This window comes from Allobosea sp. UNC402CLCol (assembly GCF_000745475.1).
Taxonomy (GTDB): domain Bacteria; phylum Pseudomonadota; class Alphaproteobacteria; order Rhizobiales; family Beijerinckiaceae; genus Allobosea; species Allobosea spartocytisi.
Genome location: NZ_JQJJ01000009.1, coordinates 1 through 55422 on the forward strand (window position 1 = coordinate 1; position 55422 = coordinate 55422).

Sequence of the window (55422 nt, forward strand, 5' to 3'; positions counted from 1 at the left end):
TAGCCGCCCTCGACCTGCCGCGTCAGGTCGCCGCCCGCCACCGCCTGCAGAACCCCGGCGAACTCCGTCGTCGCTCCGTCCACCACGCTGTTGATTTCGTTGATGCCGGCGACCAGCCGCTGCATCTGCTCGTCGGCATCGTCGATCTGGAGCCGGGCCGAGAAATCGCCGGCCGCCGCCGCCGCGACCACCTCGCCGACATCCGACACCACAGCCTCCATCGACTGCGCCCGCGCCAGCCGCGCGGCGGCGGCGGCACGCTCCTGTTCTTCCAGGGCACGGACCCTTGCCGCGTTCTCCTGGAAGATCTGCAGGGCGCCGGCCATCTCGCCGATCTCGTCGCGCCGGCCGACGCTCGGCACGGTGACGTCCTGCTCGCCATCCGCCAGGCGTTTCATCGCGGCGGTCATGCCGCCGAGCGGCCGCACGACGCCGCTGATCACGAAGGCGAGCGCAAATGTTCCCAGGAGCAGGGCGCCGCCGGCAACGGCGAGCAGCAGATAGGCCGCGGCATGGGCCGTCGACTGGGCCTGTGCTCCCTGCTCGCGCGCCTGCTTGAGCTGCAACGCGGCCAACTCGCCGAGCTTTTTCGTGATCGGGTCCATCGCCTTGTAGAGTTCGTCCGAGGAGAACAGGCGAAGAGCGCTGTCGTCACGATCCTTCAGGATGGCGATGACCTTGGCGATGGCGACATCGCCGGTCTTCATCAGCGCCGCTGCCTGATCCGCAAGCTGCCTCTCATCGGACTCGGTGATGCTGGGCAGATAGGCCTTCCAGCTCTTGTCGATGGTCCCGACCGCGTCCTGGACGCTCTTGAGCGCATTGGTCCAGGTGACCTGGTTGCTCTGCGCCTTCCAGATCGTGTCGACGACGTTGACGGCATACATGTCGCTGACGGAACGCAACTGTTCCATCGGGATGACATTGTTCTGGACGACGTTGTCGACACGCTCCGTCACGGATCGCAAGGCCAGATAGCCGCAGGCGCCGATGGCGAGGACGCACAGGGCCAGGGCGACCAGCGCGGCCGCCAGCTTTGTCTTGATGCTCATTGTCATGACGGACCTTCTGGGAAGACGTCGCTCATTCAATGGAGTGCCGATGATGGAAGGTCCGCAAAGATGCCTATGGTCCAGGCATGGATCGGCGATACCCCGGTCGCGTCATGGCGCTCGACTGTATTGAGAGTTCTCGGTGCCCCAGATCTTTCAGATAAAGTTTAAGGCTGTTCTAATGTCCCCTTCGGAAAAGTGACGACGTTTACTTGCAAATACGCGTATTCACGTTGGGGATGAGCGTTCAGGTTGTGTGGGCGGTTCCCCCTGGCTCGCCCTCGCCGACATCCGGGGCAGGCGGCGCGTTGACTTTGGGGTCCTTTAGCGTCGTCGGCCGGATCCGCCCTGCCTGGCAGGGAGCGCGCTACTCCGCGGCCCGCTTCAGTTCGAGCCCCTTGGCGAAGGGCAGCTTCGGCTCGCTCTTCTCGTCGTCGAAATCGAGCGCGCCGATCCTCTCGGCGCGGCTGGTGACCTTGCCGGCAGAGGTCTTGATCTGGCCGACATCCTCCTGCGCCTGCCGGAAATGCGTGTCGAGCTTGTCGACGCGCTCGCCGAGGCGCCTGACATCGTCGAGCAGCTTGCCGACCTCGGTCTGGATGACCTGCGCCTCCTCGCGCATCCGCGCATCGCGCACCAGCGACTGCATGAGCTGGATCGCCAGCGCCAGCAGCGAGGGCGAGACGATCATCACGCGGGCCCGGTGCGCCCGCTGCACGACATCGTCGAAATATTCGTGCAGATCGGCATAGATCGATTCCGACGGCACGAAGAGCAGCGCGATATCCTGCGTCTCGCCGGGCAGGAAATAGCGCTCGGCGATGTCCTTCACATGCACGCCGACATCGCTGCGGACGCGCTGGCCCGCGATCTTCTTCGCATCCTCGCCGCGCGCCTCGCGCAGCATCGTGAAGCTCTCCAGCGGGAACTTGGCATCGATCACGAGGCCGCGCCCGTCACCCGGCAGCGTGACGAGGCAGTCGGGCCGGCGTCCGTTCGAGAGCTGCGGCTGGAAGGCGAAGAAGGCGGCGGGCAGACCGTCGCGGATGATCGCTTCCATCCGGCCCTGGCCATAGGCGCCGCGCGCCTGCTTGTTGGAGAGCACGTCCTTCAGCGTCACGACTTCCGAGGTGAGGTCGGTCAGGTTCTTCTGCGCGCTGTCGATCACCGCCAGCCGCTCCTGCAGCTTGCCGAGGCTTTCGGTGGTCTGGCGGACGCTCTGCTCGAGTCCCTGGCCGACCTTTTGGCCGAGGCCGTCCATCCGCTCGGCCATCAACCTTGCGAGGTCGCCCTGCCGGGTCGAGAGGATCTCGGCCATCGACTGCATCCGGCCGGCGAGCTCGGCCTGCTGCCGGTTCATCTCCGCGACCTTGTCGTCCATCTCGCGGGCGCGTTCGGCGGCCATCGCAGCCTCGATCGCGCGGCTTCTGCCGCCGCGCCAGGCCGCCAAAGCCGTCATCAGCAGCAATGCGAGACTCAACCCGCCGAAGCCGAGTGCGGCCTCCGCCCAGGTCACGGGGCGTTCCAGCAAGGTGAAGGCGATCGCGTTCATGCTGGGAGCCTAGCCGATTCGGCTCGGGATGGCGAACGAAAGCGGAACGGTTTGACCGCCCGCCCACAAATGCTTATGTCCCGGGCTCAACAGCCCTTTTCTCTCGGAACCTCATGTCCATTCGTCCGCTCGTCATCCTGCCCGACGCCCAGCTTCGCCTTGCCTCGAAGCCGGTCGAGGCCGTCACGCCGGAAATCAAGGCGCTGGTCGCGGACATGTTCGAGACCATGTACGACGCGCCGGGCATCGGTCTCGCCGCGATCCAGATCGGCGTGCCGCTGCGCGTCGTGACGATGGATCTGTCGAAGCCGGAGGCGAAGGAGGGCGAGGAGCCGGAACCGAGGAAGCCGCAGGTCTTCATCAACCCGGAGGTCACCTGGTTCTCGGAAGAGACCAATGTGTACGAAGAGGGCTGCCTTTCGATTCCCGAATATTACGAGGAGGTCGAGCGCCCGGCCGAGGTCAAGGTTCGCTACATGGATCTCGACGGCAAGACTCACGAGATCGCGGCGGATGGCCTTCTCGCCACCTGCCTGCAGCACGAGATCGATCATCTCAACGGTGTGCTCTTCATCGATCATCTCTCGCGGCTGAAGCGCGAGCGTGTGACCAAGAAATTCGCCAAGGCCGCCAAGCGCTCAGCGGCATAATCACTGCTGCGTCATTCCGGACGAGCCGCGAAGCGGCGCCGATCCGGAATCCATCGAAGGACTCCGGCGCGCCGGCATGGATTCCGGCTCTCCGCGGAGTTTATCCTTGGGCCGATCGAAGATCGGACCCCGGGGGCTATGCCCGGAATGACGGGGAAGATTTTAAGGTAAGGTCGAGCGTATGAGCTTGCGCGTCATCTTCATGGGCACGCCCGATTTCGCCGTGCCGGTCCTGACCGAGATCGTCGGGCAGGGGCATGAGGTCGTCTCCTGCTACACCCGTGCTCCGGCCCAGGCCGGCCGTGGGCTGGAGCTGCGGCCCTCGCCGGTGCACAGGGCGGCGGAGCGCTTCGGCATTCCGGTCTTCACGCCCGCGACCCTGAAAACGGCCGAGCAGGCCGAGCTGATCGCCTCGCATGAAGCCGATGTCGCGGTCGTCGTCGCCTATGGCATGATCCTGCCCCAGGCGATCCTCGATCTGCCGGAACTGGGTTGCCTCAACCTGCATGCCTCGCTGCTGCCGCGCTGGCGCGGCGCCGCGCCGATCCAGCGCGCCATCATGGCCGGCGATGCCGAGAGCGGCGTCTGCGTGATGAAGATGGAGGCCGGGCTCGACACAGGCCCGGTCGGCATGGTCGAGACGCTCGCCATCGGCCCCGACATGACGGCCGGCGAATTGCACGATGGGCTCAGCCGCCTCGGCGCCGACCTGATGGTGCGGGCGCTCGCGGCGCTCGGGCGCGGCGGGCTGCAGTTCACGCCGCAGCCGGAGGAGGGTGTGACCTACGCCGCCAAGATCGCCAATGCCGAGGCGAGGCTGAGCTGGAGCCGGCCGGCCCGGCAGGTGCACGACCTCGTGCGCGGCCTGTCGCCCTTTCCGGGCGCCTTTGCCGAGATCGATCTCGGCAAGGGGCCGGAGCGTCTCAAGGTGCTTCGCTCGGCGCTCGCCGGCGGCGCGGCCGAGCCCGGCACGCTGCTCGACGACGAGGGCACGGTCGCCTGCGCGGAAGGGGCGGTGAAGCTCCTCCAGGTCCAGCGCGCCGGCAAGGCGCCGATGAGCGGGGCGGAATTCCTGCGCGGCGCCCGGCTCGGGGCCGGCGACAAGCTTTAAATGAGCAGGCCATTGTCCGAAAACCGCTTCGCACTGTTCGCTGACGCGGACCTCCGGTTGGGTAACCGGCTCTGATGCCGCGCTACAAGCTCGTCATCGAATATGACGGCACGCCGTTCTCGGGCTGGCAGCGCCAGGCGAGCGACCCGTCCGTGCAGCAGAGCGTCGAGGAGGCGGTGGAGGCCTTTTGCGGCCATGCCGTGCGCCTGCATTGCGCCGGGCGCACCGATGCCGGCGTCCACGCCACCCATCAGGTCGCCCATGTCGATCTCGACAAGGACTGGCGCACCGACGTCGTGCGCGACGCCACCAACGCCCGGCTGAAGGCGCGGGTGCCGGTCAGCGTGCTCAGCGCCGAGATCGTGCCGGATGATTTCGATGCCCGCATCTCGGCGAAGCGCCGCTACTACATCTATCGCATCCTCGATCGGCGGGCGCCGCCGGCGCTCGACCGTGGCCGGGTCTGGCACGTCCCGGTGAAGCTCGACCACGAGGCGATGGACCGCGCCGCCAAGGCCCTGCTCGGCAAGCACGACTTCACCACCTTCCGCGCCGCCGAATGCCAGGCCAACAGCCCGATCCGGACGCTGGACCGGCTCGACGTCCGGCGCGAAGGCAGCGAGATCGTGGTCTACGCCCATGCCCGCTCCTTCCTGCATCATCAGATCCGCTCCATCGTCGGCAGCCTGAAGATGGTCGGGGCCGGGCGCTGGCCGGAGGGGAAGATGGGTGCGGTGTTGGCGGCGCGCGATCGTTCGCAATGCGCGGCGCTGGCGCCGTCCAGCGGGCTCTATCTGGCCGGTGTGGACTACTGAGGTCTTCGCCGGCAGCGCGGCCGTCAGGCTCCGGCTTGACCCGCACATCTCGTGACGTCGAGGCTTGGATCGCTCACGCGGCATGAGGCTCTCGGGTCGGGCCCGAGAACCACGTCGCGGCCTTAGACCAGGCCGAAGGCCCGGACCACCCCGTAGTCCAGCACCACGCTGGCGATGACCAGCGGCAGCGCGATGCCGTTGCCGGCGCCGAAGGCGGCGCGCGCCACGCAATAGCGCAGCCTGAGCACGATCGCGGCGAAGAAGGCCGATTGCACCAGCGCGAGCGTGGCGGGCGCCCAGCCGACGGCATAGACCGCGGCCGGCACGGCCATCAGGCTGGCGGAGACGATGCCGGCCCAGTTCCAGGCGATCACGAAGCTGGTGAAGCGCGGTGCCTGCGCCAGCTCCGGCCGGATCAGGATCAGGAAGGCCGGCACGACCAGGATGGCCAGCGACAGCGCCCCGACGACGGCAAGCGCGAGTCCGGGCGCGCCGAACAGGCCGCCGGCATTGCTGAGCCCGGCCGCCAGCCGCATGGCCGCGAGCATCGCCACCGTCGCGGGCAGCATCAGCGCGAAGGCGAGGAAGGAGCGCCAGAAGCCGTCACGGCTGAGATCGAGCTCGGGGAGCGCATCCGCGCCCTTCGTCATCAGGCGCCAGGAGCCGCGCAGCGAACGCGCGACGTCATCGGCATCGAGCCTCATCGCGAACCTCATCATGTGATCTTAGACTTTCGTCTAAGCCAATAATGAGGCGCTTTGCCGGCAGGTCAAGCCTTATGTTGCGTTGCAAAATAAGTGGCGAGCAGCCGATGCGTGATCCGCTCGAGAGCGACCAGATCCGAAACGGCGACGCATTCGTCGATCTGGTGCATCGTCTTGCCGACGACACCATACTCGACCACCGGGCAATAGCTCTTGATGAAACGGGCGTCCGAAGTGCCGCCGGTCGTCGAGAGCGCCGGGCGCTTGCCGGTCTCGGCCTCGACCGCATCCGCGACCATCGCGACGAAGGGGCCGGGCTCGGTCAGGAAGGCGACCGAATTCGTCGGCCGGAACGTCACCGCGAAGCGCACCGTATTGCCGGCCGCCTCGCGCAAACGGTGCTCGATCTCGTTGGCGAGCGTCTCCGGCGTCCAGGTATCGTTGAAGCGGATGTTGAAGACGGCCTTCGCCTGTGCCGGGATGATGTTCGTCGCGGGATTGCCGACATCGAGCGTCGTCACCTCGAGATTGCTCGGGTCGAAATGCTGGGTGCCCTGGTCGAGCGGCGTCGCATCGAGCGCCGCCAGCAGGCGGACCATGCCGCGGATCGGATTATCGGCGAGATGCGGATAGCCGACATGGCCCTGGATGCCACTCACCGTCAGCTCGCCGGTCAGCGACCCGCGCCGGCCGATCTTGATCATGTCGCTCATCGCGGCCGGATTGGTCGGCTCGCCGAGGAGGCAATGGTCGAAGCGCTCGCCGCGTCCATGCGCCCATTCGAGCAGCTTGACCGTGCCGTTGACCGCCGGTCCCTCCTCGTCGCCGGTGACGAGGAAGGCGATCGAGCCCGGCGCGTCCGGATTCTCGCGCCGATAGCGGATCGCGGCCGCGACCATGGCGGCGAGCCCGCCCTTCATGTCGCAGGCGCCGCGCCCGTAGAGGACGCCGTCCTGGATCTCCGCTCCGAAGGGCGCGCGGCTCCAGGCGGCCTCGTCGCCGACCGGCACGACATCGGTATGCCCGGCGATGACGAAGACCGGGGCCTCGCTGCCGATCCGCGCGTAGAAATTCTCGATATCCGGCATGCCCGGCTCGCTGAAGACCGGGCGATGCACGCCATAGCCTTCCGCCGACAGGACCGCGGCGAGCAGCGAGAGCGCGCCGCCTTCGGCCGGCGTCACGGAGGGGCAGCGCACCAGCGCCTGCGTCAGCGCGACCGGATCGGTGGGATCGAAATCGAGCGAGGGAAGGGCGGCTGTGGAGTCGGCGGTCATTCCGCCGCTTTAGCACCCAGCACGACAGTCGCAAGCCCGGTTTCGTCCTGATGCGCGGAAGGCATCAGGCCGAGATCGATGAAGGCGACGACCCAGGCGATGGTGCCGATCGCTTCCAGCGATGGCCGCCAGCCGAACGGAACATGAGGAAGCATAAGCTCCGGCATGACGATCGCGCAGATCAGCAGGATGCCGAACAGGGAAGAGCCGCCGCGATCCTTGGCGCGCTTGGCGGCCAGCGCACACCAGGGAAACAGGGCGAAGGACTTGGCGAAGGCGATGATGGCCGCCGCCGTGGCGGGAGCGGCCAGTTGCGGCGCGAGCCGCTGGATCACGAACAGCGAGAGCGCCACCGCCGCGGTGCCGAACCAGAAGGCCCGCAGGCCGATGCGGCCGTCGAGATCGGTGAAGAGGCGGATCAGGGGCATGTGTCGGGCTCCGTTGCCCTCTTGTCGCATGCTTGCGCCGCGGAATGAAGCTTATGGTGAATAAAAGGTTAACACCGGCCCAAATCCTTGTTCGGCCTCAGAAAAGGCTTGAACGGGGCGAGGCGGGCGGCTAGCTGCGGAAAGATATCGCGCAGGATCCGGGAGCGTCGTTCCCAGGCCGTCCTGCCGAATCGAGCGTGCGTTGACGTGCCGGCCGCCGCTGCCGGACGAGTGAGGTTGCGAGCATGACCATCCGTTTCCATCGCGGCGACCTGCCGGACGGCTACGACGCCGGTACGAGCATCGCGATCGACACCGAGACGCTCGGCCTCAACCCGCATCGCGACCGGCTCTGCGTCGTGCAGCTTTCGCGTGGCGACGGCACCGCCGATGTCGTGCAGATCCCGAAGAATCCGGGGCGGCCGAAGAATCTGGTCCGCCTGCTGGAGGATCCGGCGGTGCTGAAGCTCTTCCACTTCGCCCGTTTCGACGTTGCCGTGCTGCGTCACGCCTTCGGCGTGGTCACCACCCCGGTCTACTGCACCAAGATCGCCTCGAAGCTGACCCGCACCTATACCGACCGTCACGGGCTGAAGGATCTCGTGCGCGAGTTGCTCGGGGTCGAATTGTCGAAGCAGCAGCAATCCTCCGACTGGGGGGCGGATACGTTGAGCGAAGCCCAGCTCGCTTACGCGGCCTCCGATGTGCTGCATCTCCACGCCCTGCATCAGAAGCTCGATGCGATGCTGGCGCGGGAAGGGCGCGCTGACCTCGCGAAAGCGTGTTTCGACTTCCTGCCCTATCGTGCCGAGCTTGATCTCGCCGGCTGGGCGGAGACGGACATCTTCGCTCACACTTGACAATTTCTAAGGCTTTCTGCGTCAGTCTGCGCGCGAGCGGGGGTCTTGTCCCGCTCCCTTCCGACAGGGCGGGCAGCGCGGGGGCGCGATGCAGTTCGTCCGGCGACACGAAAAAGCCGTGAGCGACTGCCATTGCGCGGGGCATGACTGTGGCAATGACCTTCAATAACCCGACGGGCGGGCTGTCGGCACATATGCTGCGCCGGCAGCGGGCCTTCAGCGCCGCGCAGCGGCACACCCGCCTCGTCCGCCTGCTGCGCCGCGCCATCCCGGTCGTGGCCGTCGTCTCGGTGCTGGGGCTGGTGATCGTGCCTTTCCTCAACCCGCTGGGTGGCAAGCTCGCGAATGTCTCGATCGGCGCGGTCGGCATCACCGGCGGCAAGGTCCGGATGGAGACGCCGAAGCTCTCCGGCTATCGCAAGGACAACCGGCCCTATCAGGTCACCGCGGAGAACGCCTTCCAGGAGATCAAGAATCCGACGCAGGTCGAGCTGCAGGCGGTTATCGCCCGCATCCAGATGGAGCGCGAGGGCTGGGTCACGGTGAATGCGAAGACCGGGCTATTCGACACGCAGAAGGAGAAGCTCAAGCTCATCGACGACGTCAAGATCCGCACCGAAAGCGGCCATGACATGAGCATGAGAACCGCCGATGTCGACTTCAAGGCCGGAACCGTCGCCTCGCGGGAGCCCGTCACCGTCCATATGGATCAGACGACGGTTGACGCGAACACGCTCGACGTGAAGAACAACGGAGAGCTGATCGCCTTCGAAGGACGGGTCCGCGTGCTGATCAAGAATGCTCCCGCCGGGACGATCGCCGGACCGGAGCGCGCGGGCAGCACGCCGATGCCGGAATTGTTGAAGGCGAATCGGACGGCTCCCGCAGACTCTGCGGCTCCGTAAGGCAACGAAAAGAGGCAGTGATATGAGAGCGCCGGCGCAGACGTTCCGTTTCATGCGTGCCGGCCGGGTCGCCACGCTGCTGGCGGTGACCGGCCTCGCGCTTCTGGCGACCCAGCAGGATGGCTTTGCCCAGGCCCAGCCCAAGCAGAGGGGAGGCAATGCCTCGTCCCCGCTCGGCGGCCTCGGCGGCGACAGCAAGGAGCCGATCAAGATCGACGCCGACAAGCTTGATGTGCTCGACAAGGAGAACAAGGCGGTCTTCACCGGCAATGTCGTTGCCGTGCAGGGCGAGACCACCGTGCGCTGCACCGTGATGACCGTGCTCTATGAAGGGCGCGGCGGGCAGGGCGCTGCGGCCGCCAAGGGGGCCACCCCGGCGCCGGCACAGACGCCGGCCGCGGCCGGCGGCAAGGATCCGGCCAATGACAGCTCGATCAAGCGCATCCTCTGCAAGGGGCCGGTCACCGTCGTCTCGAAGACCCAGGCTGCCACCTCCGACAATGCCGAGTTCGACCGCGCCAACAATCTGGTGATCATGACCGGCAATGTCGCGCTGAACGATGGGCCGAACATCACCCGCGGCGAGAAGCTGACCTACAATACCGTCACTGGCGTGGCCAATGTCGAAACCAACAAGGGCGGGCGCGTGCAGGGCTTCTTCGTGCCGAACTCGGCCGACGCCAACAAGACCGACGCGGCCAAGCCGGGCGCCAAGCCCGCCGCCGGTGCGGCCGCCAAGCCTCCCACCAACTGATCCGGCTGCCTCGTGACCGTTTCCGACGCCCGTCCCGCCGCCACTCCGGCGCGCAAATCCACCCGTCCGCGCAGCGGTGGCGCGATGGCGCGGCTGCGCGGCCTGTTCGGCGGCCGTTCGCAGGAGCGGCAGGACCGTCCCGGCCTGATCGCGGCCGCGATCGGCGGCCCGGGCATCCTCGCTGTCAGCGGCCTGCGCAAGACCTATGGCGGGCGCACCGTCGTCAGCGATGCCAGCCTCTATCTGCGCCAGGGCGAGGCGGTCGGTCTGCTCGGCCCCAACGGCGCCGGCAAGACCACGATCTTCTACATGATCACCGGGCTGGTCGGGGCCGATCTCGGCGTCATCTCGCTCGAGGGCAACGACATCACTGCCCTGCCGATGTATCAGCGCGCCCGTCTCGGCATCGGCTACCTGCCGCAGGAGGCCTCGATCTTCCGGGGGCTCTCCGTGGAGAACAACATCCGGGCGGTGCTGGAGGTGGTCGAGCCCGACCGCAAGGCGCGTGAGCGCCAGCTCGACCAGCTCCTCGACGAGTTCAGCATCGCGCGCCTGCGCAAGGCGCCCTCGATCGCGCTTTCGGGCGGCGAGCGTCGCCGCTGCGAGATCGCCCGCGCGCTGGCCGGCAAGCCCTCCTTCATTCTGCTCGACGAGCCCTTCGCGGGTATCGACCCGATCGCGGTCGGCGACATCCAGGCGCTGGTGCGGCAATTGACCGATCGCGGCATCGGCGTGCTGATCACCGATCACAATGTCCGCGAGACGCTCGGGCTGGTCGATCGCGCCTATATCATCCACACCGGCCGGGTGCTCACCGAAGGCTCGCCGGCCGAGATCATCGCCAATCCCGATGTCCGCCGTGTCTATCTCGGCGAGGATTTCCGCCTCTGAGCGGTGCCGTCTTGTTCGCGATTGCGGAATAATGCTGCGCCGCATTAACCGGCTTGCCCGTTTCGTCGGCAAGGCCTTTGACGTCGGCGTGATCGGGCGCTAGGGTCTTTCTCGAAAGCAAGAAGCGTGCCGCTGGCGCGCCGTCGCAGAAGGGCCTTTCGCGCATGGCGATGATGCCGCGCATGGAATTGCGCCAGGGACAATCCCTGGTGATGACGCCGCAGCTTCTGCAGGCGATCAAGCTTCTCCAGCTTTCGCATCTCGAACTCCAGAATTTCGTCGAGGGCGAGCTGGAGCGCAATCCGCTGCTGGAGCGCGACGACGGGGCGGATGTGCCGGCGGAGGCGAATGGCGCCGAGGGGGCGCTCGCTGCGGATGCCGAGAGCTTCGCGCGGGCGGAGAGCCTGAACACGCTGGAGGGCATGGAAGGGCGGCTCGGCACCAGTCTCGACAACGTCTTCCAGGGCGAGCAGCCGAGCCTGGCGCGAACTGAGGCCAGCGGCGCCGACAGCCTGCCGATCGTCGGCGGCAGCTACGGCTCCTCCGGTGGTTCCTTCGAGGATGGTCCCGACGGCTTCGAAAGCAGCCTGACGGCCGAATTGTCCCTGCACGACCATCTGAGCGCCCAGCTCGACCTCGCCGTCGATGCTCCGGCCGAGCGGATCATCGGCCGCCATCTCATCGATGCGGTCGACGATAGCGGCTATCTGACCGAGCCGGTCGCGGAGATCGCGGAACGCCTCGGCGTCGGCGTCGAGCGGGTGGAAGCCGTGCTGCGCATCGTCCAGAGCTTCGACCCCTCCGGCGTGGCGGCGCGCGACGTCGCGGAGTGCCTGGCGATCCAGCTGCGCGACCGCGACCGCTTCGACCCCGCCATGCAGATGCTGGTCGCCAATCTCCACCTCGTGGCCAAGCGCGATTTCGCGGCGCTGAAGCGGATCTGCGGTGTCGACGACGAGGATGTCGCCGACATGGTCGCGGAGATCCGCCGGCTCGATCCCAAGCCCGGCCGCGGCTTCGGTGGCTCGGCGGCGGAGACGGTCGTGCCGGATGTCTTCATCCGCGCCGCGCCGGACGGCTCCTGGCTTGTCGATCTCAACCCGGAGACCCTGCCACGCCTCCTGGTCAACCAGACCTATCATGCGCGCGTCTCCAAATCGGCGCGCAGCGACCAGGATCGCGCCTTCATCGCGGAATGCCTGCAGACCGCCAATTGGCTGACCCGCTCGCTCGAGCAGCGGGCCCGCACGATCCTGAAGGTCGCCAGCGAGATCGTCCGCCAGCAGGATGGCTTCTTCGCCCATGGCGTCGAGCATCTGCGCCCGCTCAACCTCAAGACGGTCGCGGACGCCATCGGCATGCACGAATCGACCGTCTCGCGCGTCACCTCGAACAAGTACCTGACCTGCTCGCGCGGCGTCTTCGAGATGAAGTATTTCTTCTCCGCCGCGATCGCCGCGACGGGCTATGGCGAGGCGCATTCGGCCGAGGCGGTCCGCTTCCGCATCAAGCAGATGATCGACGAGGAAAGCCCCTCCGCGGTGCTCTCGGACGACGCCATCGTCGCCAGGCTCAAGGACGGCGGCATCGACATCGCCCGGCGCACCGTCGCGAAATACCGCGAATCGCTCAGAATCCCTTCCTCGATGGAGCGCCGCCGGGAAAAGGTCGCGATGGCGCTGGGAGGCCGTTGAGCGATTTTGTTCCAAAGCCTTGCGGCATGTGCGCCATGCGGGGCTTCGCTCATTGACATCCCGGACTCGCAGTCCTTAGCTCCTCTGGATGGTCGAACACTGGCCATGGCTAACAAGGGGAAGCACTCCATGAGCCTGCGAATCTCCGGCAAGAATCTCGATGTCGGCGAGGCCCTGCGCGGCCAGGCCGAGGTGCGGGTCGCTGCGGCCGTCAGCAAATATTACGAGGGCGGCTATCAAGGGCATGTCACCGTCGACAAGGACGGTACGGCCTTTCGCACCGACACGGTCATTCACCTCTCCTCCGGGATCACGCTGGAAGCCTCCGCCACCGCCCATGATGCCTATGCCAGCCTCGACAAGATGGCCGAGCGCATCGAGAAGCGGCTGCGACGCTACAAGCGCCGGCTGAAGGACCGCACCGCCGCCAATGGCCGCGATGCCGGGATCGAAATCCCCAGCTATGTGATCGCGGCGCCGGACGACGATGTCGAGGAGATCAGCGGCGATGCGGGTGCCGACAACCCGGTTATCGTTGCGGAATCGACCAAATCCCTGCTCAGCCTGACCGTGGGCGATGCGGTGGCGGAACTCGACCTCACCGGCGCGCCGGTCATCGTCTTCCGCCATGCTGGCAATGGTCGCATGAACATCGTATATCGCCGCCGCGACGGTAACATCGGCTGGATCGACCCGCCGGCATCGTTGTCCTGAGGCCGGCGGAATAATCGCACCGGTCGTCGAACCCCGACCCAGGCCGACGCGTTCAAGAGCGGCACGGGACATGCATGGACGGGCGAATGACGCTGACCGATCTCCTGAGCCCCGCCGCGGTGATTTCGCCGCTGCGGGCCAACGGCAAGAAGCAGGCGCTGCAGGAGCTTGCCCAGCACGCCGCGACGCTGACCGGCCTGCCCGAGCGGGAACTCTTCGAGGCCCTGCTCCAACGCGAGCGCCTCGGCTCCACCGGCATCGGTGACGGCATCGCGATTCCCCATGGTCGCATGGCGGGAATCGACCGCCTGGTCGGCCTGTTCGCGCGAGCGGACAAGCCGATCGACTTCGAGGCCCTCGACGGTCAGCCGGTCGATATCATCTTCGTCCTGATCGCGCCCGAAGGGGCCGGCGCCGACCATCTCAAGGCGCTGGCGCGCGTCGCCCGCGTGCTGCGCAACCAGTCGGTTCTGGAGCAGGTCCGCAAGATCCGCGACCCCGCGGCGATCTACGCGGTGCTGGCCGAGTCGGCCGCTCAGGCGGCTTGAACAGCGCGCCCAGTCTAGAGTTGCTAAAGACTGCTTGGACGCGAACGCCCGAGCCGCTATGACGCCGGCCAGACCGGCGTCGCGCCAGCCTTAGAGTCACGCGCGCGGCGCATCCTGCTTCGGAGCCGCTGGCCATGGCCTATACGCATGTCGATCTCTTTCCGCTCGGCGAAGACGAGACGCCTTATCGCAAGCTCGGCAGCGAGGGCGTCAGTGTCGAGAAGATCGGTGACCGTGAGGTGCTCAGCGTCTCGCGCGAGGCGATCCGCCAGCTCTCCGAGCAGGCCTTCATCGACATCAACCATCTGCTGCGCCCCGGCCATCTCGCCCAGCTCGGCAAGATCCTGGACGACCCCGAGGCGACCTCGAACGACAAGTTCGTCGCCTACGACCTGCTGAAGAATGCCAATATCGCCGCCGGCGGCGTGCTGCCGATGTGCCAGGACACCGGCACCGCCATCATCATGGGCAAGAAGGGCCGCAAGGTCTGGACCGATGGCGACGACGAGGCCGCGCTGGGCGAGGGCGTTGCCGACGCCTATTTCAAGCGCAACCTGCGCTATTCCCAGCTCGCGCCGCTCTCGATGTTCGAGGAGAAGAACACCGCGACCAACCTGCCGGCGCAGATCGACATCTACGCCGAGGGCGAGGATGCCTACAAATTCCTCTTCGTCTGCAAGGGCGGCGGCTCGGCCAACAAGACCTTCCTCTACCAGGCGACGCCTTCGCTCCTGACCAAGGACCGCATGATGGCGTTCCTGAAGGAGAAGATCCTGACGCTCGGCACCGCGGCCTGCCCGCCCTACCATCTCGCCATCGTCATCGGCGGCACCTCGGCCGAGCAGAACCTCAAGACGGTGAAGCTCGCCTCGACCAAATATCTCGACGCGCTGCCGACGAAGGGTTCGCCCTCGGGCCATGCCTTCCGCGACCTCGAGATGGAGGAAGAGGTCCATAAGATGACGCAGGCGCTCGGCGTCGGCGCCCAGTTCGGCGGCAAGTATTTCTGCCATGACGTGCGCGTCATCCGCCTGCCGCGTCACGGTGCCTCGCTGCCGATCGGGCTCGGCGTCTCCTGCTCGGCCGACCGCCAGGCCAAGGGCAAGATCACCAGGGACGGCATCTTCCTGGAAGCTCTGGAGACCGATCCCTCGAAATACCTGCCGGATATCGACGAAGCCGCGCTCGGCGGCGATGTCGTCAAGATCGATCTCAACCAGCCGATGAGCGAGATCCTCGCCACGCTGTCGAAGCACCCGGTCAAGACGCGGCTCTCGCTGACCGGCACCATCGTCGTCGCCCGCGACCTCGCCCATGCCAAGATCCGCGAGCGGCTGGAGCGCGGCGAGGGCATGCCCGACTATTTCAAGAACCACCCGGTCTATTACGCCGGCCCGGCCAAGACGCCGGAAGGCTTCGCCTCGGGCTCCTTCGGTCCGACCACGGCCGGCCGCATGGATTCCTTCGTCGACCAGTTCCAGTCCTTCGGCGGTTCGATGGTGATGCTCGCCAAGGGCAACCGCTCGGCGGCGGTGCGCGAGGCCTGCAAGGCCCATGGCGGCTTCTATCTCGGCTCGATCGGCGGCCCGGCCGCGCGTCTCGCGCAGGACTGCATCCGCAAGGTCGAGGTGCTCGAATATCCCGAACTCGGCATGGAAGCGGTCTGGAAGATCGAGGTCGAGGATTTCCCCGCCTTCATCGTCATTGACGACAAGGGCAACGACTTCTTCAAGGAGCTGAACCTCGGATGAGGCTTTCGCTTTCGCTCGCCTTGGCGGTGCTGCTGGCCGGTCCCGCCTTGGCCCAGCAGCCGCGCCCCGCGACCTGCTCGCGCGACCTGTTCCAGAACGAGGCCGGCTTCCGTCAGCAGCAGACCCGGCTCGCCGCCGTGGCCAGTGCGGACCCGGCGACCCAGTGCCGGGCCTATCGCGAGCATGTCGTCTATCTGCAGAAGTCGCGCGCCGTCTTCGCGACCTGCCAAGGCGGTGCCGAGCGCGAGCGCAATGTCGCGGAGATGGATTCCGAGCTGGTCAACTACCGCGCCCTCATCGCCAATCGCTGCGGCGGGCGGTGAGGCCTGCGCTTCTCGCAATGACGTCATGACGTGGTAGGAACCTTCCCGAATGATCGAAAGGCTTCCCATGACCGACCAGCCGCCGCTCCAGATCGCCGTCCTGCAAGTGACGCCGTTCCAGCAGAATTGCTCGATCGTCTGGGACACGAAGACGAAGCAGGCCGCCATCGTCGATCCGGGTGGCGACGTGCCGCGTCTCAAGGAGGCGGTGAAGGAGCTCGGCGTGACGCCGGTCGCGATCTGGCTCACCCATGGCCATCTCGACCATGCCGGCGGCGCGACGGAGCTGGCCGAGGCGTTGTCGGTCCCGATCGTCGGCCCGCATGAGGGTGACAAGTTCCTGCTCGACGGCTTGCCCGAGCAGGGGCTGCGCTTCGACATCCTGGACATGAAGGCGGTCGTGCCGACGCGCTGGCTGAAGGATGGCGACACGGTTTCGCTGGGCGATCTGACCTTCGAGGTCGCGCATGTGCCGGGCCATTCGCCCGGCCATGTCACCTTCTTCCAGAAAGACCTGCGCTTCCTGCTGGCGGGCGACACGGTCTTTGCCGGCTCGGTTGGCCGCACCGATTTCCCTTATGGCGATCACACGGCGCTGATTGCCGGCATCAAGACGAAGCTCCTGCCGCTCGGCGACGACGTGCAGTTCCTGCCCGGCCATGGTCCCGCCAGCACGCTGGGCGAGGAGCGCCGGAACAATCCGTTCTTGCAGGGGTGAAAGACCGCGACGTGGATGCTCGCCCTCGTGGCGAGCGTCGACGTCCTGGACACACCTTCGACGAAGGAGGACGTGGCTGGTCGGCACAAGCCAGACCATGACGGAGCGTTTCCCGCAGGAAACCGGACCCTGGAAACGAAAAGACCCGCAGCGGATATCCGCTACGGGCCTCGGAATGAACCAACGGCCATGTCCTGAACGGGTGCGCGTACATCCGGCGTCAAACGTTCGGCCCATGGCCGTCTTCACCGACAATGGAAAGCAGCAGAGCCGCCTTCAACACCGTCGTGGTCCCTATATGGGAGGCTAACAAGGCTATTTCAAGGCCACTCGCAAAAGATGCGATCAGGCGTCGAACACACCCTTCAGGAAGTCCTGCTTGCCGATCTGGAAGCCGTTCTGGCGCAGGATGTCGTAGGCGGTCGTGGCGTGGAAATAGAAGTTCGGGATGGCGAAGCAGGAGAGATAGGCCACGCCGGTCATCGTCGCCGTCGCGGAGGGGCCGCGCGGGAAGGTGACCTCGCGGGTGAGGCCTGCATCGAGCGCCGCGCCGTCGGCCGCGTTGATGAAGGCCAGCGTCTTGGCGATGCGCTCCTTCAGCTCCGGGAAGCTCTTCTCCTCGTCGGGGAAGCGCGGGTTTTCGCCGCCCGAAAGGCGCGCGACGGCGTTCTTGGCGAAATCGCAGCAGAGCTGGATCTGGCGGGTGAAGGCCAGCATGTCCGGCGCGAGCCGGGCGCTCAGCAGCACCTCCGGCTGGATCTTGCGGCTCTCCGCCTGTTCCACGGCCTTGTCGAGAATGGCGTCGAGCGCCTTGAGCGTCTGCACGAAGCCGGAAAGGGCGGCGGCCTGGACTGTGAGCGGCATGGATATCCTCAGGAAACGACAACGGGCCCGGAAAGGGCCCGTTGCGTAAAGCTATAGAGCAGAATTTTCCACGGCGCTCTGCGCCAGCAGGTCAATCCTTCGCGCGCTCGACATAGGAGCCGTCGGCGGTCATCACGACGACGCGGGTGCCGACGCCGACATGCGGCGGCACGGCGCTGCGCACGCCGTTCGACAGGATCGCCGGCTTGTAGGAGGAGGAGGCGGTCTGGCCCTTGGTCACCGGCTCGGTCTCGACGACTTCGAGCGTGACGCGCTGCGGCAATTCGATCGCGACGGCCTTGTCCTCGAACACCGAGAGCGAGACCTTCATGTTCTCCTGGAGATAGGGAGCGGCATCGCCGACCACGTCCTTGTCGACATGGATCTGGTCGTAGGTCTCCGGGTTCATGAAGACGTACTGCTCGCCATCCTGGTAGAGATAGGTGAAGTCGCGGTCCTCGACATAGGCGCGCTCGACCTGCTCGGTCGTCTTGTAGCGCTGCGTCATCTTCACGCCGTCGGCGATGCGGCGCATGTCGATCTGCGTCGTCGGGGTGCCCTTGCCGGGGAAGAAGCTCTCGGCCGAGATGACGGTGCAGAGATGCCCGTCGAGCTCGAGGACGTTGCCCTTGCGGACGGAAGAGGCGATGACCTTGACCACGTGAATGTCCTTCTGGTGCGCGGCGCGCCCGCGCGAATCCTAAAGTTCAGAGCCTTGCGCTTGCGAAAAACCGGTTCCCACTTTTTCGCGCAATGCTCTATGCGAATTCAATTGCCGCGCAACTACCGCATTCGCGCGCGAAACGAAAGCTTTCCGACGGTTCCGACGCGAGATTCGATGAGTTCGTCCCCCACGCCATTCTGGCGGCCCGACATCCATGCCGACCGCCGGCCGGCGCTTCTGGCGCGCGGGCGGATCAAGACGGCGCTGCGGCGCTGGTTCGAGGCTCGCGATTTCGTCGAGGTCGAGGCGGCGATCCTGCAGCTTTCGCCCGGCAACGAGACGCATCTCCACGGCTTCGGTACGACGCTGATCGACAACGCCGCTGAGCCGCATCCCTACTACCTGCACACCTCGCCGGAATTCGCGGCCAAGAAGCTGCTCGCGGCCGGCGAGACGCGCATCTTCGATTTCGCCCGCGTCTTCCGCAACCGCGAGCGCACGGCGCTGCACCATCCCGAATTCACCATGCTGGAATGGTATCGCGCCGGCGAGGATTACGACGTCCTGATGCGGGACTGCGCGGCGCTGATGGCTGAAGCCGTTCGCGCCGCAGGCACCACGACCCTCCGCTGGCGCGATGCGGAGGCCGACCCCTTCGCCGAGCCAGAGCGATTGACGCTGCACGACGCCTTCGCCCGCCATGCCGGCATCGACCTGCTCGCGACCGTCTCGCCCGCTGGCGTGACCGACCGCGCTGCGCTTGCCGCGCAGGCCATCGCGGCCGGCATTCGCCTGGCCGATGACGACAGCTGGTCCGACATCTTCAGCCGCGTGCTCTCCGAGCGTATCGAGCCGCATCTCGGTCGTGGCCGTGCCACGATCCTTTGCGAATATCCGATCAGCGAGGCCGCGCTCGCCCGGCCCAAGCCCGGCGATCCGCGCGTGGCCGAGCGCTTCGAGCTCTATGCCTGCGGCGTCGAGCTCGCCAATGCCTTCGGCGAGCTCACCGACCCGGAAGAGCAGCGCCGCCGCTTCGAGGCCGACATGGACGAGAAGGAGCGCATCTATGGCGAGCGCTATCCTGTCGACGACGATTTCCTGGAGGCGCTTTCGCTGATGCCGGCCGCATCCGGCATCGCGCTCGGCTTCGACCGGCTCGTCATGCTTTGCGTCGGCGCACGCCGGATCGAGGACGTGCTCTGGACGCCGGTCGCAGAACCGGGCAGGGGAAGCGCATGACCCTTCATCAGCCCCCTGGCGGCCAGCCGCTGCGCAGCATCGACGCGCTCGTCGAGGCCGGGCTTGCCGCGCCCGCGCGCCGTGAAGCCCTGCAGAAGGTGGCGGAGCGCTATGCCGTCTCGGTGACATCAGCCGTCGCCGGATTGATCGATCCCACTGACCCGGCCGATCCGATTGCGCGCCAGTTCATTCCCGATGCCGCCGAACTCACGACGCTGCCGCAGGAACTGGCCGATCCGATCGGCGACGACGCTCATTCCCCGGTCGAGGGCGTGGTCCATCGCTATCCCGACCGCGCCTTGCTCAAGCTCGTCCATGCCTGCCCGGTCTATTGCCGCTTCTGCTTCCGCCGCGAGATGGTCGGCCCCGGCGGTGACGCGCTGACCGGCGCCAAGCTCGACGCAGCGCTCGCCTATCTCGCCTCCCATCCCGAGATCTGGGAGGTGATCATGACCGGCGGCGACCCCTTCATCCTCTCCGCCCGCCGCATCCGCGAGGTGGCGAAACGCCTCGCCGCGATCCCGCATATCAAGGTCGCGCGCTGGCACACCCGCGTGCCCGTCGTCGATCCCGCCCGGATCACGCCGGACTATGCGAGGGCGCTGCGCATCCCCGGCAAGGCGAGCTATATCGCCATCCACGCCAACCATCCGCGCGAATTTACGGACGACGCCCGCGCCGCGATCGCGACGCTGGCCGATGCCGGCCATGTGCTGCTCAGCCAGTCCGTGCTGCTCAAGGGCGTCAATGCCGATGTCGAGACGCTGGGTGCCCTGATGCGCGCCTTCGTCGAGAACCGGATCAAGCCCTATTACCTGCACCATCCCGACCTCGCGCCCGGCACCTCGCATTTCCGCCTGACGCTGGAGGAGGGGCAGGCACTGGTCAAAAGCCTGCGCGGCCATCTTTCGGGGCTGTGCCAGCCGACCTATATCCTCGACATTCCCGGCGGCGCCGGCAAGATTCCGGTCGGTCCCGCCTTCCTTTCCGGCTGCGAGACGCCCGGCGTGGAGGCCATCGCCGAAGACCGACAGGGTGGGCGGCATCTCTATCCGCCCGTCTGATACGAAGGATATCGACATGCAGGACAAGCTGCCGCTCGCGATCGTCTCCGACATCGCCTGCCCCTGGTGCTTCATCGGCAAGACGCGGCTGGAAACGGCGCTCGCCCAGTTCGGCCTGAACGAGCGCTTCACCATCACCTGGCTGCCCTATGAGCTCAACCCGGAGATGCCCGAGGCGGGCATGGACCGCACGCAGTATCTCGACACCAAGTTCGGTCCCGGCAAGCGCCGGGAGATCGAGCTTCGGCTGTCGGAGGCGGCGCTGGAGAGCGGCGTCACCTTCAACTGGGCGAAGGTGACGAAGAGCGTCAACACGCGCATGGCCCATATGCTGGTGGCGGCCGCCTCCACCGTCCAGCGCGGCGGCGACATGACGGCGGCCTTGTTCAAGGCCTATTGGCAGGAGGGGCGCGACATCGGCGATCTCGAGACGCTGGTCCAGATCGCCGTCGAGCAGGGCTTCGACGAGCAGGCCGCGCGCGACGAACTCGCCAATGACGAATTGCGCGAGACCGTGATCGGGCTTGAGAACCACGCCCGCGAAGTCGGCGTCACCGGCGTGCCGTTCTTCATCGTCGACGGCAAGCTCGCCGTCTCCGGCGCGCAGCCCCCGGATGTCTGGGCGCAGGTCTTCCAGCAGGTGCTGGCCGCGCAGCAGCAGCCCGAGATGCCGGAGTTCTGAAGCGCTCCGGCGGCCGGTTCCGGCCTATCGTTTTCGGGTGGCGCCGTTCAGGGCCGCGGCCGCGCCGATGAGCGCTTTGAAGGCGCCTTCGTCGAGCGTCTCGCTCTCGTGGATATCGATCGCGCGCCTGACATTGCCGTCGAGGCTGGAATTGAACAGGCCGGCGGGATCGTCGAGCGAAGCGCCTTTCGCGAAGGTGAGCTTCACGACGGTCTTGTAGGTCTCGCCGGTGCAGAGGATTCCGTCCCGGGACCAGACCGGGACGCCCCGCCATTTCCACTCCTCGGCAACGTCCGGAACCGCCTCCTTGATGAGCTTGCGGATGCGGGCCAGCGTCGGGCCGCGCCAATCGTCCAGCTCCGCGATCCGTGCGTCGATCAGCTCGGATGGGGATGCGCCGGTTTCGGCCTTGCTCATGATGCGCCGCCTTTCCCTTCGTTCTTCGCCTGCGCTCGATGCCTGTCGAAGGTCCATAACAGTTTCTAGCGGCCGAACTGAGCCGTCAGGTGGATCAGCGCCGGGGCACCCAGCGCGACGCCCGAGAGAAACAGCAGCGCGAAGACGATCTGCCTCATGGCGCGCTGCGACAGCGGCGGCGGGTAGCGCCGTGCCAGATGCGTGGCCATCATCACGACGGGGACGGCGATCAGGCCGGTGAGCGTCGAGGCTGACGGAACCTGGCCCGAGGCTGCGACCATTCCGGTGCGGACCGTGGCATTGAGCGCGAAGATGGTGACGAGGGTTTCCCGGATCGTCGCGAGCGCCAGCGGCTGCCGGTAGAGGTGGTAGACCAGCGGCGGCCCCGAGGTCGAGAACATGCCGCCCATCAATCCGGCGACGCCGCCGAAGAACAGAAAGCTGAAACGGCCCGATTCGCGCTGGAGCGGCTGAGGCTTGCGTGCGAGCTGGAGGCTCGAGACGATGATGGTGAGGCCCAGCGCAACCCGCAGGACATCGGCGCGGCTATCCGCCAGCCAGATCAGCAGCTCATAGCCGAGGACGAGGCAGGGCAGGCTCGCGACCGTGACCAGCCCGAATGTCCGCCAGGCGACGTCGCGCCAGCCTTTCAGCAGCATCTGGCAGGCATTGACCAGGGTCAGCACGCTGACGAGCATGGCCGCATCGGGGAGGGACAGCAGGCCCGTCAGGCCGACCCCGCCCATGGTGATGAGCCCGAAGGCGAAGCCCGTCAGCGTCTGGGCATAGGCCGCGACGCCCGTCAGCAGCAGGAAGCCGGTCAGCGCGGTCCATGACATCGTGAGGCGGCCTCCGGAAGAGCGGAGAACGACGCCTAGAGGATTGGCCCGTTTTGGGGAATATTGTTTTCGGAAAAGCACCAATGCGTAGGAGATTGTTCTGCGAGGCGTCGCGGTGGCTTGCGCCCTTGCCTCCTGCTTCGAATCATGCGCCTTCCCTCGAAACTCAGGGAGCCGCCAGATGCAGAAGATCAACGATGTCCGCGACCGCCTGATCGTCGCCCTCGACGTGCCGACAGTCTGGGACGCCTACCGCCTCGTCTCGACGCTGGGCGACGGCGTGACCTTCTACAAGATCGGTTATCGCCTCGCCTTCGCCGGTGGGCTCGACCTCGCGCGCCAGCTCGTCGCCGAGGGCAAGAAGGTCTTCCTCGATCTCAAGCTGCACGACATCGGCAACACCGTGACCGAAGGCGTGGAATCGCTGACCAAGCTCGGCGTCACCTTCCTCACCGTCCACGCCTATCCGCAGACCATGCGCGGCGCGGTCGAGGGCCGGGGCGACGCGGCGCTGAAGCTCCTCGCGGTCACGGCGCTGACCTCCTATGACGACGGCGATTTGCGCGATGCTGGCTATGGGCTTGCGGTGCGCGATCTCGTGCGGCTGCGCGCCGAACAGGCCCGCATCGCCGGCATCGACGGCATCGTCTGCTCGGCGGCCGAAACCGAGATCGTTCGTGACGTGATCGGCAAGGATATGCTCATCGTCACGCCGGGCATCCGCCCGTCCGGCAGTGCTGCCGGCGACCAGAAGCGCACGCTGACACCGGCCGAGGCGATCCGCATCGGCGCCGACCATCTCGTCGTCGGGCGTCCCATCGTCCGCGCGGCAGACCCGCGTGCGGCGGCGGGCGCGGTCATGGACGAGATCGTCGCGGCTTCGTAATCTCCGCCCGAAACCGATTCAGCGAACGGATTGCACCATGCCCAAGGGATATGTCATCGGCCGCGCCAAGGTCACCGACGCGACCAAATGGGCGGCCTATGCCGCCAAGTCCTCCGAGGTGATGAAGATCTATGGCGGCACGCCGATCGTGCGCGGCGGCCAGATGACGGTGGGCGAAGGCGAGGGCCGCGCTCGCAATGTCGTCATCGAGTTCAATGATTTCGCCTCGGCGCGCGCCTATCTGTTCTCGCCGGAATATGCGGAGGCCCGCAAGCTGCGTGAAGGTGCGGGCGAGATCGACCTCGTCGCGGTCGAGGGGGCCTGAGCCATGGCGAAGGGTTACTGGATCGCACGCGTCGACGTCGAGAATGACGAGGCTTACGCCAAGTACCGTTCGCTGAACGCCGTCGCCTTCGCCAAATACGGCGCGAAGTTCCTCGTTCGCGGCGGCGAGTACAAGCTCGCCCGCGGCGAGGGCCGCAAGCACAACGTCGTCCTCGAGTTCAAGGACGAGGAGACGGCCCGCGCCTGCTACGCCTCGCCGGAATATCAGGAGGCGGTGAAGCATCTCAGCGCCGCCGGCAAGTCCGATCTCGTCATCATCGGCGGCTATGACGGCCCGCAGCCGGGCGAGTGAGCTGAATCCGAATTCCGGGTCTCTCTTCGGTCGCCCGGGATGTCATCGCAGCACTGCAAGGAGCCGCAGGTGGCGGATCGTCTCTCTGACCCGTCCGCAATCCTGACCGCCATCGGCGTGATCAGCGGCACCTCGATGGATGCCATCGACGTGTCGCTGGTGACGAGCGACGGGCGCGACCGGCTCTCCTTCGGTCCCGGCGCCTCCTATCCCTATCGCGACGAGACGCGCCGCGCCCTGCAGGCTGTCATCGCCGATGCCGAACGCGCCTCCTCCGAGCCTCTGACGGAGCTCGAGGCGGCGGTCACAGCCGATCATCTCGCCGCCATCCGCAGCTATGCCGAGGAGCAGGGGCTCGGTCTCGGCAGCGTCGATCTCGTCGGGCTGCACGGCCAGACGATCTATCATCGCCCGGAGCGCCGCTTCACCCGCCAGCTCATCGACGGGCAAGCCGTGGCCGATGCGCTCGGCATCCCCACGGTGGACCGTTTCCGCGATGCCGATGTCGCGGCCGGTGGCGAAGGCGCCCCCTTCGCGCCGCTCTACCACCGCGCGCTGGTGCAGGGGCTGGAGCAGCCGGTGATGGTGCTGAATCTCGGCGGGGTCGGCAATGTCACCTATGTCGACGGCGACACCGTCATCGCCTTCGACACCGGGCCGGCCAGCGCGATCCTCGACGACTTCATGCTGCGCCGGCTCGGCCGCCCCTACGATGCCGACGGCGCGCTTGCCGCAAGCGGCAGGGTCCATGACGATCTCGTCGCCGGCTTCATGGCCAATCCCTATTTCGACAGGCCGGCGCCGAAATCGCTGGACCGCAACGATTTTCACCGCCGCGCTCGGACAGTCGAGCCGCTCTCGGACGCCGACGGGGCCGCGACGCTCGCCGCCTTCACCACGGAAAGCATTGTCGCGGCGCTGCGCCATGTCCCGGTCGCGCCGCGGCGCTGGCTCGTCGGCGGCGGCGGCCGGCTCAACCGGCATTTCATGGAAAGGCTCGGCCAGCGCCTGGGCGTGCCGGTCGAGCCAGTCGAGGCCGTCGGCTGGAACGGCGATGCGCTGGAGGCGCAGATCTTCGCCTATTTCGCGATCCGCTCTGTCCGTGGCCTGCCCCTCAGCCTGCCTTCGACCACGGGCGTGCCGCAGCCGCTGACCGGCGGGCATCTGCACCGGCCGGCCGTCTCAGTCTAAAAACCCGTCTTCTCCGTCATTTGGATGATGAAGATTTAGGCTGAAGCTGACTAATTTTGCCCTGTGCTCCTGAACGAGCCAGCCCGCGAAGCAAAAGCGCTTCGCCGAACTGTTCTCAACGAGAGCGGAGGGGGAGGTCCGCGCTGCGCAGCAGGGAGACGAGCTGGCTTTGCTGGCGGGTGTCGGTCTTCTGAAAAATCCGCGCCAGATGGGTCCGTGCGGTCGAGATCCTGACGCGTTGAGCAGCGGCCGCTTCCGTCAGTGACAATCCGCTCGCCAGGGCGGAGGCAAATTTGGCTTCGGTTTCGGTCAGGTCGAAGAGCTGGCGCGAGCAGGCGACGATGTCGGTCGCCATCTCGAGCCGGCGCAACGCGATCATGACCTTGCTGTGCGATCCAGCGGGCGCGAGGGAGAGGGCCGCAGGCATGACGCAGGCAGACAGCGAATGAGCGCGGTCGTCGCCCCGCAGAATCAGGCTGCTACGCTGCTGGCCCAGCGGGTCGCGGCCGCCATGCGCCGCGGCCTCGACCAGTTGCCTGAACTGCCGGTGGTCGCTCGGCTGACGGGCGAAGACGCGCCCCTGCCGGAGCGAGAGCGCTCCGTCGGGCTCGGCCAAAATCTCGTCGGCGCCTTCATTCGCGTAGATGATGCGCAGGTCCTGATCGACGATGACGATGCCCATGGCGAGGCTGTCGAGGGCGCCGCGCGCCTCGTCCCGCTGGATCGCGACCCGGCCGAGATGGCGCCGGACCTCGGCGATCCGCCGCAGGACCGGATAGAGCTTGCCGAGCAGGGCGACGTCCTCCCGATCGAACCCCTCCTGGTGGCGGCCGCGCTGCACGTCGAAGAACCAGAACGCCTCGCCATTCTCCGCGAGGCGGCAGGCCATGCCGCCATGCATGTCCTGCGGCTGCATCCATTCCTGCCAGATGCGGCTGCTGTGCAGCCTTTCGCGGCCGTAGACCTCATGGTCGTGATAGACTTGGCCGAGAGGGATGTTGCGCAGGGCAAAGCCCATCTCGACGAAATCCTGCGCGAGGTCGCCGAAGCACCGCGCCTGCAGGGCCTCGTCGACATTGGTGGCATAGGCCACCCAGTCCTCGGGATTCGGTCCGACACTGGCGAAACAGGCTTTCGAGCCATTGAAGAGCTGTCGCAGCGTTTCGGCGGCGGCAGGCATCTGCTCTTCATCCATCGCTCCGCTCAGGAGCTGATCGACGGCGGACATGACGGTATCGAGATTCGGTGCCGGCATGACGCTACCTCGCTCGCGACAGCTGCCGGGGCCCGGCGGCAGCAACGTCAAGCTAGCAGGACGCGTCGCTTTCGTGAAGTCCAAAAGCAATCCAAAAATTTAGCAGGCTGTCGATCGCTCAATCAGCTCTTGCCGAGCAGCGCCCGAATGGCCTCGCCTGTCGGCAAGGCGTCGAACACGCCATGGCGTGTCGTCGTCAGCGCCCCGGCCGCGGCAGCCAGCCGCAGAGCCTCGGCGAGGCCGTGTTTCCGGGCTAGGCTGACGCCAAGCGTCGCGGCGAAGGCATCCCCCGCGCCGAGCGCATCGACGGTGGCGACGGCGATGCCGGCCTGCGAGAGCGCCGCTCCGTCGCGGGGGGCGGCGACGGCACCGGCAGCGCCCCGCGTCATGACGACGAGGTCGGGCCCCAGCGCCATGATGGCCGGCGCCAGCGTGCCCGCGAAGTGGGCGGGATCGACCGTGATGGCCGGGTCGCGGCCGATGGCGGCGGCAAGGTCTCCGGCTTCGGTTTCGTTGACGATGAGGATGCTGGTCCGCTGCAGGATTTCAGGAGTGATCGGCCGGAACGGCGAGGGGTTGAGCAATGTCGGGACGCCGGCCCGCCGGGCGATGTCGAAGGTTTCGGCAACCGCCTCGTCGGAGGTCTCGAATTGTGCCAATGCGAGAGCCGCGCCGGCGATGGCGCCGGCGCGTTCGCGGATATGCGCGCGGGTGATCGCGAAATTGACGCCGCTGGCAATCGCCACGCTGGTCTCACCGCGCTGGTCGATGAAGCCGACGCCACTGCCGGTCGGCCCGGCGATCTCGACGAGCATGGCCTGCGGCAGATCGGCGCGCTGCAGCGCCGGAGCGGCGAAGGCCGCGGCCAGATCGTCGCCGATCGCGAGGAGCCCATCGACCGTCATGCCGAGCCGTCGGGCCATGATCGCGAGATTGAGGCCCTTGCCGCCGGGTTCGATCGTTACGATTTCGGCAGCGAGCGCCTCGCCGGGGCGCGGCACGCGCGGCACTGTTGCCGTGCAGGCAACCACGAAGCTTCCGAGCACGAAGACAGGCCGGTCGGTCATGGCGTTTGATTTCCCCGCTCGACTGCTGCTACCCGGGTTGTGCCACACTCATGCAACCATCGACAGAGCTTGAATTGCCTACGCCCAAGCCGGTGTTCCAGGACCTGCTGGACCTACGCGACGACACGGCCAAACCGCTTTATCAGCAGTTGGAAGACCAGCTGACGCGGCTGATCGGCGACGGCACCTTGCCGCCTGGCACGACGCTGCCGGCCGAACGGCAATTGGCCGAACGGCTGAAGATCAGCCGCACCACCGTGCAGCGCTCGTACAACGCCTTGCGGGAAAGGAAGCTGCTCAGCGCGCAGGGGCGCCTCGGCTCCATCGTGCAAGGGCCGGGGCCGCGTCTGCACCCCGGCATGGACCGGCTGAAGGGCTTCACCGAGGAGATGCGCGAGCTGGGGCGCGTTCCGTCGTCGCGCATTCTCGAACGGGAGATCGTGAACGACCGCTCCATCGCTTCGATCTTCGGCCACTCCTCGCATATCGATCTCCTCAAGCTCGTGCGCGTCCGCTCGGGCGACGGGATGCCGATGTCGCGCGAGATCGCCTGGTACAATCTCGAGCGGGCTCCCGGGCTGGCGCAGGCCGATCTCAGCGGCTCGGTCTATGCGATGCTGGCCGATCTCGGAGCGCCCCTCATCCGCTGCGACCAGACGATCGAGGCGGCTGCGCCGACGCCGGAAGAATGCGCGATCTTCGGCTTCGAGAGGCCGGTTCCGTGCCTGCTGATCAAGCGCCGCAGCTATGGCGCCGATGGCGAGATGCTGGAATATGTCGAGGGCCTGTTCCGCGGCGACAGCTACACTTACCGGCTCTCGCTCCATATTTGACGGCGGCGGCAGGTCGCTCGCATTTTAATCAGTCCAATACCAGTCCAAAAAACAGCATCCGCTTTGAACCTGCTCGCATTCCGGCGCGACGAAGGAATGCGGACGCGCGCTCTGCCCGCCCCGGCTGGATGAACCGGCCGCTGCGGGGGCGTCGCGACGATCCGAGACAACAGGGATGGATGTTTCGATGTCGCTCCACTTCTCGGTTTCCAGCCACGCGAATTACCCGCCCCTTTCGGCGCGCCGCGAGACCATGCCTGAACCCGCCTGCCATGCCTCGAAACCCGTTTTCGTCATCGATGCCAATCTGAACATCCAGTTCAGCAACCGCGGCGCCCGGGCCCTGTCAGGCGAGGGGCTCGGCGCCCCCGACCGCTTCACCGCCGCCGACAAGGAATTCATGGCGCGGCTCCATTCCTGGCTGAAGCGCTGCCGCACCGGCAGCATGGCCGGAGAGACGCGGCTGCCGCTGGCGCTCCGCTGCGGCCGGCAGGTCGCGATCGACGCCGTCCATCTCGAAAGCATCGACCTCTTCGTCCTCTCGGTCGACGATCCCGAGGTTGCCATGGGCCGCAAGCTCGATCAGGTCGCGGAAGCCTGTGGGCTGACGCCGACCGAGGAGCGCATGCTGGCATTGATCGTCGAGGGGCTCGACACCATCGTCGCGGCCAAGCGCCTGGGCATCGCCCCGACCACCGCCCGAACCCATCTCCAGCGCCTCTTCGCCAAGACCGGGACCGCGCGCCAGAGCGAGCTCGTCCGCTTCGTCGCCACCTATGTCGAGGAGCCGCGCTGAGCGTGCTGCCGGTGTTCGTTATGACGCGGGCATAGGACGCGCCCCTCCCTTCTCCCCTTGCGGGAGAAGGTGCCCGGCAGGGTCGATGGTATCGGGCGCTGACGATCAAGGTTGAGAGACCCCTCATCCGTCAGCGCTTCACGCTGCCACCTTCTCCCGGAAGGGGAGAAGGAAAGAGGCAAACTTATCCCCGCCCTTCCGCCCCATGCCTATTCTCGCCTCGTCCCATTCGACCGAGGGGCTTCGCGAGGCATCGTGGGCCGGGTGGGATTGCGGGTTTCGCGCTCCCGGACCGTTGCGGGTCCGCTGGATTGCCGCGCGTCCGACAGGACGCGATCACGATGATCCTCTCTTTGGTGGCGCGGAGGTGCCGACTTCGCACGGGCCGAACAGGCAGGCCCCCGCCCTTGCCGGGCGTCATCAAGCGAGGCGGACCCCCAGATACCCGTGCGCGGAGCCGGGCAGCGCGAGGTCGTCGCTGTTCGACACTCTCGACATCGACTCGACATCGGCACGCAGCCGTCGACTGCGAACGCCGCCCGGCTCCGCGCATCCCCTCGGATGCAACAGGCCCGAAAACCCCGCAGGCGAGGCCTGGACGGGGTTTTCGGTGCGCGACCTGCCGGGTGCCCACGGCCGCGATGCCCAACCCGGCGGTCACCCATCTTTCAGCGATCCGAGCCGCCGCGTCCGATTGACGCTGCGCCCGTTCGGTGCCATGTTTCTATTAATGGAACTTGAGTTCCATTTTTTGGAACACTTTCTGAGGCGTGCGAATGTCGATCTTGTCGGCGGCTGCGGATGTGCTTCGTTGCTTTTCCAGCACGCGGCACGATGTCACCGTCACGGATCTCGTCACGCTGCTGGGCATGCCGAAGAGCAACGCCTCGCGCCTGCTCAGGGCGATGCGGGACGAGGGGCTCCTGGAAACGGTCGGCGACAGCAAGCGCTACCGTCCGGCCGTGCTGCTCTGCCGGGTTGGCCAGTTCTATCGTTTCGCCGCATCGTTGGTTGACCGTAGCGATGCGGTTGTCCGCCGCATTTCCGACGCGGTTGGCCATACCGGCTATATCAGCGTGCGCCGCGGCGCCGAGGTGATGGGCGTGACCGCCCATTCCGGCCGACATGCGCTCAGGGTCGTCACGACGATCGGCGATGGCTTGCCCGCCTTCGCCTCCAGCACCGGGCGCGCCCTGCTGGCCCGGCTGAGCGACGACGAGGTCCGGGCGCTCTATCCGAATGGGCTCGTCCCGCCCTCGGTCACCGCCCCGCAGCATATCGACGACCTGCTCGCCCGCCTCGCACTGACCCGCCGCGAGGGCTATGCCGAATCCGACGACGAGGCGGTGCGCGGGGTGCATGCCGTCTCGGTCGCCGTCGGGGATCCCGAGACGGGCGACGAGGTCGCGCTCTGTATTTCCTTTCCGGCCGCCATCGTCGAGCCGGCCGAGCGCCTCGCCATCATCCGATCGCTGGGGGAGGGGGCCGCCGAGATCGCGGCCCTGACCCAGGACAAGCGCTTCTATCCCTTGAACCTTTCCATCGCGGAGACCGCTCCATGAGCAATCGTTGGCGTATCGGCTTCGACATCGGCGGCACCTTCACCGATTTCATCCTCTACGATTCGCAGGAGCGCTCCGTCCGCCTGCACAAGCGCCTGACCACGCCGCATGACCCCTCCGAAGCGGCGCTGATCGGCCTCGGCGAGCTCACCGAGATGGCCGGGATCACGCTGGCCGATGTCGGCGACATCGTCCACGGCACGACGCTGGTCACCAATGCCGTGATCGAGCGCAAGGGCTCGAAGCTCGGCCTGATCACCACAAAGGGCTTCCGCGACATCCTCGAAATGGGGACGGAGCAGCGCTACGACATTTACGACCTGTTCCTGACCTTCCCCGATCCCCTGGTCTCGCGCGAACATCGCCTCGAAGTGGCCGAGCGCATGGATCGCGACGGCCAGGTCGTCACCGCGCTCGACGCGGACGCCGTGCGCAAGGCCGCCCGCGAGCTCGAAGCCGCCGGCTGCGAGGCGATCGCGGTCTGCTTCCTCAACAGCTACCGCAACCCCGCTCACGAGCAGGAAGCCGGCCGGATCGTCCGCGAAACCTGTCCGGAGCTGACCGTTTCGCTGTCGAGCGAGGTCGTCGCCGAGATCTGGGAGTACCAGCGCTTCGTCACCACGGCGGCCAATGCCTATGTCCAGCCGCTGATGCGCCGCTACCTGCAGCGGCTGGAGCGCGAGCTCGCGGCCCGCTCCTTCACCGGTGCGCTCCGCCTGATGCATTCGGCCGGCGGCCTCGTCTCGCCCGAGACGGCGCGCACCTTCCCGATCCGCCTGCTCGAAAGCGGCCCGGCCGGCGGCGGCCTCGCCACGGCGCTGTTCGGCGAGCTCGCCGGCCACAAGGACGTGATCTCCTTCGACATGGGCGGCACCACCGCCAAGGCCTGCATGATTGAAGATGGCCGCGCCGAGATTGCGCCGATGCTCGAAGCCGGCCGCGTCAACCGCTTCGCCAAGGGCTCCGGCCTGCCGATCAAGGCCCCTGTCATCGACATGATCGAGATTGGTGCCGGCGGCGGGTCGATCGCCGCGATCGACGAGGTCGGCCTGCTCAAGGTCGGTCCGCATTCGGCCGGCTCCGATCCCGGTCCGGCCTGCTACGGCATGGGCGGCACCAAGCCGACCGTCACCGACGCCAATCTCGTGCTCGGCTATTACGATCCCGGCTTCTTCCTGGGCGGGCGCATGGCGCTCGATCTGGAGGCGGCGCGCAAGGCCGTCTCGACCGTCGCTGCGCCGCTCGGCCTTTCGATCGAGGAAGCCGCCTGGGGCATCCACAAGGTCGTGGTCGAGAGCATGGGCGCCGCCGCCCGCGTCCATCTCGTCGAGAAGGGCAAGGACCCCCGCCATTACGCCATGGTCGGTTTCGGCGGTGCCGGCCCGGCCCATGCCGTCGATGTCGCCCGCGTGCTCGGCGTCAAGCAGGTCATCATCCCGCCGGCCTCTGGCGCGGCCTCCGCGCTCGGCTTCCTCGCCGCACCGCTCTCCTTCGACATGGTGCGTTCGCTGCCGGTCGAGTTCTCCGAGGGCTTCGATGCGGCCTCCGTCAATGCTGTGCTCCGCGATCTCGAAGTCGAAGGCCGCAAGCACCTCACCGAGGCCGGCGTGAAGTCCGACGACGTCACGGTCGAGCGGACGGCCGATATGCGCCTCGTCGGCCAGATGCACGATATCTCCGTGCCGCTGCCGGCCGGGATCATCGATGCGTCGAGCCTGGAGGCCATCCGCGCGGCCTTCAGCAAGGCCTATTCCGCCCGCTACACCTCGGTCTATGAGGGCGCGCGGCTGGAAGCGATCAATTTCCGCGTCCGTTGCGCCGGTCCGGTGCCGACGCTCTCCTTGTCCGGCGCGGCCGGTGGCGGCGACGCCACCAACAAGATCAAAGGCACCCGCAAGGCCTGGTTCGAGGGCGGCTGGAGCGAGGCCACCGTCTATGACCGCTACGCGCTGCGCTCCGGCGACAGCATCAAGGGACCGGCGATCATCGAGGAGCGCGAAGCGACCACGATCGTCCCGCCTGGCGACAGCGTCGCCATCGACGATGTGCTGAACCTGCTGGTTCATGTCGGACAGGCCAATGCGGCCGAGACCACGATCACCGCCGACATGCCGCTGGCCGAGGCCGCGCGCCGGATCGAGGCCGATCCCATCTCGCTGGAGATCATGTGGAGCCGGATGATCAACGTCGTCGAGGAGATGTGGCTGACGGTCTGCCGCACCGCCTTCTCGCTGGTGATCTCGGAAGCGCAGGACTTCGCCTGCGAACTGCTCGACCCCGAAGGCGAGACGCTGGCGCATTCGCCCCGCGCCATGCCGGTGTTCAACCTGACGCTGCCGCGCGCAGTCAAGGCGCTGCTGGAGCGCTATCCGGCCGAGACGCTCAAGCCCGGCGACGTGCTGATCACCAACGATCCCTGGCTCTGCGCCGGCCATCTCTTCGACATCGCGGTGGTGACGCCGGTCTTCCTCGGTAACCGTGTCGTCGGCCTGATGGGCACGGTCGGCCATGTCTCCGACATCGGCGGCACCAAGGATTCGCTCCGGGCCCGCGAGATCTACGAGGAGGGCTTCCAGATCCCGCCGATGAAGCTCTACGAGGCCGGCCGGATCAACGAGACGCTGGTGCGCCTGCTGGCCGAGAACGTGCGCAATTCCGAGCAGGTGCTCGGCGACCTCCACTCCTTCGTCGCGGCCAACGCCATCGGCGCCGAGCGCCTGCAGTCCTTCCTGACCGATTACGGCATGCAGGACCTGCGCGCCTTGGCCCATGTCGTGCAGAGCCGTTCCGAGAAGGCGATGCGCGACGCCATCCGCGCCATTCCGGACGGCATCTATCACGGCACCGCCTCCAACAACCCGCTGGGCACGCCGATGCATTATCCGCTGGCGCTGACGGTGAAGGACGACACGATCCATCTCGACTTCGCCGGCGCCCCGCCGCAGCTACCGCAGGGCGGGCTCAACTGCACGCTCAACTACACGATGGCGCATGCGACCTATCCGCTGAAATGCATGCTGACGCCGAATGTCCGCGGCAATGCCGGCTGCTACCGCGCCTTCACGGTCGAGGCCCCGAAGGGCTCGATCCTGAACTGCGACAAGCCGCTGGCGGTGAACCTGCGCACCCGCACCGGCTGGTATCTGGCGCCGAACATCTTCCGCGCCTTGTCGGAAGCGGCGCCGAAGCAGGTCCAGGCCTTCACCGGCCTGCCGGTGGCGGCGAGTGTCTATGGCCGGGACTCGGCCGGCGACACCTATTCCGACATGCTCTTCTGCGGCGGCGGCCAGGGTGGCTCGGCCCAGGGCGACGGCAAGTCCGGCCTGCTCTACCCGACTTCGGCGGCGAACACCTCGATCGAGACCTTCGAATCGCGGGTTCCGGTGCTGGTGGTCGAGAAGGCCTATCTCACCGATTCCGGCGGCGCCGGTCAGCATCGCGGCGGCCTCGGCCAGCGTGTGCGGCTGCGCAAGCTTTCGGATGACGGATTGCCGACGCTGGTCTCGCTCTATCCGGAGGGTGTCAACAACCCGATTCCCGGCCTGTTCGGCGGCAAGGCCGGTGGCGGGGCTTCCGGCCGGGTGATCGACGAGCAAGGCCATGTGCTGAAGGACGTCGGCACCGGCGAGCTCGTCCAGGTCCGCCAGCCGCAGGAGATCGTCGAGCTCGTGCTCGCTGGTGGCGCCGGCTACGGCCCGGCCTCCGAGCGCTCGCGGGAGGCGATCGCCCGCGACATCGCGCTGGGGCTGGTCTCTCCGGATGCGGCCAAGCGCGATTACGGCGTGCAGGGAGCGCATGCCACGCAGGATGTGGGCGAGGCCAAGGCCGGCATCCTTGTTGCCTGACGGCAGACATCGAGATTGACAACAGCCCGACAGGGGCAATGAGGGGACTGAGGCATGACACACCAAAACAACGGAGTGCCTCAGCGGCACCCGAGTCTGTTCGAGCCGGCGACACTGGCGTTGATCGCCATTCTCTGCGTCTTCGGCTCGATCATCGGCATGCAGCTTCTGGTGTCGCTCGGCATCACCGCGAACACCTCGCTGATCGGTGCGCTGGCGGCGATGGCGCTGGCGCGGGTGCCGCTTGCCATGTTCGCCCGCTACCGCTCGATCCATGTGCAGAACCTGGCTCAGAGCGCGATCTCCTCGGCCACCTTCGGCGCTGCGAACAGCCTGCTCCTGCCGGTCGGCATTCCCTGGCTGCTCAACCGGCCGGATCTGGTGCTGCCGATGCTGGCCGGCGCCTTCTTCGCCATGCTGCTCGACGGCTATCTGCTTTACCGGATGTTCGATTCCCGCGTCTTCCCCGCCCAGGGCGCCTGGCCGCCGGGCGTCGCCGCCGCCGAGGCGATCAAGGCCGGCGACGAGGGCGGGCGGAAGGCGGCCCTGATGGGCGTCGGCTTCCTCACCGGCGTGGTCGTCTCCTTCGTCAAGGTTCCGCTGGCCTGGATCGGCTTCGCCGGCTCGACGGCGGTGAGCGGCATTCCGATGTCGGCCTTCGGCGTCGCCTTCATCGGCAATGTCTGGGCGCTGACGATGTTCGGCATCGGCCTGCTGCTGCGCGGCTATTCCGGCCAGCTCTTCGGCGGCCCGCTCTTCGAGACCATCATCCCCAAGGGGGATCTGATGGCCGCCTATATTCCGCACGGCTTCATGATCGGCGCCGGCCTCGTCGCCCTGATCCAGGTCGGAATGCTGCTCTTCAAGCGCGGCGAGACATCCGGAGCTGCCAAAGAGGGCGTCACCGACACCGAAGTCCGCCGGGCGCTCGGCCTCGGCACCATCGGCTATCTCGTCATCGCGGTCTTCATCGCGCTGGTCGGCGGGCTGATCAGCGACATGTCGATCGGCATGCTCATCCTGTTCGTGCTCTACGCCGCCTTCGCGGCCTATGTGCATGAATTGATCGTCGGCCTCGCCGCGATGCATTCCGGCTGGTTCCCGGCCTTTGCGGTGGCGCTGATCACGCTGATCATCGGCATGCTGATCGGCTTCCCGATGCCGGCGCTGGCGCTGCTGGTCGGCTTCTCGGCGGCGACCGGCCCGGCTTTCGCCGATATGGGCTACGACCTCAAGGCCGGCTACATCCTGCGCGGCCACGGCGTCGATCCGGCCTTCGAGCGCGAAGGCCGCCGCCAGCAGCTCTTCGCCGCGATGTTCGCCTTCGTCATCGCCGGCATCGTGGTGCTGTTCTCCTACCAGTCCTATTTCGACCGGAACCTCGTGGCGCCCGTCGACAAGGTCTATGCCGCGACGATCAAGGCCGGCGTGGCGCCGGGCGTCGCCTGGCAGTTGTTCCTCTGGGCCATCCCCGGCGCGATCCTGCAGTTCATCGGCGGGCCGAAGCGGCAGATCGGCGTGCTCTTCGCCACCGGCCTGCTGATCAGCTTTCCGATGGCGGGCTGGGCGGTGCTGGCGGGCATCGTCTGCCGGCTGATCTGGGAGAAGCTGCGCGGCGACAGCGGCGAGGGCGATATGGAGGTCTTCGCCGCCGGCATCATCGCCGGCGACGCGATCTTCTCGTTCTTCGATTCGGTCATCAAGAACGTCACCAAGCCCTGACCAAAACAGGCCCCGGGACCAGCATCCCGGGGCCTTTCGCGTCCGGAAGAGGATCATCGCCATGGGCAAGCTTGGAACGCTCACCATCGGGCAGGCGCCGCGCGCCGACATCACCCCGATTCTCGATGCGGTGCTGGACGCCGGTCTTCCGCGCATCCATGCCGGCGTGCTCGATGGCCTCAGCCGCGATGAGATCGCGCGGGATTTCACCCCGCTTCCCGGCAAGGCCCCGCTGATCACCCGCCTGCTGGACGGCTCCTCGGTCGTGATCGATCGCGCCCGCACGGAAGCTGCCGCCCAGCACAAGCTCGACGCTCTGGAAGCCGCGGGCTGCACCACCATCCTGATGTTGTGCACCGGGCATTTCGAGAAGCTTTCGACCCGAAAGGCCCGCTTCATCGAGCCCGACCGTATCCTGCCGCCGACGGTGGCGGCGCTGGCGCGCGGCGCGCGGCTCGGCATCATCGTGCCGCTCGTCGAGCAGATCGACAGCGAGGCCGGCAAATGGGCCGGTCTCGATCCGGCGCCGCTCTACGCGGCCGCCTCGCCCTATCAAGGCGATCTCGACGCCGTCGCCGTCGCCGCTCGGGACCTCCGCGACCGGGGCGCCGAAATCTTGCTGATGGATTGCATGGGTTTCGTCGAAAGCCATCGGCGGGCGGCCGCGGCGGCGGGGCTGCCGGTCATCCTCTCCAACAGCCTAGTGTCCAAGCTCGTCTCGGAGCTGGTCTGAGTCGAAGCCTGCTGTGCTTCGACAGCCTCCGCCGCCGATGCTCGGGCTTGACCGGAGCATCGGCGATGATGTCCGGAGCCGGCCAGGCTTATGCCAGTCGATCGCGCATTGAGCCCGCATGCTCGCCGGCCGACGTCATGTGAGGTGTTTTGCTCTTCGAGAGCCGGCTGGTGCTGCCAGAGAGGATTGAACTCTCGACCTCTCCCTTACCAAGGGAGTGCTCTACCACTGAGCTACGGCAGCAGGATCGTCAGCCAAGTCGCGCTGGGTCGTCCCGGAGGGCGGCTGCGGCGCGGCATCGTTGCGAAGCGGCGCCCTGATGCCATAAGCGCGGGGCGGACGCAACCCGCTCTCTCAATCCGGCAGCAATAACCGTGGATCAATTCGGAAAAGACGGCCGTCGCCGATGAGATGCGCGCTGAGCCGCCCGCCGAACAACGGCCGGAAAGCGGCGTCCCGCAGGTTGAGGCCGCCGGCATAGGCGCCCATCGCCGGCATCACGCAGCGGCGCGTCGACAGCGCGAAGCAGCGCCGCCGGACCGCCCGCCCGCGCATCCTGACCTTGGCGGCAGGGTGCAGATGCCCGGCGATCTCGTAGCCGTTCTCGGCCGGATCGGGCTCATGGCGCAGCGTCACGCCGGCGAGGCTGATCTCTGCCGCGCTTTCGCCGCCGACGCGGTGGCTGATCGACGGGTCATGATTGCCGGTGATCCAGAGCCAGTCGCGGCCTTGCTGCAGCAGGTGCAGCGCAGCGAGCGTCTGCGGTGCGAGCCGGTCCTCGGCCTGCCGGTCGTGGAAGGAGTCGCCGAGCGCGATCACGCGCGCCGGCTGATGGCGCAGGATCGCGTGGCCAAGTGCGGCCAGTGTCGCGGTCGAATCATAGGGCGGCAGCATCACGCCGCGCGCCGCATAGGCCGAGCCTTTTTCCAGATGCAGGTCCGCGACGACGAGCGTGCGCTCCTCCGGCAGCCAGAGCGCGCCCGAAATGTCCGGCACGAGCGCGAGCCGGCCCAGCATGAAGGCCTCGCCCGTTGTCGCCAGCGCTGCGGCTGCAACCGTCACGCCATCGCCTCTTCCGTCAGCATCGCCTCTGCCTCCGCCAGGATCTCGTCGGCCGCCTCGCCGAAGACCGCCTCGCGCCCGATCTCCAGCATCACCGAGACGCCGAGCGGCGAGACATGGTCGAGCGGCTGATGCACGATTCGGCCGCTGATCCGTGTCAGCATCTCACCAAGCCGGCGAATGTCGAGCAGGCCCGTCGCCGCATCGGCCCGCGCCGCCTTGAGCAGGATATGGTCGGGCTCGTGCCGGCGCAGCACGTCGTAGACGAGATCGGTCGAGATCGTCACCTGCCGGCCGCTCTTCTCCTGGCCGGGATAGCGCCGCTCGATCAAGCCGCCGATGATCGCGCAGGAGCGGAAGGTGCGCTTCATCAGGGCCGATTCCGCCATCCACTCCTCGAGATCGTCGCCGAGCATGTCCTGCGCGAACAGGTCGTCGAGATCGAGTGCGCCGCGGGCGATCGCCGCCGTCATGTCGCCGAGCGTCCAGCAGGCCATGCCGTAATCGTTGCAGACGAAGCCGAGCGGGCGCATCCGGGCGCGCTCCAGCCGCCGCGTCAGCAGCATGCCGAGCGTCTGGTGGGCGAGGCGGCCTTCGAACGGGTAGGCGACGAGATAGAAGCGCCCGCCGCGCGGGAAGGTCTCGACCAGAAGCTCGCCGGGCTTGGGCAGCCGCGACTTCAGCTTCTGCGCGTGCAGCCAGGCCGAGACCTCCTCCGGCAGCGTATGCCAGAGGCCGGGCGAGGCCAGGATGGCGCGCACGCGTTCGGCCAGGAAGGTCGAGAGCGGAAACTTGCCGCCATCATAGGAAGGGATTTTCGGATCGGTGCCGGCGGTGGCGCGCGAGCAGACCGCCTCGTTCTCGACGATGCCCTCGAAGCGCAGCACTTCGCCGGCGAAGACGAAGGTGTCGCCCGGCACCATGGTCTCGGCGAAATACTCCTCGATCTCGCCGAGCACGCGGCCACCGCGGGTGATCATGCCGGGCTGTCCAGGTCTGCCGGGACGCGCCCGGCCGAGCCTGACCTTCAGCATCGTTGCCTCGACGATGGTGCCGACATTCATGCGGTATTGCTGGATGACGCGGGCATGGCTGGCGCGCCAGAGGCCGGTCTTGTCCTGCCGGAGCTTGGCGAAACGCTCATAGCTCTTCAGCGCATAGCCGCCGGTCGCGACGAAATTGACGACTGCGTCGAAATCCGCGCGGGCAAGCCCGGCGTAAGGGGAAGCTGTGAGGACTTCCTCATAGAGCGCATCCGCCTGGAAGCCGTCCGAGCAGGCGACGCCGAGCACATGCTGGGCGAGCACGTCGAGCGCGCCGATGCGCGGCGGCGGGGTGTCCTGCGCGGCCTCGTGGACGGCCTCCAGCGCGGCGCGGCACTCCAGCAGCTCGAAACGGTTGGAGGGCACCAGCAGCGCCTCGGAGGGCTCGTCCATGCGATGGTTGGAGCGGCCGATGCGCTGGATCAGGCGGCTCGCCCCCTTCGGTGCGCCGAGATTGACGACGAGGTCGACATCGCCCCAGTCGATGCCGAGATCGAGCGTCGCGGTGCAGACCACGGCCTTGAGCCGCCCATCCGCCATCGCCGCCTCGACCTTGCGGCGCTGCTGGGCGTCGAGCGAGCCGTGATGCAGCGCGATCGGCAGATTGTCGTCGTTGAGGTTCCACAGCGCCTGGAAGGCGAATTCCGCCTGCATGCGCGTGTTGACGAAGACCAGCGTCAGCTTGTGCGTGCGGATGGCGTCATAGACCTCGGCCATGGCATGCAGCGTGGTGTGGCCGGCGATCGGCAGGCGCCGCTGCGTATCGAGGATGCCGATGCGCGGCTGCGCGCCGCCCGCGACCGTGACGAGCCCGGCCGGCGTCTCGGCGCCGCCGAGATAGCGTTGGAGATCGGCGGGCTCGCGCACCGTCGCCGAGAGGCCGACGGCGGAAACCTGCGGCGCCAGCGCCTTCAGCCGCGCGAGATCGAGCGAAAGCAGGTCGCCGCGCTTGGAGGTGACGAGCGCGTGCAACTCGTCGAGCACGATGCGGCGCAAGGATGAGAAGAACGGCGCGGCGTCGCGATGGGAGACGAGCAGCGCGAGCTGCTCCGGCGTCGTCAGCAGGATATCGGGTGGGCGCTGGATCTGGCGTGTGCGCTTGGCGGCGGAGGTGTCGCCGGTGCGCGTCTCGATCGTGATCGGCAATCCCATCTCGCGCACGGGCGCTTCAAGATTGCGGGCGATATCGACGGCGAGCGCCTTCAGCGGCGAGATGTAGAGCGTGTGCAACCCGTCATGCCGGCCGCCGCGCTCTGCGAGCTCGACCAGCGAAGGCAGGAAGCCGGCGAGGGTCTTGCCGGCGCCGGTCGGCGCCACCAGCAGCGTCGAGCGCCCGGCGCGGGCCTCTTCCAGCAAGGCGAGCTGATGTGGCCGCACGCTCCAGCCGCGGCTGGCGAACCAGGCCTCGAAGGCGGGAGGAAGCGGGGAGGGCGCGGCCATGCCGGCCGAAGATAGGGGGTGGCGCAGGAGAACGAAAGGGGAATAACGCGTTGTGGCGGCTCGCCGCCGATTCGCGATCAGGGGCCTACGAGCTGCCCCCCATCGACAACAACGGTCTGGGCCGTGACCCAGCTGGCCTTGTCGGAGGCAAGGAAGAGCGCGACCGCGGCGACCTCCTCGGGCTTTCCCATGCGGCCGAAGGGGATGTTGGCCAGCGTCGCCTGATAGAGCTCGGGATTCGATGTCTTTCGATCTTCCCAAGAGCCGCCTGGGAATTCGATCGAGCCCGGCGCGACGCAATTGACCCGAATGCCTTTCCGCGACAGCATCTTCGCTTGGCTGGCGGTGTAATGCATGACCGCCGCCTTGATCGCGCCGTAAGGTGCCGAGCGCGACGAGGCTCGCAGAGCCGAAATCGACGAAATATTGACGATCGACGAACCCGGTTTCATGTGCGGGATGGCTGCATGGCTCCCGCGGACGACCGCCATCATGTCGATGTTGAAGGACGCGGCCCAACCCTCGTCGTCATCCGAATGGCCGAAGCCCGATGCGTTGTTGACCAGAATGTCGAGACCGCCGAGAGCCTTCACTGCCTCCGGCACATAGGTCGCGATCGCCTCCGCGTCGGCGAGGTCGACACAGGCGGCGTGAGCCGTGACTCCGAGCGCCTCGATCTCCCGGCGCGTCGCTTCCAGCGGCCCCGCGCCCCGGGCGCAGATCGAAACGGACGCGCCGCCTGCTGCAAAGCCCAGCGCGATGGAGCGCCCGATGCCACGGCTGCCACCCATCACGATCACGCGCTTGCCGGTGAATTCCTTGGCCATGCGGGCACCCCCCATTGAGACGAATGTGTGAATGTCCCTATTGCTCAGGCGAAAGCCGCCGCTTCAAGGGCCGTCAATGTGTATACGGAGTTGCACGGCCCGCGGGCGAGGATGCCCGTCTTCGGGCGATCCGCTTTCGCGAGATTCTGCGCCTGCCCGCCATCCGGTCGCTGAAACCGGCGCGATCCAGCTGTTTGGACGGCCCGGGAAATGCCGGGGGTCATCCCCGGCGGGATGCCTTCACCGCCGCTCCGCCACGACCAGCAGCCCCGGCACGGGCACGCCGCGATCCTGCCGCGTGCTGGCGGGCTCGACGAGTAGGGGGGTAAGCCCCGCTTCCCCCAGCCGCTCCCGCAGCCAGCCTTCCGCATGCGCGAACCGCCTGTCATCGCCGACGACCACGCCCTCGCCCGCATGACTCTGCACCGTGAAGGCGAAGAGCCCGCCGGTCGTCAGCACCCGTGCGCTCTGGGCGAAGCTCGGCGCGAGTTCGCCGAGATAGACGAAGACGTCCGCCGCGATCACCAGATCGGCCGATTGGTCCGGGCGGCTCGCCAGGAAGGCGGTCAGCCCGGCGACGGCGAGCTTGTCGTAGAGCGGCGCGCCATCCTCCCGCGTCTTGGCCTGGGCCCGCGCGATCATGCGCGGCGAGAGATCGCAGCCGGCGAGGAAGCCGCTCTCGGCCCGGATCGCCTGGCCCATCAGCCCGGTGCCGCAGCCGAGATCGTAGACCGTGTCGAACCGGAAGGGCCGCGCGGCGTTGTCGCAGCAGCGCCGCAGCGCATCCTTCAGCAGGGCAGGGGCATTGTAGTGCAGGGTCTGGGTCAGGTGGCTGTCGAAGCGCTCGGCGTAACCGTCGAACAGAGCGCCGGAGAAATTCTCCGAGGTCGCCTCCTCGGCCGGCATGGCGCCGATGCGGGCGAGGTCGAGCCTGGCGCCGAAATGGTCGTTGGGGTCGAGGTCGAGGCATTGCCGCCAGGCGGTGGCGGCATCCTCCCTGTGCCCGAGCGCCTCCTTGGCGAGCCCGTAGAGATGCCAGGCTGCGGTGAAGTGATAGGCCCCGGCCAGGGTCTGGTCGAGGATCTCGACGGCGGCTTGCGCGTCGCCCTCCTTGAGCGCGGCTTCCGCCCAGGCGTAGCGTCGGTCGAGCATCGGATCGCCGGAACTGGAATGATGCGTGGTCTGGCCGGTCTCGCTCATGCCAGCCGGTCTAGCCGAGGAGAATGACACTGGCCAGACAAAGCCCGCGCTGGCGCCCCGCCGAATTGCTCGTGCCGACCCCGGCCGGGCTCTTCTGCCCGCCGGCCGACATTCATATCGACCCGGTGCGCCCGGTGCCGCGTGCGCTCATCACCCATGGCCATTCCGACCATGCCCGTGCTGGCCATGGCAGCGTGCTGGCGACGCGCGAGACGCTGGCGATCATGGCGCTGCGCTATGGCGAGGGGTTCGCCGGTTCGCAGCAGGTCGCGGTGCCTGGAGAGGTGGTCCGCATCGGCGAGGTCGATTTCACCTTCGTTCCCGCCGGCCATGTCCTCGGCTCGGCCCAGATCGTGGTCGAAAGCCGCGGCCTGCGGATCGTCGTCTCCGGCGACTACAAGCGCGAGCGTGACCCGACCTGCGCGCCCTTCGAGCCGGTGCCCTGCGACATCTTCATCACCGAGGCGACCTTCGGGCTGCCGGTCTTCCGCCATCCGCCGGCCGATGGCGAGGTCGGGAAGCTCCTGGAATCCGTCAGGCTCTTCCCTGAGCGGACGCATATCGTCGGCGCCTATTCGCTCGGCAAGGCGCAGCGCGTCATGGCCTTGATCCGCGAGGCCGGATACGAAAAGCCGATCTACATCCATGGTGCCGTCGAGACGATCACCGAATTCTATCAAGCGGAAGGCATCCCGCTCGGCGAGATCCGCCTGGTCGCGAGCACGGACCGCAAGACGCTCGGTGGCGAGATCGTCATCTGCCCGCCCAGCGCGACGCAGGATCTCTGGGCGCGTCGCTTCCCCGACCCCGTCACCGCCTTCGCCTCGGGCTGGATGCGGATCAGGGCGCGTGCCCGCCAGAAGGGCGTCGAATTGCCGCTGGTAATCTCCGACCATGCCGATTGGGACGATTTGCTGGCGACGATCCGCGAGGTGCAGGCCGGCGAGATCTGGGTGACCCATGGCGAGGCCGAGGCGCTGGTCCACTGGTGCGGCACGGCGGGCCTCAAGGCCAAGCCGCTGCATCTCGTCGGCTATGGCGACGAGGGCGAGGCGGAGTCGGAAGCGGAGGCAGCCGATGCGCCGGTGGCGTGAAAACGACGGCTGGGAGAGTGAATCAGCGCGCCGAGGCGACGACCGGACGGCTCGGCGCGGTCATGCCGACAAGCGCATTCGCCATGTCGCGGGCGAGGCAGTCATAGCCCGCATCGCTCATATGGAAGCCGTCGCTCCACAGCGCCGCCTTGAAGGCCTCGGCATCGCTGTCGTGCCATTCCCGCATCGTTTCGTAGCGGCTGAAGACCGGCACGGCCTCGCGCCGCGCGACATCGCCGACAGCCGCGACGAAGCGCTTGTAATTGTCGGAATCGCGCACCGTCGGGAAGAACTGCGGGTCGAGGATGGCGAGAGGGGTGTTCGCCTGCTTCACCAGCCGGATGCCCTCGCGGACCATGCCGCGGAAGGCCTCGAGATCGCCGCCCTTGACGGCGTCGTTGGTGCCGACCTGCCAGATCACCAGATCGTAATGGCGCCCGGCCAGCGCGGTTTCGAGGCGCGCGAGTGTCTGTGGCGCGGTCTCGCCGCCAATGCCGGCATTGACGATCTCGACCGGCGCCTTCGACCAGGCCTTGCCGAGCAAAGCCTGAAGACGGGCGGGATAGGTCTTGTCCTTGGCGCTGGCGCCGATCCCCTCGGTCGAGGAGGAGCCGATGGCGAGGATGGTGAGCGGGCGCCCTTGCGCGACCTTGTCGGCCAGCGGCGCGAGAACCGCGCGCGACTGGACGATCGGCGTCTCGCGGCAGGAGAAGCCGGCTGCCTGGGCAGGGGCTCCGACCGAAAGCGTGGCAGCGATGACGGCAGGCAAGGCAAGAAACCGCATCGCGGCACGCATTGGCGTCTGTCTCCTGGCTACACTGCTGCCGTTAAGGTTTGCTTCATGAACGGTATCTGAACGATGCGGTGCAAGAAGCATGCAACGATTCGATGTGGCGACGCGGTGACACCATGAATCGCTTCGCCTGGCTGCTCGACCGCCTCGCCTATGAGCCGCGCCGCAACGCCAAGCTCGCGCTGATCGCCGATTATCTGCGCACCACGCCCGACCCCGATCGCGGCTATGCGCTGGCGGCGATGACGGGCGGGCTCGTCTTCCGCAACGCCAAGGCCGGGCTGATCCGCGCGCTGATCGCCGAGCGCACCGATCCGGTGCTGTTCGCGCTGTCCTATGACTATGTCGGCGATCTCTCGGAGACGGTCGCGCTGATGTGGCCGGCCCGGCATGGCGCTAACGCGGTGCCGCATCTGCCGGAGGTCGTCGAGAGCCTGCGCGAGGCCGGCAAGACCGACCTGCCGCGCCTCGTCGCCTCCTGGCTCGACGCGCTCGATGAGACCGGCCGCTGGGCGCTCCTGAAGCTCATCACCGGCGCCTTGCGGATCGGCGTCTCGGCTCGCCTCGCCAAGACGGCGGCGGCGAGCCTCGGCGGCGTGCCGGCCGACGAGGTCGAGCAGGTCTGGCACGGGCTGGAGCCGCCCTATGCCGAGCTCTTCGCCTGGCTGGAGGGCAGGGGCCCGCGGCCGGAAGCGCGCGATCCCGCACCGTTTCGCCCGGTCATGCTCTCGCATCCGATCGAGGACGGCGATTTCGACAAGCTCGATCCGGCCGAATTCTCAGCCGAGTGGAAATGGGACGGTATCCGCGTCCAGGCCGCCAGCGGCCGGCGCGGTGACGGAAGCCGCGTGACCCGGCTCTATTCCCGCACCGGAGAGGATATCGCCAACGCCTTTCCCGATCTCGTCGAGGAGTTGACGCAGGATGGCGCGCTCGACGGCGAGTTGCTGGTGATGCGCGAGAGCGCGGTCCAGAGCTTCAACACCTTGCAGCAGCGGCTCAACCGCAAGACCGTCACAGTGAAGATGCTGGGCGAATTCCCTGCCCATATCCGCGTCTACGATCTGCTGGTCGATGGCGAGGAGGATATCCGCCACCTGCCCTTCGAGGAGCGGCGCGAGCGCCTCGAAGCCTTCCTGTCGCGGCTTGCCAGCCCGCGCTTCGATCTCTCGCCGCTGATCCCCTTCGGGTCATGGCAGGAATTGACGGCGGCCCGCGCCGATCCGGCCGGGGCCGGGGCGGGCGCCGATGCGGAAGCCGTCGAGGGCTGCATGATCAAGCGGCGCGACTCGCCTTATCTGCCGGGCCGGCCCAAGGGCTACTGGTGGAAATGGAAGCGCGATGCCCGGCTGGTCGACTGCGTGCTGATGTACGCCCAGCGCGGCCACGGCAAGCGCTCCTCCTTCTATTCCGACTACACCTTCGGCGTCTGGCGGGTGGGCGAGGAGGGCGGTCTCGAGCTGGTGCCGGTCGGCAAGGCCTATTTCGGCTTCACCGACGAGGAGCTGCTCGAGATCGACAAATATGTCCGCAAGAACACGCTGAACCGCTTCGGCCCGGTGCGGGAGGTGGTGCATAAGGCTGAAAGCGGCCTCGTCTTCGAGGTTGCTTTCGAGGGCTTGCAGCGCTCGACGCGGCACAAATCCGGGCTCGCCATGCGCTTTCCCCGCATCAACCGCATCCGCTGGGACAAGCCGCCTGGTGAGGCCGACCATATCGAGGTGCTGGAAGCGCTATTGCCGACCAATGGCTGACGGCGGATGGGTTGCGCCCATGCGCTGGCAATGCTTGTGATCCGCCTCGCGCCTGAGGCAAAATAAAAGAGTCGCAACCACAGGGTCGCAATAAGGACAATACGGAGTGGCGCGATGAGCAAGCAGCCTTCGACACGGATCGTCATCGCGGACGACCACCCGCTCTTTCGCGGGGCGCTGCGACAGGCCGTCTCGCACGCCATTGCGGGCGCGGAGGTCAGCGAGGTCGGCTCGCTCGAAGCCCTGACCGAGGCGCTGGCGAGCGGCGGTGATGCCGATCTCGTCCTGCTCGATCTGACCATGCCGGGCGTCCAGGGCTTCTCCGGCCTGCTCTTCCTGAGGGCCGACCATCCCGAGATCCCGGTCATCGTCGTCTCGGCCAATGACGACCCGGCGGTGATCCGCCGCTGCATCGAGTTCGGGGCGCTCGGCTTCCTCCCCAAGACGGCCGATGTCGCCCAGATGGGCGAGGCGATCCGCGCCGTGCTCGACGGAGGCGTCTGGACCCCGCCCGGCGTCGATCTCGCAGCCCCCGTCGATGCCGAGGTGGCCGACATGGTCCGCCGCCTCTCGACGCTGACGCCGCAGCAGGTGCGCGTGCTGATGATGCTGTCGGAAGGTTTGCTCAACAAGCAGATCGCCTATGAGCTCGGCGTCTCCGAGGCGACGGTGAAGGCGCATGTCTCGGCGATCCTGACCAAGCTCGACGTCGACAGCCGCACGCAGGCCGTCATCGCCGCCTCGAAGATCGCCGGCACCGCCTGGGCGACCACCGGAGCCGGCGCCTCCGCCTGAGGCTGCCGGGCCCCCTCGGGGGGGGCCGCCCGGACGCAGCGCGGCTGTGCAAACGGCGTTCAGGCGCCGTTCAAGCGCGGCGGGTTTCAGGTTAAGACAGTGGACAGCGCCCCGCAGATGCGGGGGCGCGTAGCAGGATGCCAGGGCTTTCATGGAACGGTTCATCGGCGGCTCGCCGCTCAGCGTCCTCGTCAGGCTGATCTTCATCTCGCTGCTCGTCGGCGCCGCCATGGCCTTTCTCGGCCTCTCGCCGCGCGGGCTCTTCGAGGCGGCCTCCCGCTTCATCCGCTCGATCACGGGGCTCGGCTTCGGCGCCATCCGCGAGGTCGGCGACTGGCTCATCGCCGGCGCGCTGGTCGTCGTGCCGCTCTGGCTGCTGATGCGGCTTTTCGCGGCGCGGAAGTAGCTGCGGCTAAAGCCCCTCGCCACGCGCGATCGCGGCGGCGTCGCGGCCGATCAGGGCGGTGAGGCGCGGCAGCCCCGCCCGGCGCGCCTGCGCGGCCAGCCCCGTCTTGATCTCCTTGACCAGCCCCGGCCCCTTGAACACCAGCGCCGAATAAAGCTGCACCAGGGTCGCGCCGGCCCGGATCTTGGCAAAGGCGGCCTCGGCCGAATCGATGCCGCCGACCCCGATCAAGGGAAACTGCCCCTCGACGCGCAGGAAGGTCTCGGCCAGGATCCTGGTCGAGGCGGCGAAGAGCGGCTTGCCGGAAAGCCCGCCGGTCTCGGCTTTCGCCGCGTTGCGCAGGCTCTGCGGCCGCGCGACGGTGGTGTTCGAGACGATCATGCCGTCGATGCCGCGCTTGCGCGCGACCGCGACCATGCCGTCGAGCTCGGGCAGCGTCAGGTCCGGCGCGATCTTGAGCAGGACCGGCGTGCGCTTGCCCCCGGCCGCGGCCTCGTCGCGGGCTGCGAGCGTACGCGCCACCAGATCGTCCAGCGCGCTCTCGGCCTGCAGGTTGCGCAGGCCCGGCGTGTTGGGCGAGGAGACGTTGATGGTGAGGAAATCGGCGAGCGGCGCGAGACGCCGCGCCAAAATCGCGTAATCCGCCTCCCGGTTGGCCGAATCCTTGTTGGCGCCGAGATTGATTCCGACGATGCCGCCGCGTCCCTGCCTGGCCGCGAGACGCCGCGCCATGGCCTCGACGCCCTCGCTGTTGAAGCCGTAGCGATTGATCACGGCCTCGTCCTCGACGAGCCGGAAGACGCGCGGGCGCGGGTTGCCGGGCTGCGGCAGCGGCGTCACGCCCCCTGCCTCGACGAAGCCGAAGCCCAGCCCCAGCGCGCCGTCGATCGCCTCGGCATGCTTGTCGAAGCCGGCCGCAAGCCCGACCGGATTCGGGAAGGAGAGGCCGAAGGCTTCCATCGCCAGCACGGGGTCGTCGGGAGCCGGCTTCAGCGCCGGCGCCGCCGCCAGCGCCGCGACCGTCAGCCGGTGTGCCGCCTCCGCGTCCATCCGGTGAATCAGGGGGCGGGCGAGATGGAAGAGGCTTGAGAGCATGCCGGGGTCTTTAGAGCATCCTACGCGCTGTTGGATATGGATTTTTCGCCGCAGCCGCGAGGCGGTGATGGGCTCAGATATCAGCCGGAAGCGCGTGGCTGCCGTCGCTCTTCGACGGCAGGGGCATCACCCAGCGCACGGCCTTGGGATCGAGCGGCCCATAGAGGTGCGGAAACAGCGCGCCGCCGCGCGACGGCTCGTAGCGCAACGCGGTCCCGAGCCGCGAATCCTCGACCGCGATCAGGAGCAGTCCGTCCTGCCCGGCGAAATGCTTCGCGGCGGTCTCGGCGAGTTGCGTGCCGGTCGAGAGATGGATGTAGCCATCGGCGAGATCGACGGGCGCACCCTCGAACCGGCCTTTTTCCTCGGCTTCGCGCCAGAGGGCGGCCGGGCATATCTTGTAGATCAGCGGCATCGTTGAGTCTCGCGCGAGAACGGTCATGGACGGTATGGCCAGTGGCAGGAGCTTTCCGCAAGCCATGCCGTGAATGTGGCGAGAATCGGATTGAAATCTTATGAGATAGGGGATATTTCCTATTGCCTATCCCCGCCGAACGGCAAGAGCCATGCGAGGCCCTGAGCGATGCTGTCACATGACCAGATCTGGGGGGCGATCGACACGCTCGCCCAGCGCTATGGCTTCACCGCCTCGGGGCTGGCTCGCAAGGCCGGGCTCGACGCCACGACCTTCAACCGCTCGAAGCGCCTCGGGCCCGATGGCCGCGAGCGCTGGCCCTCGACCGAATCGATCGCCAAGATCCTGGCCGCGACCGGCGCCTCGCTAGACGAGTTCATGAGCGTGGTGCTCAAGCGCGCGCCCGCGCCGGCACGCACCATCCCGCTGATCGGCTTCGCCCAGGCCGGCTCGGGCGGCTTCTTCGACGATGGCGGCTTTCCGGCCGGCACGGGCTGGGAGGAGGTCGCCTTCCCCGGCGTGACCGACGAGAAGGCCTATGCGCTGGAGATCTCGGGCGATTCGATGCTGCCGCTCTATCGCGATGGCGACACCATCATCGTCTCGCCGACCGCGACGGTCCGGCGCGGCGACCGGGTCGTGGTCAAGACGGTGGAAGGCGAGGTGCTGGCCAAGCAGCTCAAGCGCCAGACCGCCAAGACCGTCGAGCTCGCCTCGCTCAATCCGGAGCATTCCGACAGGGTGCTGAACCTCGCCGAGATCGCCTTCATGGCCCGCGTGATCTGGGCGAGCCAGTAGCGGCGGGACATCGCGCGCCGCGATTCAGTGCCCGTTGCGGCGCAGCGGCAATGAGACCCGAAAGACGGCTCCGACCGGTGAGGGTTCGAGTTCGATGGTGCCACCATGGAGCCGGACGAGCTCGGCCGCGACGGCGAGGCCGAGGCCGGTGCCGCCGGGCGTGACCGAACCGCGGAAAGCCTGGAACAGATTGGCCTGCGCTCGCAGCGGCACGCCCGGGCCATTGTCGATGACGCGCAGCGTGGCCGAGCCGTTCGCCGGCATCCCGCTCACGGTCAGCATCGGCTGGTTGTCGCCCTCAGTGCCCGCCTGGGTCAGGGCCTGGATGGCGTTGCGCATGAGATTGGTCAGCACGCGCGCCATCTGGTCGGGGTCGCAGGGTGCGACGAGCTCGGCCGGAACCTGATTGTCGAAGCGCAAGTGCCTGTTGTCGGAGAGCCCCAGCAATTCGGCCTGCTCGGCGACGAGCTGGCGCAGCGCTACCTGCCTGATCGCGGGCGTCGCCTCGGCCGCGCGGCCATAGGCGAGGGTGGCCTGGCAGAATTCGATGGCGCGTCCCAGCGTCGCGATCAGCCGGGGCGCGAAGCGCCTGATCTTGGCGTCGCGCGTCTCGACGAGCTGGTCCGACATGAGCTGCGCCGCGGCGAGCATGTTGCGCAGATCGTGGTTGATCTTGCTGACGGCGAGCCCAAGCTCGGCGAGATGCTTCTTGGTGCGCAGCTCGTCTGCGAGCGTCCCCTGCATGCGGGCGAGCGCGCGCTCGGCCTCGCCGATCTCGTCGGCCCTGAGCGAGGGCTCGATGATCCGCTGCGGGTTTTCCGGATCGGCCTCGAACTCCATCACATTGGCGGCGAGCTGCCGGATCGGCCCGACGATCAGCGCGTTGAGCGCGATATAGACGGCAAGCGCGGTGAGCCCGGTCAGCAGCAGCGAGATCAGCAGCAGGCTCCAGGAGAATTTCAGCATCGCCCGCCGCAGCGGCGCCTCGTCGATGACGATCTCGACGAAATCCGCCCCGCCGACGGCCTCGCCGACGACGCGGATCGGCATGGTGGCGGGCGCGACCAGCACCGAGATCGCCTCGCGGATCGAGGTCCACCAGTCGAGATTGCGCAGGTCCACGGAGCGCGAGACCTCGGGCGGAGGCATCGAATCCAGGCTGAGCAGCCGGCGGGCGCCGGCGACGCGGGCCGCGATGGAGCGTGCGCCGACACCCATGAGCAGCCGGTTCTCGCTGCCTTCCGGCAACCCGTCCTCAGGCGCGCCCTCCAGCACCAGCGCCGCGACCTGCGCCGCGGCGATCCGGTCGTTCAGCCAGTTGCGCCGGAAATTCGCGATGGAGGGGACGTAGATCAGCACCTCCGCCAGCATCACGAACAGCACGGTGACGAGCAGGAGCTTGGCCGAAAGACCGAGCCGGGTCAGGCCGCGCGGTACGCTGATCGACAGGTTGTGTCTGGGCAGGCCGGGTGGATGCATCGACCCAATCTTAGCCGAAACGGCGCAGAAAGCCGATGAGCCTGCGCAGGCGCGGGCTCGTCGTGGCGGAGGCGAGGAAGCTGAGCGCCGCACGCCGCGACGCATCGGAGGCCGCCAGCTCCGGAAGGGCGATCCCGGCCATGGCCTTGACGTCGAGCCCGGCGTTCAGCGCGACGCACCAGGGCGCGATCAGCTCGCCTGCGCCATCGCCGACGATGGTGACGGCGCGCAGCCGCCCTCTCCGGTCGGTCACGAGCTTGACATAGCCCTCGGTCCGTCCGGCCGCGGCCGCCGCCGGCACTTCGGCGAAGGGCCAGCGCAGGAAGCGCAGCGTGCCCGGCCGGGCATCCTTGACGGCGCGCCAGTCGCCGACGGAGGCGATCTCCGGCCGGCTCCAGGCGATGCGGGGATTGCCGGTCGGATCGAGCGAGCCCTTTTGACGGAACAGGACGCTGCGCAGCACGATGCCGACATGGTCGTTGCCCGCAAGCTCGCGGGAGCCGGCCGCGGCGCCGCCGGCGCAGCTCCCCAGCGCATGGACCCGGCGATTGGCCGTCCGCAGGCTGCGGTCGACCGCCACGCCGTCCGCATCGCTGCGGATGCCGCCGAGATCGAGGTCGAGCGCTTCGATATCGGCCCGCCTGCGGCCGGCGACGAGGATATGCGAGGCTTCGAGCGTCGCCTCTCCCGACAACCCGGCGAGGGTCAGTTTGAGCCCGGACCGGCGGTTCTCGACCCGCACCGCCTCGCTGTCCTCGTGCAGCGTCACGCCTTCCCGCAGCAGCTTCTGCCGCAGGATCATTACCGCCTCGGCATCATGCTCCGGCAGAATCCCGGCAGGACAGATCAGCGCGACGGTGCTGCCGAGGCGACGGAAAGCCTGGGCGAGGGCGACGGCGGGGCCGCTGCCGCCCAGGACGACCAGCCGTCCCGGCAGACGCGTCAGCCCGGACAGCGCGTCTTCGCTCAGGGCGAGTGCCGGATTGAGCTCGGCCAGCCCCGGCAATGCGGGGATGTCCGGCCGCGATCCGGTCGCGATGGCGAAGCGGCGGGCCTTGATGGCGATGTCGCCGACCTGAACGCTGCCGCGGTCGATGAAGCGGGCCTCGCCCTGGATCAGATGGATGCCGAGTGCCTTGAGCCGCTCCGCCTGCTGGTTGGTGGCGGTCGTGGCCAGCGCCCGTTGCACATGGTCGTGAATCAGCGCGTCGTTGACCTCAGGCACCTCGACCGGGACGCCGAGCCGGTCGGCTTCGCGCATGTCCTGGATGCGGGTGGCGGCCTCGACCAGCGCCTTGGCGGCGAGCGACGTCGTCCGCCCGCCCGTCGCCTGACGGTCGATCAGCACGACCGGCGCGCCGAAGGCCGCTGCCGCGATCGCCAGCGCGATGCCGTTGGCGCCGGCGCCGATGACGCAAAGATCGGGTGTCAACGCGGCGGGTTTCGCCGCCTTGGCCTTGGCATCGCTCACCGGGTGATCCGCTCCGCCTGCTGTCCCCATCGCTGATGCGTTGTCGAGTGGGCGGAATCAAGGCCGATTTGGCAAAGACCGGCCTGGCGGGAGATCGTTCGGACGTCTCAGGCGACGCTGCGGTTGCCGCCGCCCTGCTTGAGGTTGGAAAGGCTCTCCGGCCTGCCGAACAGATAGCCCTGGGCGCGATGGGCGCCGAGAAGCTGCACCGCGATGCGCTGCTGTTCGGTCTCGATGCCTTCGACCACCACGTTCATCTGCAGGCGGCGCGCGAGCTGGCAGACCGCCTCGATGATGGCCTTGGGGGCTTCGCTGTTGTGCACGTCGCGCGCGAAGCTCTGGTCGATCTTGACCTGCGCGATCGGGTAGGTCGAGAGATAGGCGAGGGCGGAATAGCCCGTGCCGAAATCGTCCAGGGCGAAGCTCACGCCGAGTGCCCTGAGTTCCTCGAGCACGGAGAGCGTGAGCTTGTTGTCCTCGATCAGCAGCGATTCCGTGATCTCGAGCGTCAGCCGCCGCGAGCTGAGGCCGGAGGCGATCAGCGCCTCCTTCACCGTGTCGATGAGGCGCCGCGGCTCGCGGAATTGCAGCGGCGAGACGTTGACCGAGACGCTGATTCCGGGCTCCCAGCCGGCGGCGTCCTTGCAGGCCTGCCGGATGGCCCAGTCGCCCATGGCCGCGATCAGCCCGGACTGCTCGGCGATGGGAATGAAGACGCCGGGAGGAACCATGCCGCGAACCGGATGGCGCCAGCGCATCAGCGCCTCGCGCGACACGGCGACCTGCGTCTTCAGGTCGACGATGGGCTGGTAGAAGAGTTCGAGCGAGCCGTCGACGCTGGCCTTGCGGAGGTCGACCTCGATCTCGTGCCGCTCCATCATCTCCTCGGCCATGGCCGGGTTGAAGAACATCAGCATGTTGCGGCCGGCGGATTTCGCCTTGTAGAGCGCGGTGTCGGCGTGGCGCAGCAGGTCGGCCGACGACGCGCCGTCGACGGGCGCCATCGCGATGCCGATGCTGGCCGTGACGTAGACGGTCTTCCCGTCGACGTCGAAGGAGCGCGTCATGCTGTCGATCATGCGCTGGGCAACGGCCGTGACCACCGCATGGTCGGCGGAGGGCAGGATGAGCAGGAACTCGTCGCCGCCGAAGCGCGCCAGCATGTCGTTGCTGCGGATTGCGCTGCGCAGCCGGCTGGCGGTCTCCATCAGGACCTGGTCGCCGATATCGTGCCCCAGGCTGTCATTGACCTGCTTGAAGCCGTCGAGATCGACATAGAGCAGCGCGAAGGTCTCGCCCGTCCGCTCGAGCCGCGCGAAAGCCTCGTCGATATGCCGGTTGTATTCGAAGCGGTTTGCAAGCCCGGTCAATTCGTCGAAGCGGGCCATCTGCTCGATGCGGGCTTCCGTCCGCTTCCGCTCGGTCGCGTCCTCCGTCAGCATCAGGATGCCGCCTTCGGCGGCCGGGGCGAAGGTCACGACGAGCACGAGGCCGCCGCGGGTGACGACCTCCTGGCTGGCGGCCTGCTGCGTCGACTGCACGGTGACCAGGGCCGACCGGATGTCGCGCAATTGCTCGGAGCTGATGACCTGCCGCTCGACCAGGAAGCGCGCGATCGCCGTCAGCGGCGTGCCGGGCAGGGCAAGCGTCTCCGGCAGGCCGTAGAGCGCGCTGTGCGGGGCGTTGCTGACGGCGAGCTTGAGGCTGCGGTCGAACATCGCCAGCCCGTCGATCATGGTGTTGAGCGCCGCATCCAGCGTCAGGTTCTGCGAATGCAGCGCGGTGGCGAGCGCCTTCGACTGCTTCGTCGCGTCGCTCAGCGCGAGCAGGTTGCGATGGAGCGAGTTGGTGATCGCGATATTGGCCGCCACGTACAGGAAGGCGAAATAGCCGATATATTTGTAATAGGGATTGCTGGCCGCGATCAGGCCAATGGCCATCGGGACGCAGAAGGTCAGCAGCTGGACCGCGACGAATTTCGGCCGCCCGGCATTGCGCGAGACATAGCCCGAGGCCAATGCGATCGTCGACGACACCGAGGTGATGTGAGCGGCGGGGTCGTCGGTGTGGACGAGCGCGACGTAGCAGCTGTAGCCGAGCACGGCGCTGAAGGCCGTCGCCCCGAGGAAATAGTCGCGATCCCAGCGCCGCGTCTGGGCATAGTTGTCATGCGCATGGTTGCGGCGCCGATAGGTGATGACGGTCGAGATGCGCAGCACGACGACGAGGGCCACCAGCAACGTCAGCTGGATGAAGATGTCGGACCCGGTCGAAATCCAGCAGAGAAAGGGCGTGAGGATGCCGGCGATCCCGCCGGGAATGATGGAGGCGGGCGAGGAGAACAGGGAATTGACCAGCAGGGTATAGCCGGTCAGGTCGAAATCATCGCCCCGGTCGCGCTGTCCTGTGGCGATCAAACGCTGGAAAGCGTCTGCCATTCACTCCTGCCTTTGCCACCTCTGGCGGCTCGATGCGTGAGATTTCCGGACGTCCCACGTGATCTGAAGCTGTAGGCGAGTAGAAGTAAATGCTTCGTGAGATTCTGGTCCAATCTTCGATCAGGCGTGCGGATGACGCAACGCCATATATCCTCCCGATTGAATTGTCGGAAGTTTTACAGTCGGCGGTAGGCGTCAGGCGGTTTCCGCCTGACGCTGATAGACGCGCGCCAGCATCCGGTCCTGAGTCTGCGCGATGCGCTGCAGCT

The 55422-nt window shown here is 67.4% G+C and carries 53 protein-coding genes and 1 tRNA gene (1 of these 54 only partly in view); 31 read left to right on the plus strand and 23 right to left on the minus strand.

Annotated features, from left to right (window positions below):
• The coding region (locus GY40_RS07320) for an MCP four helix bundle domain-containing protein (RefSeq protein ID WP_038360453.1) at positions 1-1052 on the minus strand (1052 nt) is incomplete at its 3' end.
• A gap of 367 nt (positions 1053-1419) precedes the next feature.
• Positions 1420-2604, minus strand: coding sequence for a DNA recombination protein RmuC (gene rmuC, locus GY40_RS07325; RefSeq protein WP_038360455.1), 1185 nt, complete (start codon positions 2602-2604; stop codon positions 1420-1422).
• Positions 2605-2717: 113 nt separating this feature from the next.
• Here rmuC and def point away from each other — a divergent pair, with 113 nt between their 5' ends.
• The 3 genes from def (at position 2718) to truA (ending at position 5180) form a co-directional block, all read left to right on the plus strand.
• A complete protein-coding gene (gene def / locus GY40_RS07330; protein ID WP_038360456.1) occupies positions 2718-3254 on the plus strand; it encodes a peptide deformylase in 537 nt (178 codons plus the stop codon).
• Between the two features lie 181 nt (positions 3255-3435).
• Positions 3436-4365 (plus strand): methionyl-tRNA formyltransferase, encoded by a 930-nt coding sequence (fmt, locus tag GY40_RS07335; RefSeq protein WP_038360458.1) that lies wholly within the window; start codon positions 3436-3438, stop codon positions 4363-4365.
• 74 nt (positions 4366-4439) lie between these two features.
• Positions 4440-5180, plus strand: a complete 741-nt coding sequence (truA, locus tag GY40_RS07340; RefSeq protein WP_038360461.1) for a tRNA pseudouridine(38-40) synthase TruA — start codon at positions 4440-4442, stop codon at positions 5178-5180.
• Between the two features lie 122 nt (positions 5181-5302).
• On the opposite strand, the gene GY40_RS07345 is transcribed toward truA, so the two are convergent.
• Genes GY40_RS07345 through GY40_RS07355 form a run of 3 tightly spaced genes read right to left on the minus strand, consistent with a single transcriptional unit; the run spans position 5303 to position 7589 of the window.
• The gene (locus GY40_RS07345) at positions 5303-5896 is read right to left on the minus strand and encodes a hypothetical protein (RefSeq protein ID WP_156115897.1); all 594 of its coding nucleotides are present in this window, start codon (positions 5894-5896) and stop codon (positions 5303-5305) included.
• 53 nt (positions 5897-5949) lie between these two features.
• Positions 5950-7161, minus strand: a complete 1212-nt coding sequence (dapE, locus tag GY40_RS07350) for a succinyl-diaminopimelate desuccinylase (RefSeq protein ID WP_051987637.1) — start codon at positions 7159-7161, stop codon at positions 5950-5952.
• A complete protein-coding gene (locus GY40_RS07355) occupies positions 7158-7589 on the minus strand; it encodes a DUF805 domain-containing protein (RefSeq protein WP_038360466.1) in 432 nt (143 codons plus the stop codon). The genes dapE and GY40_RS07355 overlap by 4 nt, the downstream gene beginning before the upstream one ends.
• Before the next feature lie 245 nt (positions 7590-7834).
• Between GY40_RS07355 and GY40_RS07360 the strand changes: the two genes are divergently transcribed.
• The 10 genes from GY40_RS07360 (at position 7835) to GY40_RS07405 (ending at position 16747) form a co-directional block, all read left to right on the plus strand.
• The gene (locus GY40_RS07360) at positions 7835-8449 is read left to right on the plus strand and encodes a ribonuclease D (RefSeq protein WP_038360468.1); all 615 of its coding nucleotides are present in this window, start codon (positions 7835-7837) and stop codon (positions 8447-8449) included.
• Between the two features lie 155 nt (positions 8450-8604).
• A complete protein-coding gene (lptC, locus tag GY40_RS07365; protein ID WP_051987638.1) occupies positions 8605-9354 on the plus strand; it encodes an LPS export ABC transporter periplasmic protein LptC in 750 nt (249 codons plus the stop codon).
• A gap of 22 nt (positions 9355-9376) precedes the next feature.
• Positions 9377-10108 carry an LptA/OstA family protein gene (locus GY40_RS07370; RefSeq protein WP_051987639.1) on the plus strand — a complete coding sequence of 244 codons (732 nt, stop codon included), beginning with the start codon at positions 9377-9379 and terminating at the stop codon, positions 10106-10108.
• An 84-nt stretch (positions 10109-10192) separates the two neighbouring features.
• Positions 10193-10999 (plus strand): LPS export ABC transporter ATP-binding protein, encoded by an 807-nt coding sequence (lptB, locus tag GY40_RS07375; RefSeq protein ID WP_051987640.1) that lies wholly within the window; start codon positions 10193-10195, stop codon positions 10997-10999.
• Positions 11000-11163: 164 nt separating this feature from the next.
• The gene (rpoN, locus tag GY40_RS07380) at positions 11164-12693 is read left to right on the plus strand and encodes an RNA polymerase factor sigma-54 (RefSeq protein ID WP_038360471.1); all 1530 of its coding nucleotides are present in this window, start codon (positions 11164-11166) and stop codon (positions 12691-12693) included.
• A 129-nt stretch (positions 12694-12822) separates the two neighbouring features.
• Positions 12823-13407 (plus strand): ribosome hibernation-promoting factor, HPF/YfiA family, encoded by a 585-nt coding sequence (gene raiA, locus GY40_RS07385; RefSeq protein WP_038360473.1) that lies wholly within the window; start codon positions 12823-12825, stop codon positions 13405-13407.
• A gap of 86 nt (positions 13408-13493) precedes the next feature.
• A complete protein-coding gene (gene ptsN, locus GY40_RS07390) occupies positions 13494-13955 on the plus strand; it encodes a PTS IIA-like nitrogen regulatory protein PtsN (RefSeq protein ID WP_038360476.1) in 462 nt (153 codons plus the stop codon).
• Between the two features lie 134 nt (positions 13956-14089).
• Entirely contained in the window at positions 14090-15706 is a 1617-nt protein-coding gene (locus GY40_RS07395) for a fumarate hydratase (RefSeq protein WP_038360479.1), read from the plus strand.
• Positions 15703-16029: a hypothetical protein gene (locus tag GY40_RS07400; protein WP_038360482.1), complete on the plus strand. Its 327-nt coding sequence runs from the start codon at positions 15703-15705 to the stop codon at positions 16027-16029. The genes GY40_RS07395 and GY40_RS07400 overlap by 4 nt, the downstream gene beginning before the upstream one ends.
• A gap of 67 nt (positions 16030-16096) precedes the next feature.
• Entirely contained in the window at positions 16097-16747 is a 651-nt protein-coding gene (locus tag GY40_RS07405) for an MBL fold metallo-hydrolase (RefSeq protein ID WP_038362154.1), read from the plus strand.
• 345 nt (positions 16748-17092) lie between these two features.
• Here GY40_RS07405 and GY40_RS07410 read toward each other — a convergent pair whose 3' ends face one another.
• Both GY40_RS07410 and efp read right to left on the minus strand, forming a co-directional pair.
• On the minus strand, positions 17093-17611 hold the full coding sequence (locus GY40_RS07410) for a DUF1993 domain-containing protein (protein WP_038360485.1): 519 nt from the start codon (positions 17609-17611) through the stop codon (positions 17093-17095).
• A 91-nt stretch (positions 17612-17702) separates the two neighbouring features.
• Positions 17703-18272 (minus strand): elongation factor P, encoded by a 570-nt coding sequence (gene efp / locus GY40_RS07415; protein WP_038360488.1) that lies wholly within the window; start codon positions 18270-18272, stop codon positions 17703-17705.
• Positions 18273-18449: 177 nt separating this feature from the next.
• On the opposite strand from efp, the gene epmA reads away from it, so the two are divergent.
• From epmA to GY40_RS07430, 3 genes are read left to right on the plus strand one after another with little or no spacing between them, the layout of a single operon-like run.
• Complete coding sequence (epmA, locus tag GY40_RS07420; RefSeq protein ID WP_038360490.1) at positions 18450-19514, plus strand: EF-P lysine aminoacylase EpmA; 1065 nt, start codon at positions 18450-18452, stop codon at positions 19512-19514.
• Positions 19511-20578: a lysine-2,3-aminomutase-like protein gene (locus GY40_RS07425; protein ID WP_038360492.1), complete on the plus strand. Its 1068-nt coding sequence runs from the start codon at positions 19511-19513 to the stop codon at positions 20576-20578. Before epmA ends, GY40_RS07425 begins: the two co-directional genes overlap by 4 nt.
• Positions 20579-20594: 16 nt before the next feature.
• Positions 20595-21260 carry a DsbA family oxidoreductase gene (locus GY40_RS07430; RefSeq protein WP_038360495.1) on the plus strand — a complete coding sequence of 222 codons (666 nt, stop codon included), beginning with the start codon at positions 20595-20597 and terminating at the stop codon, positions 21258-21260.
• Between the two features lie 24 nt (positions 21261-21284).
• On the opposite strand, the gene GY40_RS07435 is transcribed toward GY40_RS07430, so the two are convergent.
• Positions 21285-21734, minus strand: coding sequence for a DUF1801 domain-containing protein (locus GY40_RS07435; RefSeq protein WP_038360496.1), 450 nt, complete (start codon positions 21732-21734; stop codon positions 21285-21287).
• Between the two features lie 8 nt (positions 21735-21742).
• Complete coding sequence (locus tag GY40_RS07440; protein ID WP_038360497.1) at positions 21743-22516, minus strand: sulfite exporter TauE/SafE family protein; 774 nt, start codon at positions 22514-22516, stop codon at positions 21743-21745.
• A 181-nt stretch (positions 22517-22697) separates the two neighbouring features.
• On the opposite strand from GY40_RS07440, the gene pyrF reads away from it, so the two are divergent.
• The 4 genes from pyrF (at position 22698) to GY40_RS07460 (ending at position 25230) form a co-directional block, all read left to right on the plus strand.
• On the plus strand, positions 22698-23402 hold the full coding sequence (gene pyrF, locus GY40_RS07445) for an orotidine-5'-phosphate decarboxylase (protein WP_038360500.1): 705 nt from the start codon (positions 22698-22700) through the stop codon (positions 23400-23402).
• 37 nt (positions 23403-23439) lie between these two features.
• Entirely contained in the window at positions 23440-23727 is a 288-nt protein-coding gene (locus tag GY40_RS07450) for a DUF1330 domain-containing protein (RefSeq protein ID WP_038360503.1), read from the plus strand.
• A gap of 3 nt (positions 23728-23730) precedes the next feature.
• Positions 23731-24039, plus strand: coding sequence for a DUF1330 domain-containing protein (locus GY40_RS07455; protein WP_038360506.1), 309 nt, complete (start codon positions 23731-23733; stop codon positions 24037-24039).
• Between the two features lie 69 nt (positions 24040-24108).
• Positions 24109-25230 carry an anhydro-N-acetylmuramic acid kinase gene (locus GY40_RS07460; protein ID WP_248311120.1) on the plus strand — a complete coding sequence of 374 codons (1122 nt, stop codon included), beginning with the start codon at positions 24109-24111 and terminating at the stop codon, positions 25228-25230.
• Between the two features lie 115 nt (positions 25231-25345).
• Here GY40_RS07460 and GY40_RS07465 read toward each other — a convergent pair whose 3' ends face one another.
• Both GY40_RS07465 and GY40_RS07470 read right to left on the minus strand, forming a co-directional pair.
• On the minus strand, positions 25346-26485 hold the full coding sequence (locus GY40_RS07465; protein ID WP_038360509.1) for a PAS domain-containing protein: 1140 nt from the start codon (positions 26483-26485) through the stop codon (positions 25346-25348).
• 122 nt (positions 26486-26607) lie between these two features.
• Positions 26608-27552, minus strand: a complete 945-nt coding sequence (locus GY40_RS07470; RefSeq protein ID WP_038360512.1) for a PfkB family carbohydrate kinase — start codon at positions 27550-27552, stop codon at positions 26608-26610.
• Between the two features lie 74 nt (positions 27553-27626).
• Here GY40_RS07470 and GY40_RS07475 point away from each other — a divergent pair, with 74 nt between their 5' ends.
• The 6 genes from GY40_RS07475 to GY40_RS07500 all read left to right on the plus strand — a co-directional run bounded on the left by GY40_RS07475 (position 27627) and on the right by GY40_RS07500 (position 37043).
• Positions 27627-28385, plus strand: a complete 759-nt coding sequence (locus tag GY40_RS07475) for a GntR family transcriptional regulator (RefSeq protein ID WP_248311121.1) — start codon at positions 27627-27629, stop codon at positions 28383-28385.
• A gap of 187 nt (positions 28386-28572) precedes the next feature.
• Complete coding sequence (locus tag GY40_RS26505) at positions 28573-29181, plus strand: helix-turn-helix transcriptional regulator (RefSeq protein WP_162720126.1); 609 nt, start codon at positions 28573-28575, stop codon at positions 29179-29181.
• Positions 29182-29957: 776 nt separating this feature from the next.
• Positions 29958-30743, plus strand: a complete 786-nt coding sequence (locus tag GY40_RS07485; RefSeq protein WP_051987643.1) for an IclR family transcriptional regulator — start codon at positions 29958-29960, stop codon at positions 30741-30743.
• Positions 30740-34588, plus strand: a complete 3849-nt coding sequence (locus GY40_RS07490; RefSeq protein ID WP_038360515.1) for a hydantoinase B/oxoprolinase family protein — start codon at positions 30740-30742, stop codon at positions 34586-34588. The genes GY40_RS07485 and GY40_RS07490 overlap by 4 nt, the downstream gene beginning before the upstream one ends.
• A 54-nt stretch (positions 34589-34642) precedes the next feature.
• Positions 34643-36310, plus strand: a complete 1668-nt coding sequence (locus GY40_RS07495; RefSeq protein ID WP_051987644.1) for an OPT/YSL family transporter — start codon at positions 34643-34645, stop codon at positions 36308-36310.
• A gap of 61 nt (positions 36311-36371) precedes the next feature.
• Positions 36372-37043, plus strand: a complete 672-nt coding sequence (locus GY40_RS07500; RefSeq protein ID WP_038360518.1) for an AroM family protein — start codon at positions 36372-36374, stop codon at positions 37041-37043.
• Between the two features lie 168 nt (positions 37044-37211).
• On the opposite strand, the gene GY40_RS07505 is transcribed toward GY40_RS07500, so the two are convergent.
• The 5 genes from GY40_RS07505 to GY40_RS07525 all read right to left on the minus strand — a co-directional run bounded on the left by GY40_RS07505 (position 37212) and on the right by GY40_RS07525 (position 42615).
• A tRNA-Thr gene (locus GY40_RS07505) sits at positions 37212-37286 on the minus strand.
• Positions 37287-37397: 111 nt separating this feature from the next.
• Complete coding sequence (gene pdeM, locus GY40_RS07510) at positions 37398-38105, minus strand: ligase-associated DNA damage response endonuclease PdeM (RefSeq protein ID WP_038360521.1); 708 nt, start codon at positions 38103-38105, stop codon at positions 37398-37400.
• Positions 38102-40588, minus strand: coding sequence for a ligase-associated DNA damage response DEXH box helicase (locus GY40_RS07515; RefSeq protein WP_038360524.1), 2487 nt, complete (start codon positions 40586-40588; stop codon positions 38102-38104). Before GY40_RS07515 ends, pdeM begins: the two co-directional genes overlap by 4 nt.
• A 77-nt stretch (positions 40589-40665) precedes the next feature.
• Positions 40666-41415, minus strand: coding sequence for an SDR family NAD(P)-dependent oxidoreductase (locus tag GY40_RS07520; RefSeq protein ID WP_112763060.1), 750 nt, complete (start codon positions 41413-41415; stop codon positions 40666-40668).
• Between the two features lie 240 nt (positions 41416-41655).
• Entirely contained in the window at positions 41656-42615 is a 960-nt protein-coding gene (locus GY40_RS07525; RefSeq protein WP_038360529.1) for a class I SAM-dependent DNA methyltransferase, read from the minus strand.
• 23 nt (positions 42616-42638) lie between these two features.
• On the opposite strand from GY40_RS07525, the gene GY40_RS07530 reads away from it, so the two are divergent.
• Positions 42639-43709 (plus strand): ligase-associated DNA damage response exonuclease, encoded by a 1071-nt coding sequence (locus GY40_RS07530; RefSeq protein WP_038360532.1) that lies wholly within the window; start codon positions 42639-42641, stop codon positions 43707-43709.
• 22 nt (positions 43710-43731) lie between these two features.
• Here GY40_RS07530 and GY40_RS07535 read toward each other — a convergent pair whose 3' ends face one another.
• Positions 43732-44505, minus strand: a complete 774-nt coding sequence (locus GY40_RS07535; protein WP_051987646.1) for an SGNH/GDSL hydrolase family protein — start codon at positions 44503-44505, stop codon at positions 43732-43734.
• Positions 44506-44618: 113 nt separating this feature from the next.
• Between GY40_RS07535 and GY40_RS07540 the strand changes: the two genes are divergently transcribed.
• The 3 genes from GY40_RS07540 (at position 44619) to GY40_RS07550 (ending at position 47457) form a co-directional block, all read left to right on the plus strand.
• Positions 44619-46256: a cisplatin damage response ATP-dependent DNA ligase gene (locus tag GY40_RS07540; RefSeq protein WP_038360535.1), complete on the plus strand. Its 1638-nt coding sequence runs from the start codon at positions 44619-44621 to the stop codon at positions 46254-46256.
• 114 nt (positions 46257-46370) lie between these two features.
• Positions 46371-47051, plus strand: a complete 681-nt coding sequence (locus GY40_RS07545; protein ID WP_038360538.1) for a response regulator — start codon at positions 46371-46373, stop codon at positions 47049-47051.
• A 151-nt stretch (positions 47052-47202) separates the two neighbouring features.
• Complete coding sequence (locus GY40_RS07550; RefSeq protein ID WP_038360541.1) at positions 47203-47457, plus strand: DUF6460 domain-containing protein; 255 nt, start codon at positions 47203-47205, stop codon at positions 47455-47457.
• Between the two features lie 6 nt (positions 47458-47463).
• Here the strand turns inward: GY40_RS07550 and GY40_RS07555 are convergent, their stop codons facing one another.
• Both GY40_RS07555 and GY40_RS07560 read right to left on the minus strand, forming a co-directional pair.
• Positions 47464-48552: a quinone-dependent dihydroorotate dehydrogenase gene (locus GY40_RS07555; protein WP_038360543.1), complete on the minus strand. Its 1089-nt coding sequence runs from the start codon at positions 48550-48552 to the stop codon at positions 47464-47466.
• Positions 48553-48625: 73 nt separating this feature from the next.
• Entirely contained in the window at positions 48626-48967 is a 342-nt protein-coding gene (locus GY40_RS07560; RefSeq protein ID WP_038360546.1) for a DUF952 domain-containing protein, read from the minus strand.
• A gap of 168 nt (positions 48968-49135) precedes the next feature.
• Here GY40_RS07560 and GY40_RS07565 point away from each other — a divergent pair, with 168 nt between their 5' ends.
• Positions 49136-49765 (plus strand): S24 family peptidase, encoded by a 630-nt coding sequence (locus tag GY40_RS07565; RefSeq protein ID WP_038360547.1) that lies wholly within the window; start codon positions 49136-49138, stop codon positions 49763-49765.
• Positions 49766-49789: 24 nt separating this feature from the next.
• Here GY40_RS07565 and GY40_RS07570 read toward each other — a convergent pair whose 3' ends face one another.
• From GY40_RS07570 to GY40_RS07585, 4 genes are all read right to left on the minus strand, one after another.
• A complete protein-coding gene (locus tag GY40_RS07570) occupies positions 49790-51244 on the minus strand; it encodes a sensor histidine kinase (RefSeq protein WP_051987647.1) in 1455 nt (484 codons plus the stop codon).
• A 10-nt stretch (positions 51245-51254) separates the two neighbouring features.
• Positions 51255-52715, minus strand: a complete 1461-nt coding sequence (locus GY40_RS07575) for an FAD-dependent oxidoreductase (RefSeq protein ID WP_051987648.1) — start codon at positions 52713-52715, stop codon at positions 51255-51257.
• 107 nt (positions 52716-52822) lie between these two features.
• Complete coding sequence (locus tag GY40_RS07580; protein WP_051987649.1) at positions 52823-55153, minus strand: putative bifunctional diguanylate cyclase/phosphodiesterase; 2331 nt, start codon at positions 55151-55153, stop codon at positions 52823-52825.
• Between the two features lie 195 nt (positions 55154-55348).
• Positions 55349-55422, minus strand: the final stretch of a protein-coding gene (locus GY40_RS07585; RefSeq protein ID WP_038360551.1) for an enoyl-CoA hydratase-related protein. The gene runs 868 nt beyond the window's last position; 74 of the gene's 942 nt are visible here — the last part of the coding sequence; its start codon lies beyond the right edge, outside the window — the gene reads right to left on this strand; it ends in the stop codon at positions 55349-55351.

Excerpts from the sequence above, each read along its gene's own strand:
- rmuC (WP_038360455.1), bottom strand. The coding sequence starts at position 2,604 with ATGAACGCGATCGCCTTCACCTTGCTGGAACGCCCCGTGACCTGGGCG.
- def (WP_038360456.1), top strand. The coding sequence starts at position 2,718 with ATGTCCATTCGTCCGCTCGTCATCCTGCCCGACGCCCAGCTTCGCCTT.
- fmt (WP_038360458.1), top strand. The coding sequence starts at position 3,436 with ATGAGCTTGCGCGTCATCTTCATGGGCACGCCCGATTTCGCCGTGCCG.
- truA (WP_038360461.1), top strand. The coding sequence starts at position 4,440 with ATGCCGCGCTACAAGCTCGTCATCGAATATGACGGCACGCCGTTCTCG.
- GY40_RS07345 (WP_156115897.1), bottom strand. The coding sequence starts at position 5,896 with ATGAGGTTCGCGATGAGGCTCGATGCCGATGACGTCGCGCGTTCGCTG.
- dapE (WP_051987637.1), bottom strand. The coding sequence starts at position 7,161 with ATGACCGCCGACTCCACAGCCGCCCTTCCCTCGCTCGATTTCGATCCC.
- GY40_RS07355 (WP_038360466.1), bottom strand. The coding sequence starts at position 7,589 with ATGCCCCTGATCCGCCTCTTCACCGATCTCGACGGCCGCATCGGCCTG.
- GY40_RS07360 (WP_038360468.1), top strand. The coding sequence starts at position 7,835 with ATGACCATCCGTTTCCATCGCGGCGACCTGCCGGACGGCTACGACGCC.
- lptC (WP_051987638.1), top strand. The coding sequence starts at position 8,605 with ATGACCTTCAATAACCCGACGGGCGGGCTGTCGGCACATATGCTGCGC.
- GY40_RS07370 (WP_051987639.1), top strand. The coding sequence starts at position 9,377 with ATGAGAGCGCCGGCGCAGACGTTCCGTTTCATGCGTGCCGGCCGGGTC.
- lptB (WP_051987640.1), top strand. The coding sequence starts at position 10,193 with ATGGCGCGGCTGCGCGGCCTGTTCGGCGGCCGTTCGCAGGAGCGGCAG.
- rpoN (WP_038360471.1), top strand. The coding sequence starts at position 11,164 with ATGGCGATGATGCCGCGCATGGAATTGCGCCAGGGACAATCCCTGGTG.
- raiA (WP_038360473.1), top strand. The coding sequence starts at position 12,823 with ATGAGCCTGCGAATCTCCGGCAAGAATCTCGATGTCGGCGAGGCCCTG.
- ptsN (WP_038360476.1), top strand. The coding sequence starts at position 13,494 with ATGACGCTGACCGATCTCCTGAGCCCCGCCGCGGTGATTTCGCCGCTG.
- GY40_RS07395 (WP_038360479.1), top strand. The coding sequence starts at position 14,090 with ATGGCCTATACGCATGTCGATCTCTTTCCGCTCGGCGAAGACGAGACG.
- GY40_RS07400 (WP_038360482.1), top strand. The coding sequence starts at position 15,703 with ATGAGGCTTTCGCTTTCGCTCGCCTTGGCGGTGCTGCTGGCCGGTCCC.
- GY40_RS07405 (WP_038362154.1), top strand. The coding sequence starts at position 16,097 with ATGACCGACCAGCCGCCGCTCCAGATCGCCGTCCTGCAAGTGACGCCG.
- GY40_RS07410 (WP_038360485.1), bottom strand. The coding sequence starts at position 17,611 with ATGCCGCTCACAGTCCAGGCCGCCGCCCTTTCCGGCTTCGTGCAGACG.
- epmA (WP_038360490.1), top strand. The coding sequence starts at position 18,450 with ATGAGTTCGTCCCCCACGCCATTCTGGCGGCCCGACATCCATGCCGAC.
- GY40_RS07425 (WP_038360492.1), top strand. The coding sequence starts at position 19,511 with ATGACCCTTCATCAGCCCCCTGGCGGCCAGCCGCTGCGCAGCATCGAC.
- GY40_RS07430 (WP_038360495.1), top strand. The coding sequence starts at position 20,595 with ATGCAGGACAAGCTGCCGCTCGCGATCGTCTCCGACATCGCCTGCCCC.
- GY40_RS07435 (WP_038360496.1), bottom strand. The coding sequence starts at position 21,734 with ATGGACCTTCGACAGGCATCGAGCGCAGGCGAAGAACGAAGGGAAAGG.
- GY40_RS07440 (WP_038360497.1), bottom strand. The coding sequence starts at position 22,516 with ATGTCATGGACCGCGCTGACCGGCTTCCTGCTGCTGACGGGCGTCGCG.
- pyrF (WP_038360500.1), top strand. The coding sequence starts at position 22,698 with ATGCAGAAGATCAACGATGTCCGCGACCGCCTGATCGTCGCCCTCGAC.
- GY40_RS07450 (WP_038360503.1), top strand. The coding sequence starts at position 23,440 with ATGCCCAAGGGATATGTCATCGGCCGCGCCAAGGTCACCGACGCGACC.
- GY40_RS07455 (WP_038360506.1), top strand. The coding sequence starts at position 23,731 with ATGGCGAAGGGTTACTGGATCGCACGCGTCGACGTCGAGAATGACGAG.
- GY40_RS07465 (WP_038360509.1), bottom strand. The coding sequence starts at position 26,485 with ATGCCGGCACCGAATCTCGATACCGTCATGTCCGCCGTCGATCAGCTC.
- GY40_RS07470 (WP_038360512.1), bottom strand. The coding sequence starts at position 27,552 with ATGACCGACCGGCCTGTCTTCGTGCTCGGAAGCTTCGTGGTTGCCTGC.
- GY40_RS26505 (WP_162720126.1), top strand. The coding sequence starts at position 28,573 with ATGTCGCTCCACTTCTCGGTTTCCAGCCACGCGAATTACCCGCCCCTT.
- GY40_RS07485 (WP_051987643.1), top strand. The coding sequence starts at position 29,958 with ATGTCGATCTTGTCGGCGGCTGCGGATGTGCTTCGTTGCTTTTCCAGC.
- GY40_RS07490 (WP_038360515.1), top strand. The coding sequence starts at position 30,740 with ATGAGCAATCGTTGGCGTATCGGCTTCGACATCGGCGGCACCTTCACC.
- GY40_RS07495 (WP_051987644.1), top strand. The coding sequence starts at position 34,643 with ATGACACACCAAAACAACGGAGTGCCTCAGCGGCACCCGAGTCTGTTC.
- GY40_RS07500 (WP_038360518.1), top strand. The coding sequence starts at position 36,372 with ATGGGCAAGCTTGGAACGCTCACCATCGGGCAGGCGCCGCGCGCCGAC.
- GY40_RS07515 (WP_038360524.1), bottom strand. The coding sequence starts at position 40,588 with ATGGCCGCGCCCTCCCCGCTTCCTCCCGCCTTCGAGGCCTGGTTCGCC.
- GY40_RS07520 (WP_112763060.1), bottom strand. The coding sequence starts at position 41,415 with ATGGCCAAGGAATTCACCGGCAAGCGCGTGATCGTGATGGGTGGCAGC.
- GY40_RS07525 (WP_038360529.1), bottom strand. The coding sequence starts at position 42,615 with ATGAGCGAGACCGGCCAGACCACGCATCATTCCAGTTCCGGCGATCCG.
- GY40_RS07530 (WP_038360532.1), top strand. The coding sequence starts at position 42,639 with ATGACACTGGCCAGACAAAGCCCGCGCTGGCGCCCCGCCGAATTGCTC.
- GY40_RS07535 (WP_051987646.1), bottom strand. The coding sequence starts at position 44,505 with ATGCGTGCCGCGATGCGGTTTCTTGCCTTGCCTGCCGTCATCGCTGCC.
- GY40_RS07540 (WP_038360535.1), top strand. The coding sequence starts at position 44,619 with ATGAATCGCTTCGCCTGGCTGCTCGACCGCCTCGCCTATGAGCCGCGC.
- GY40_RS07545 (WP_038360538.1), top strand. The coding sequence starts at position 46,371 with ATGAGCAAGCAGCCTTCGACACGGATCGTCATCGCGGACGACCACCCG.
- GY40_RS07550 (WP_038360541.1), top strand. The coding sequence starts at position 47,203 with ATGGAACGGTTCATCGGCGGCTCGCCGCTCAGCGTCCTCGTCAGGCTG.
- GY40_RS07555 (WP_038360543.1), bottom strand. The coding sequence starts at position 48,552 with ATGCTCTCAAGCCTCTTCCATCTCGCCCGCCCCCTGATTCACCGGATG.
- GY40_RS07560 (WP_038360546.1), bottom strand. The coding sequence starts at position 48,967 with ATGCCGCTGATCTACAAGATATGCCCGGCCGCCCTCTGGCGCGAAGCC.
- GY40_RS07565 (WP_038360547.1), top strand. The coding sequence starts at position 49,136 with ATGCTGTCACATGACCAGATCTGGGGGGCGATCGACACGCTCGCCCAG.
- GY40_RS07570 (WP_051987647.1), bottom strand. The coding sequence starts at position 51,244 with ATGCATCCACCCGGCCTGCCCAGACACAACCTGTCGATCAGCGTACCG.
- GY40_RS07580 (WP_051987649.1), bottom strand. The coding sequence starts at position 55,153 with ATGGCAGACGCTTTCCAGCGTTTGATCGCCACAGGACAGCGCGACCGG.